The 51,174-nt window shown below is 41.6% G+C and carries 63 protein-coding genes and 4 pseudogenes; 38 read left to right on the top strand and 29 right to left on the bottom strand.

The features are described from left to right. Window positions 1–495: pseudogene (locus tag ACLFKQ_RS29850) on the bottom strand (integrase); the annotation flags it as partial. Window positions 496–709: 214 nt separating this feature from the next. Here ACLFKQ_RS29850 and ACLFKQ_RS29855 point away from each other — a divergent pair. Both ACLFKQ_RS29855 and ACLFKQ_RS29860 read left to right on the top strand, forming a co-directional pair. Continuing rightward, complete coding sequence (locus ACLFKQ_RS29855; RefSeq protein WP_449003244.1) at window positions 710–1,054, top strand: type II toxin-antitoxin system RelE/ParE family toxin; 345 nt, start codon at window positions 710–712, stop codon at window positions 1,052–1,054. Window positions 1,055–1,056: 2 nt separating this feature from the next. Then, the gene (locus ACLFKQ_RS29860) at window positions 1,057–1,392 is read left to right on the top strand and encodes a helix-turn-helix domain-containing protein (RefSeq protein WP_449003245.1); all 336 of its coding nucleotides are present in this window, start codon (window positions 1,057–1,059) and stop codon (window positions 1,390–1,392) included. 33 nt (window positions 1,393–1,425) lie between these two features. Here the strand turns inward: ACLFKQ_RS29860 and ACLFKQ_RS29865 are convergent, their stop codons facing one another. Next, a complete protein-coding gene (locus ACLFKQ_RS29865; protein WP_449003246.1) occupies window positions 1,426–1,779 on the bottom strand; it encodes a four helix bundle protein in 354 nt (117 codons plus the stop codon). A 233-nt stretch (window positions 1,780–2,012) separates the two neighbouring features. Between ACLFKQ_RS29865 and ACLFKQ_RS29870 the strand changes: the two genes are divergently transcribed. From ACLFKQ_RS29870 to ACLFKQ_RS29915, 10 genes are all read left to right on the top strand, one after another. Then, entirely contained in the window at window positions 2,013–2,885 is an 873-nt protein-coding gene (locus tag ACLFKQ_RS29870) for a hypothetical protein (protein ID WP_449003247.1), read from the top strand. Between the two features lie 594 nt (window positions 2,886–3,479). Next, window positions 3,480–3,953 carry a hypothetical protein gene (locus tag ACLFKQ_RS29875; protein WP_449003248.1) on the top strand — a complete coding sequence of 158 codons (474 nt, stop codon included), beginning with the start codon at window positions 3,480–3,482 and terminating at the stop codon, window positions 3,951–3,953. An 84-nt stretch (window positions 3,954–4,037) separates the two neighbouring features. Continuing rightward, on the top strand, window positions 4,038–5,180 hold the full coding sequence (locus tag ACLFKQ_RS29880; RefSeq protein ID WP_448998311.1) for an IS4 family transposase: 1,143 nt from the start codon (window positions 4,038–4,040) through the stop codon (window positions 5,178–5,180). Between the two features lie 84 nt (window positions 5,181–5,264). Further along, complete coding sequence (locus tag ACLFKQ_RS29885; RefSeq protein ID WP_449003249.1) at window positions 5,265–6,836, top strand: hypothetical protein; 1,572 nt, start codon at window positions 5,265–5,267, stop codon at window positions 6,834–6,836. 54 nt (window positions 6,837–6,890) lie between these two features. Next, window positions 6,891–7,352 carry a helicase HerA domain-containing protein gene (locus ACLFKQ_RS29890; protein ID WP_449003250.1) on the top strand — a complete coding sequence of 154 codons (462 nt, stop codon included), beginning with the start codon at window positions 6,891–6,893 and terminating at the stop codon, window positions 7,350–7,352. A 102-nt stretch (window positions 7,353–7,454) separates the two neighbouring features. Beyond that, a protein-coding gene (locus ACLFKQ_RS29895) for an IS5 family transposase (RefSeq protein WP_448998612.1) occupies window positions 7,455–8,209 on the top strand; the annotation gives its coding sequence in 2 pieces (ribosomal slippage) (window positions 7,455–7,775 and window positions 7,778–8,209; 753 coding nt in all). Further along, on the top strand, window positions 8,210–9,220 hold the full coding sequence (locus ACLFKQ_RS29900; protein WP_449003251.1) for a hypothetical protein: 1,011 nt from the start codon (window positions 8,210–8,212) through the stop codon (window positions 9,218–9,220). It begins immediately after the preceding gene. A gap of 65 nt (window positions 9,221–9,285) precedes the next feature. Continuing rightward, window positions 9,286–10,371, top strand: a complete 1,086-nt coding sequence (locus ACLFKQ_RS29905; RefSeq protein WP_449003252.1) for a hypothetical protein — start codon at window positions 9,286–9,288, stop codon at window positions 10,369–10,371. A 238-nt stretch (window positions 10,372–10,609) separates the two neighbouring features. Further along, the gene (locus ACLFKQ_RS29910; protein WP_449002738.1) at window positions 10,610–10,852 is read left to right on the top strand and encodes an AbrB/MazE/SpoVT family DNA-binding domain-containing protein; all 243 of its coding nucleotides are present in this window, start codon (window positions 10,610–10,612) and stop codon (window positions 10,850–10,852) included. After that, window positions 10,846–11,178, top strand: coding sequence for a type II toxin-antitoxin system PemK/MazF family toxin (locus ACLFKQ_RS29915; RefSeq protein ID WP_449003253.1), 333 nt, complete (start codon window positions 10,846–10,848; stop codon window positions 11,176–11,178). Before ACLFKQ_RS29910 ends, ACLFKQ_RS29915 begins: the two co-directional genes overlap by 7 nt. A 383-nt stretch (window positions 11,179–11,561) precedes the next feature. Here the strand turns inward: ACLFKQ_RS29915 and ACLFKQ_RS29920 are convergent, their stop codons facing one another. The 4 genes from ACLFKQ_RS29920 to ACLFKQ_RS29935 all read right to left on the bottom strand — a co-directional run bounded on the left by ACLFKQ_RS29920 (window position 11,562) and on the right by ACLFKQ_RS29935 (window position 14,368). Beyond that, entirely contained in the window at window positions 11,562–12,068 is a 507-nt protein-coding gene (locus ACLFKQ_RS29920) for a hypothetical protein (RefSeq protein WP_449003254.1), read from the bottom strand. Window positions 12,069–12,199: 131 nt separating this feature from the next. Further along, entirely contained in the window at window positions 12,200–13,021 is an 822-nt protein-coding gene (locus tag ACLFKQ_RS29925; protein ID WP_449003255.1) for a DUF6753 family protein, read from the bottom strand. Then, window positions 13,008–13,709: a mobilization protein gene (locus ACLFKQ_RS29930; protein WP_449003256.1), complete on the bottom strand. Its 702-nt coding sequence runs from the start codon at window positions 13,707–13,709 to the stop codon at window positions 13,008–13,010. The genes ACLFKQ_RS29925 and ACLFKQ_RS29930 overlap by 14 nt, the downstream gene beginning before the upstream one ends. A 155-nt stretch (window positions 13,710–13,864) precedes the next feature. Further along, window positions 13,865–14,368 carry a hypothetical protein gene (locus tag ACLFKQ_RS29935; protein WP_449003257.1) on the bottom strand — a complete coding sequence of 168 codons (504 nt, stop codon included), beginning with the start codon at window positions 14,366–14,368 and terminating at the stop codon, window positions 13,865–13,867. Between the two features lie 458 nt (window positions 14,369–14,826). Between ACLFKQ_RS29935 and mobV the strand changes: the two genes are divergently transcribed. The 3 genes from mobV (at window position 14,827) to ACLFKQ_RS29950 (ending at window position 17,107) form a co-directional block, all read left to right on the top strand. Next, window positions 14,827–15,366: a MobV family relaxase gene (gene mobV, locus ACLFKQ_RS29940; RefSeq protein WP_449003258.1), complete on the top strand. Its 540-nt coding sequence runs from the start codon at window positions 14,827–14,829 to the stop codon at window positions 15,364–15,366. Between the two features lie 116 nt (window positions 15,367–15,482). Continuing rightward, complete coding sequence (locus ACLFKQ_RS29945; RefSeq protein WP_448998010.1) at window positions 15,483–16,694, top strand: IS256 family transposase; 1,212 nt, start codon at window positions 15,483–15,485, stop codon at window positions 16,692–16,694. Window positions 16,695–16,714: 20 nt separating this feature from the next. Beyond that, a complete protein-coding gene (locus ACLFKQ_RS29950; protein ID WP_449003259.1) occupies window positions 16,715–17,107 on the top strand; it encodes a toprim domain-containing protein in 393 nt (130 codons plus the stop codon). Window positions 17,108–17,252: 145 nt separating this feature from the next. On the opposite strand, the gene ACLFKQ_RS29955 is transcribed toward ACLFKQ_RS29950, so the two are convergent. Continuing rightward, window positions 17,253–17,426 carry a hypothetical protein gene (locus tag ACLFKQ_RS29955; RefSeq protein ID WP_449003260.1) on the bottom strand — a complete coding sequence of 58 codons (174 nt, stop codon included), beginning with the start codon at window positions 17,424–17,426 and terminating at the stop codon, window positions 17,253–17,255. 168 nt (window positions 17,427–17,594) lie between these two features. Beyond that, a complete protein-coding gene (locus ACLFKQ_RS29960) occupies window positions 17,595–18,455 on the bottom strand; it encodes a M48 family metalloprotease (RefSeq protein WP_449003261.1) in 861 nt (286 codons plus the stop codon). Window positions 18,456–18,783: 328 nt separating this feature from the next. Between ACLFKQ_RS29960 and ACLFKQ_RS29965 the strand changes: the two genes are divergently transcribed. Further along, window positions 18,784–19,002 carry a hypothetical protein gene (locus ACLFKQ_RS29965; RefSeq protein ID WP_449003262.1) on the top strand — a complete coding sequence of 73 codons (219 nt, stop codon included), beginning with the start codon at window positions 18,784–18,786 and terminating at the stop codon, window positions 19,000–19,002. A gap of 359 nt (window positions 19,003–19,361) precedes the next feature. Here the strand turns inward: ACLFKQ_RS29965 and ACLFKQ_RS29970 are convergent. The 5 genes and pseudogenes from ACLFKQ_RS29970 to ACLFKQ_RS29990 form a co-directional block, all read right to left on the bottom strand. Then, window positions 19,362–20,320: pseudogene (locus tag ACLFKQ_RS29970) on the bottom strand (lipocalin family protein). A gap of 281 nt (window positions 20,321–20,601) precedes the next feature. Next, a complete protein-coding gene (locus ACLFKQ_RS29975; RefSeq protein ID WP_449003263.1) occupies window positions 20,602–21,216 on the bottom strand; it encodes a hypothetical protein in 615 nt (204 codons plus the stop codon). Between the two features lie 42 nt (window positions 21,217–21,258). Then, the gene (locus ACLFKQ_RS29980) at window positions 21,259–21,969 is read right to left on the bottom strand and encodes an IS6 family transposase (RefSeq protein WP_448997902.1); all 711 of its coding nucleotides are present in this window, start codon (window positions 21,967–21,969) and stop codon (window positions 21,259–21,261) included. A gap of 45 nt (window positions 21,970–22,014) precedes the next feature. Further along, window positions 22,015–22,674, bottom strand: coding sequence for a hypothetical protein (locus tag ACLFKQ_RS29985; protein ID WP_449003264.1), 660 nt, complete (start codon window positions 22,672–22,674; stop codon window positions 22,015–22,017). A gap of 267 nt (window positions 22,675–22,941) precedes the next feature. Then, the gene (locus tag ACLFKQ_RS29990; RefSeq protein WP_448998174.1) at window positions 22,942–24,267 is read right to left on the bottom strand and encodes an ISNCY family transposase; all 1,326 of its coding nucleotides are present in this window, start codon (window positions 24,265–24,267) and stop codon (window positions 22,942–22,944) included. 370 nt (window positions 24,268–24,637) lie between these two features. Here ACLFKQ_RS29990 and ACLFKQ_RS29995 point away from each other — a divergent pair, with 370 nt between their 5' ends. The 3 genes from ACLFKQ_RS29995 to ACLFKQ_RS30005 all read left to right on the top strand — a co-directional run bounded on the left by ACLFKQ_RS29995 (window position 24,638) and on the right by ACLFKQ_RS30005 (window position 25,535). Beyond that, entirely contained in the window at window positions 24,638–24,766 is a 129-nt protein-coding gene (locus tag ACLFKQ_RS29995; protein WP_449003265.1) for a hypothetical protein, read from the top strand. 10 nt (window positions 24,767–24,776) lie between these two features. After that, window positions 24,777–25,046 (top strand): DUF4440 domain-containing protein, encoded by a 270-nt coding sequence (locus ACLFKQ_RS30000; RefSeq protein WP_449003298.1) that lies wholly within the window; start codon window positions 24,777–24,779, stop codon window positions 25,044–25,046. Window positions 25,047–25,187: 141 nt separating this feature from the next. Continuing rightward, on the top strand, window positions 25,188–25,535 hold the full coding sequence (locus tag ACLFKQ_RS30005) for a hypothetical protein (protein WP_449003266.1): 348 nt from the start codon (window positions 25,188–25,190) through the stop codon (window positions 25,533–25,535). Between the two features lie 15 nt (window positions 25,536–25,550). On the opposite strand, the gene ACLFKQ_RS30010 is transcribed toward ACLFKQ_RS30005, so the two are convergent. The 3 genes from ACLFKQ_RS30010 to ACLFKQ_RS30020 form a co-directional block, all read right to left on the bottom strand. After that, on the bottom strand, window positions 25,551–26,114 hold the full coding sequence (locus ACLFKQ_RS30010) for a hypothetical protein (RefSeq protein WP_449003267.1): 564 nt from the start codon (window positions 26,112–26,114) through the stop codon (window positions 25,551–25,553). A 190-nt stretch (window positions 26,115–26,304) separates the two neighbouring features. Further along, on the bottom strand, window positions 26,305–27,081 hold the full coding sequence (gene yaaA / locus ACLFKQ_RS30015) for a peroxide stress protein YaaA (RefSeq protein ID WP_449003268.1): 777 nt from the start codon (window positions 27,079–27,081) through the stop codon (window positions 26,305–26,307). A gap of 164 nt (window positions 27,082–27,245) precedes the next feature. Next, window positions 27,246–27,692, bottom strand: a complete 447-nt coding sequence (locus tag ACLFKQ_RS30020) for an Hsp20/alpha crystallin family protein (protein WP_449002039.1) — start codon at window positions 27,690–27,692, stop codon at window positions 27,246–27,248. Window positions 27,693–28,527: 835 nt separating this feature from the next. Between ACLFKQ_RS30020 and ACLFKQ_RS30025 the strand changes: the two genes are divergently transcribed. From ACLFKQ_RS30025 to ACLFKQ_RS30040, 4 genes are all read left to right on the top strand, one after another. After that, the gene (locus ACLFKQ_RS30025) at window positions 28,528–28,653 is read left to right on the top strand and encodes a hypothetical protein (protein WP_449003269.1); all 126 of its coding nucleotides are present in this window, start codon (window positions 28,528–28,530) and stop codon (window positions 28,651–28,653) included. Between the two features lie 82 nt (window positions 28,654–28,735). Next, window positions 28,736–29,476, top strand: a complete 741-nt coding sequence (locus ACLFKQ_RS30030) for a class I SAM-dependent methyltransferase (protein WP_449003270.1) — start codon at window positions 28,736–28,738, stop codon at window positions 29,474–29,476. 95 nt (window positions 29,477–29,571) lie between these two features. Beyond that, window positions 29,572–30,063 (top strand): thermonuclease family protein, encoded by a 492-nt coding sequence (locus ACLFKQ_RS30035; protein WP_449003271.1) that lies wholly within the window; start codon window positions 29,572–29,574, stop codon window positions 30,061–30,063. A 93-nt stretch (window positions 30,064–30,156) separates the two neighbouring features. Beyond that, window positions 30,157–30,468: a hypothetical protein gene (locus ACLFKQ_RS30040; protein ID WP_449003272.1), complete on the top strand. Its 312-nt coding sequence runs from the start codon at window positions 30,157–30,159 to the stop codon at window positions 30,466–30,468. 6 nt (window positions 30,469–30,474) lie between these two features. Here the strand turns inward: ACLFKQ_RS30040 and ACLFKQ_RS30045 are convergent, their stop codons facing one another. Further along, window positions 30,475–30,609, bottom strand: a complete 135-nt coding sequence (locus ACLFKQ_RS30045; protein ID WP_449003273.1) for a hypothetical protein — start codon at window positions 30,607–30,609, stop codon at window positions 30,475–30,477. Window positions 30,610–30,639: 30 nt separating this feature from the next. Here ACLFKQ_RS30045 and ACLFKQ_RS30050 point away from each other — a divergent pair, with 30 nt between their 5' ends. The 3 genes from ACLFKQ_RS30050 (at window position 30,640) to ACLFKQ_RS30060 (ending at window position 32,106) form a co-directional block, all read left to right on the top strand. After that, window positions 30,640–30,777: a hypothetical protein gene (locus ACLFKQ_RS30050; RefSeq protein WP_449003274.1), complete on the top strand. Its 138-nt coding sequence runs from the start codon at window positions 30,640–30,642 to the stop codon at window positions 30,775–30,777. A 38-nt stretch (window positions 30,778–30,815) separates the two neighbouring features. Further along, window positions 30,816–31,334, top strand: a complete 519-nt coding sequence (locus ACLFKQ_RS30055; RefSeq protein WP_449003275.1) for a hypothetical protein — start codon at window positions 30,816–30,818, stop codon at window positions 31,332–31,334. A 316-nt stretch (window positions 31,335–31,650) separates the two neighbouring features. Beyond that, on the top strand, window positions 31,651–32,106 hold the full coding sequence (locus ACLFKQ_RS30060) for a hypothetical protein (RefSeq protein WP_449003276.1): 456 nt from the start codon (window positions 31,651–31,653) through the stop codon (window positions 32,104–32,106). Here the strand turns inward: ACLFKQ_RS30060 and ACLFKQ_RS30065 are convergent. Beyond that, a pseudogene (locus ACLFKQ_RS30065) lies at window positions 31,999–33,269 on the bottom strand (IS701 family transposase). The gene ACLFKQ_RS30060 and the pseudogene ACLFKQ_RS30065 overlap by 108 nt on opposite strands. A gap of 414 nt (window positions 33,270–33,683) precedes the next feature. On the opposite strand from ACLFKQ_RS30065, the gene ACLFKQ_RS30070 reads away from it, so the two are divergent. Both ACLFKQ_RS30070 and ACLFKQ_RS30075 read left to right on the top strand, forming a co-directional pair. Beyond that, window positions 33,684–34,124 carry a hypothetical protein gene (locus ACLFKQ_RS30070; RefSeq protein WP_449003277.1) on the top strand — a complete coding sequence of 147 codons (441 nt, stop codon included), beginning with the start codon at window positions 33,684–33,686 and terminating at the stop codon, window positions 34,122–34,124. A 98-nt stretch (window positions 34,125–34,222) separates the two neighbouring features. After that, window positions 34,223–34,744, top strand: coding sequence for a hypothetical protein (locus ACLFKQ_RS30075; RefSeq protein WP_449003278.1), 522 nt, complete (start codon window positions 34,223–34,225; stop codon window positions 34,742–34,744). 28 nt (window positions 34,745–34,772) lie between these two features. On the opposite strand, the gene ACLFKQ_RS30080 is transcribed toward ACLFKQ_RS30075, so the two are convergent. Continuing rightward, window positions 34,773–35,138, bottom strand: a complete 366-nt coding sequence (locus ACLFKQ_RS30080) for a hypothetical protein (protein ID WP_449003279.1) — start codon at window positions 35,136–35,138, stop codon at window positions 34,773–34,775. A gap of 128 nt (window positions 35,139–35,266) precedes the next feature. Here ACLFKQ_RS30080 and ACLFKQ_RS30085 point away from each other — a divergent pair, with 128 nt between their 5' ends. From ACLFKQ_RS30085 to ACLFKQ_RS30105, 5 genes are all read left to right on the top strand, one after another. Then, window positions 35,267–35,800 (top strand): siphovirus Gp157 family protein, encoded by a 534-nt coding sequence (locus ACLFKQ_RS30085; protein ID WP_449003280.1) that lies wholly within the window; start codon window positions 35,267–35,269, stop codon window positions 35,798–35,800. A 77-nt stretch (window positions 35,801–35,877) separates the two neighbouring features. Further along, window positions 35,878–36,099 (top strand): hypothetical protein, encoded by a 222-nt coding sequence (locus tag ACLFKQ_RS30090; protein ID WP_449003281.1) that lies wholly within the window; start codon window positions 35,878–35,880, stop codon window positions 36,097–36,099. A 47-nt stretch (window positions 36,100–36,146) separates the two neighbouring features. Then, window positions 36,147–36,296, top strand: a complete 150-nt coding sequence (locus tag ACLFKQ_RS30095; RefSeq protein ID WP_449003282.1) for a hypothetical protein — start codon at window positions 36,147–36,149, stop codon at window positions 36,294–36,296. 202 nt (window positions 36,297–36,498) lie between these two features. Beyond that, window positions 36,499–36,858 (top strand): DUF6876 family protein, encoded by a 360-nt coding sequence (locus ACLFKQ_RS30100; RefSeq protein WP_449003283.1) that lies wholly within the window; start codon window positions 36,499–36,501, stop codon window positions 36,856–36,858. Between the two features lie 86 nt (window positions 36,859–36,944). Continuing rightward, the gene (locus ACLFKQ_RS30105; protein WP_449003284.1) at window positions 36,945–37,265 is read left to right on the top strand and encodes a hypothetical protein; all 321 of its coding nucleotides are present in this window, start codon (window positions 36,945–36,947) and stop codon (window positions 37,263–37,265) included. 105 nt (window positions 37,266–37,370) lie between these two features. Here ACLFKQ_RS30105 and ACLFKQ_RS30110 read toward each other — a convergent pair whose 3' ends face one another. The 3 genes from ACLFKQ_RS30110 to ACLFKQ_RS30120 form a co-directional block, all read right to left on the bottom strand. After that, complete coding sequence (locus ACLFKQ_RS30110; RefSeq protein ID WP_449003285.1) at window positions 37,371–38,555, bottom strand: FAD-binding domain; 1,185 nt, start codon at window positions 38,553–38,555, stop codon at window positions 37,371–37,373. 61 nt (window positions 38,556–38,616) lie between these two features. Next, window positions 38,617–38,739, bottom strand: coding sequence for a hypothetical protein (locus ACLFKQ_RS30115; RefSeq protein WP_449003286.1), 123 nt, complete (start codon window positions 38,737–38,739; stop codon window positions 38,617–38,619). Then, entirely contained in the window at window positions 38,739–40,028 is a 1,290-nt protein-coding gene (locus tag ACLFKQ_RS30120; RefSeq protein WP_449003287.1) for a hypothetical protein, read from the bottom strand. The genes ACLFKQ_RS30115 and ACLFKQ_RS30120 overlap by 1 nt, the downstream gene beginning before the upstream one ends. 48 nt (window positions 40,029–40,076) lie before the next feature. Here ACLFKQ_RS30120 and ACLFKQ_RS30125 point away from each other — a divergent pair, with 48 nt between their 5' ends. Further along, entirely contained in the window at window positions 40,077–41,288 is a 1,212-nt protein-coding gene (locus tag ACLFKQ_RS30125; RefSeq protein ID WP_448998010.1) for an IS256 family transposase, read from the top strand. A 407-nt stretch (window positions 41,289–41,695) separates the two neighbouring features. Here ACLFKQ_RS30125 and ACLFKQ_RS30130 read toward each other — a convergent pair whose 3' ends face one another. The 3 genes from ACLFKQ_RS30130 to ACLFKQ_RS30140 all read right to left on the bottom strand — a co-directional run bounded on the left by ACLFKQ_RS30130 (window position 41,696) and on the right by ACLFKQ_RS30140 (window position 43,229). Next, entirely contained in the window at window positions 41,696–42,193 is a 498-nt protein-coding gene (locus tag ACLFKQ_RS30130; protein ID WP_449003288.1) for a GNAT family N-acetyltransferase, read from the bottom strand. A 238-nt stretch (window positions 42,194–42,431) separates the two neighbouring features. Further along, window positions 42,432–42,650 (bottom strand): hypothetical protein, encoded by a 219-nt coding sequence (locus ACLFKQ_RS30135; RefSeq protein WP_449003289.1) that lies wholly within the window; start codon window positions 42,648–42,650, stop codon window positions 42,432–42,434. 141 nt (window positions 42,651–42,791) lie between these two features. Further along, on the bottom strand, window positions 42,792–43,229 hold the full coding sequence (locus ACLFKQ_RS30140) for a hypothetical protein (RefSeq protein ID WP_449003290.1): 438 nt from the start codon (window positions 43,227–43,229) through the stop codon (window positions 42,792–42,794). A gap of 328 nt (window positions 43,230–43,557) precedes the next feature. On the opposite strand from ACLFKQ_RS30140, the gene ACLFKQ_RS30145 reads away from it, so the two are divergent. Then, entirely contained in the window at window positions 43,558–44,037 is a 480-nt protein-coding gene (locus tag ACLFKQ_RS30145; protein WP_449003291.1) for a hypothetical protein, read from the top strand. Window positions 44,038–44,197: 160 nt separating this feature from the next. Beyond that, window positions 44,198–44,380 (top strand): hypothetical protein, encoded by a 183-nt coding sequence (locus ACLFKQ_RS30150; protein ID WP_449003292.1) that lies wholly within the window; start codon window positions 44,198–44,200, stop codon window positions 44,378–44,380. Between the two features lie 4 nt (window positions 44,381–44,384). On the opposite strand, the pseudogene dprA reads toward ACLFKQ_RS30150, so the two are convergent. Both dprA and psb34 read right to left on the bottom strand, forming a co-directional pair. Then, a pseudogene (gene dprA / locus ACLFKQ_RS30155) lies at window positions 44,385–45,503 on the bottom strand (DNA-processing protein DprA). 177 nt (window positions 45,504–45,680) lie between these two features. Beyond that, window positions 45,681–45,851, bottom strand: a complete 171-nt coding sequence (psb34, locus tag ACLFKQ_RS30160) for a photosystem II assembly protein Psb34 (RefSeq protein WP_449003293.1) — start codon at window positions 45,849–45,851, stop codon at window positions 45,681–45,683. Between the two features lie 262 nt (window positions 45,852–46,113). On the opposite strand from psb34, the gene ACLFKQ_RS30165 reads away from it, so the two are divergent. Then, a complete protein-coding gene (locus tag ACLFKQ_RS30165; RefSeq protein WP_449003294.1) occupies window positions 46,114–47,022 on the top strand; it encodes a UbiA family prenyltransferase in 909 nt (302 codons plus the stop codon). A 17-nt stretch (window positions 47,023–47,039) separates the two neighbouring features. Here ACLFKQ_RS30165 and cydB read toward each other — a convergent pair whose 3' ends face one another. Both cydB and ACLFKQ_RS30175 read right to left on the bottom strand, forming a co-directional pair. Then, window positions 47,040–48,053: a cytochrome d ubiquinol oxidase subunit II gene (cydB, locus tag ACLFKQ_RS30170; RefSeq protein WP_449003295.1), complete on the bottom strand. Its 1,014-nt coding sequence runs from the start codon at window positions 48,051–48,053 to the stop codon at window positions 47,040–47,042. A 25-nt stretch (window positions 48,054–48,078) separates the two neighbouring features. After that, window positions 48,079–49,521 (bottom strand): cytochrome ubiquinol oxidase subunit I, encoded by a 1,443-nt coding sequence (locus ACLFKQ_RS30175; RefSeq protein ID WP_449003296.1) that lies wholly within the window; start codon window positions 49,519–49,521, stop codon window positions 48,079–48,081. A 402-nt stretch (window positions 49,522–49,923) separates the two neighbouring features. Between ACLFKQ_RS30175 and ACLFKQ_RS30180 the strand changes: the two genes are divergently transcribed. Further along, entirely contained in the window at window positions 49,924–51,141 is a 1,218-nt protein-coding gene (locus tag ACLFKQ_RS30180) for an AAA family ATPase (RefSeq protein ID WP_449003297.1), read from the top strand. Window positions 51,142–51,174: the final 33 nt, after the last annotated feature.

Below are 51,174 nucleotides of genomic sequence, written 5' to 3' on the forward strand. Positions count from 1 at the left end.
TAATTGATTTGATGGAGTTTTAACCAAAATATTACGATTTTTAGCGATTCCTCCCTGTTCGTAACAACACTCGATTAAATTTTCAATTTCTGAGGTAGTTAAAGCCCGACCCCTTAATTTACCCGTTCCTTTAACATTAGATATGTCAACTGCTTTGTGATAGTCCTTTGCATTAATCAAATCCAAGCGATAAGCTTCGGTAAGTACACGACGCAGAGCAACCAGCATTTTATTGGTAGTAGTAGGAGCGAGTCTTTGCTTGAGGGCAGTTCTTACGGCTGCGGTGTGGTGGTAGCGTAACTTGGACCAATCGAGAGAAAAAGCATCGCATTCCCCTTCGGTCAACAAACTGGCGATCGCATTGAGGGAAGATAGCATTGTGCGACGCGACCCTTCTGAAAGCGAACTAAGGTAAATTGCTGCGGGATGAAGGGTAACGGGAACGGGTTCATGTAGCTTTAGCTGTTCTGCTTGAGAATAGAGCAGATAACTCACAATAGGCTTTTTACACTTTCTTAATCATTCTCCCATTTTGAGTTCGTTTGCGATCGACTTAGCGGTCGGGGTTAGAGCGATCGCGCTCGTGCTTACGGAGCCTCATCACAAATCAAATGTGTAAAATTTTTGCACATTATAGAATCACAATTTTTTACTTGATGAGTAGTTGAGTATAATATCAATAATAAAATTATAAGTATCTACTTATAAAATGGAAAAATCCGTTGTTTGGATGGGAGATAGTTTAAAACAAGTAAAAAGCTTTCCAGAGGGAGTAAGGAAGGATATCGGTTCGTCTCTTTATGAAGTTCAGCTAGGAGATAAACCAAACAATGCTAAACCTTTTAAGGGGGTAGGTAGTGGAGTTTTTGAGATTGTAACGCGGTTTGATTCTGATACTTACAGAACGGTATATGCTGTGCAAATTGGGAACTGCATTTATGTACTTCATGCGTTTCAGAAGAAATCTCCTAAAGGGATTAAAACAGCGCAAAAAGATATTGACTTAATCAAGAAACGTTTTAAAGCAGCAGTTGAGAGATCGAAGGAGGGTTAATAATGAGTGAAGATACAACACCAATTGAATTCACCTTAAGCAGTGGTAATGTATTCGCAGATATGGGTTTAGAAGATGCTGAAGAACTTCTTACTCGTGCCAAACTAGGAATTGCCGTACGCCGTATTTTAGAAAGTAGAAATCTAAAACAGCAAGAAATAGCCAAGCTGCTCGATGTCAAACAGCCAGAAGTTTCCAACCTGATGAAAGGCAAATACTATCTATTTTCCGAAGCTCGTCTGTTTGGGTTTCTAAACAAACTTGAAAAGAAAGTCACTATTCAAATTTCTACCCATCAGGCTGGGGAAGCTTTGATTGAGGTAGCTGAAATTGGATAGATTTAATTTTTCAAAAGCCATAAGCTACAAGCTCTAAGCTCTAAGCTTTTTGAGCAAGCCTCCAAGCATTCTATTTACTTCAAGAATTTTGGATTCAAATGTTTGGTATTGCTTTGAATTAATGTAACCCAGATCTCTTGCTATAAGTAATTGGCATCTAAGTTCAAATGAACTGCCCATAGAGATATCGACAAATCTAGCCATTTCTCTATCATTGTCTCTACCGCAGCCCTCCGCGAGATTGCTTTCAATAGAAACGGAAGCTCGACGAATTTGACTCACCAAACCAAATTTTTCTTCAGAAGGCATTTGAGCAGTAAGTTTGTAAATATTAATTGTAAGATTGTGAGATTTTTGCCAAACCCTCAACTGTGTGAAATCCTGCATAGATCTAAAAAAGCTTATAGCCTAAAGCTTATAGCTTAAAGCTAAAACAAATTTAATACGAACTAAAGAAAATCTATGTTACCAACCCAAAAATAGCTTTTGGAAACATTGCTTCTCAAGAGCTATTTTTGGTTCAAACCCCTATAGTTTCGTGATTGAGTGTCGTCGTTTGGCGGTCGAGTTAACGATGCCTACGAGGTAAAATAATTCCAGCATCATCGGAGAAACAATAGATGGCGCGCTCGAAAAAGCAATGGCAAAAGAGAAGAAAATCTGCTTCAAGTAAAAGTAGCGAACTAGCAGTATTACCCATCGCTCCTCTTACTACAGAAGAAGAAGGCGATCGCCTGCACCTAGAAAGAAAAGTCGAACGGGCATTCTATGAAGCTGGCATGGCGCTGATGCAGTTAAGGGATCGTAGGCTTTATCGCTCTACCCATGCGACTTTTGAAGATTACTGTCGCGATCGCTTTAACTATACACGCCGTCGCCCCTATCAAATGATTGAAGCTGCATTGATTTACGACAATCTCGTGGAAAAATGTGCAAAATTTTTCCACATTTTGCCTACCAAAGAAGGTCAAATACAACCTCTAAGTCAACTAGAACTAGATGAGCAACCCGAAGCTTGGATAAGCGCGGTAGAAGAGGCTGGAGGGAAAGTACCGCCAGGAAGGATAGTAAAAGAGGTAGTGCAGCGGATCAAAGATAGAGAGCGACCGCCGATAGCTCTATCGGTAGGAGAAGTTTGTCAGATTATAGCCAAAGATAACCCCGAACTGCGGGGTAAAAGTGGCTGTTGGTGTATTGTGAGCGAAGTTTATGAATTTAGCTGTTTGGTTGTTACTTGGGACAATGAATACATACTGCGCTCGGAGCATCTCAAGTCATTAAAATATTCGCCAGACGAATGCAGACAAATGGAAGACTTAGGAATTCGCATGACTCAGCTCCATCAAACAGGTAAGTTGGATGAAGCTGCACTCTGGATTTTAAATGGTTTGGCAAAGCTCAAAACTCCCTATTTGAGGCTTCTAGAGTCAAAGCTGTTGGCATTTTTAGAAGAACAATATGGAACGCTTCAGGATAATAGTGGTTCTGATTAAAGACTAAAATCCCCAAGAAAGTTGGTTGGGCTGATGATGCTATTGCAGCATCGATGGTGTTGCTCAATAATTGCGACGAATGAATGTTTGGAGTTCATCTAATTCGGCTAGTTCTGGCTCATATTAGGATATTGAGCAGTTAGTGACCAAATGCTGCGATTGAGTTGGAGATATATACCGAGAAGAAGATGTTTCAAAATCTTCAGTTCTCCGTCTAAACTCCAACTCTGCAATGGTACGTATGAATTTGAGAGCAAACATCATCGATACATAGATAGAGATTTGCTCTCAAATTCATATTCCAGTCGCTTTTCTTGATTCTAGCTTTACCCAATCAATAGAAAAGCTGAAATAAATTAGTTGATACCAGTTAAGCAATTCGCTCAGTAGCTTACTGGTGACATAAATCTCTTTTTATTATTCAGCTAATTATAATGTACTTACAACCAACTCCAAAAACTAAAACAGCTAAACAAACACCTCAATCAAATTCGTTTGAAATCTGGTGGGCTAATTTGCTTCCTCCACAGATTAAAGCAATTATGCCACATTGGTCGATTTCATCGGCGATCGTTACGGTACTGGCTTTGGTAAATGGCAACCAACTTGGTATTACGATGGTTTCATTGTTTTGGGCATCGATTTTTTACTCTCTTTTTCCGTGCTCTCAAGCCTTATTTAGGCAAACATAAATGGGTAATTCCTTGTTACCACGCGCTACTATTTGCTTTGGTAAGCAAACCAGCATTCGCTCAAGCTGCTCCCGGTGGTGCCTGTACCAACACTGGGCTATTTGCTGCGGTAACTAATTTTGTCGATCAGGTCTTTACCAACATTACTTTTGGTGGCGTAGGCGGCGGTACCCTAAGCGCATTAATCTGCCAGGTAGTAGGACTATTGACAGTCGGTTTGTTGCTGGGATTCTTAGGTGTTTTGGGAACTGTTTCCTATCAGGTCGGCTATCAAAGACAACCGATCGCCACCGTGCTAGATCCCGTATTTGGCTTTTTAATCTTTGCGGGTGGAGCAACCTTCGTCACCTCGGCTGACGGGGTGACAACCCTGTGAGAAGTCAGACAGTGTAGGGAACAGAGACAACCTATGGTAAAAAAGATTCGGTCAGTTATTGAGAATCCGACCGAACCCTAAAAAATGTTAAACCAATTGTACCGCAATCATCTTTCACGTTATCTGAGTGATGACCAACTAATTACTTTGGAAGTGCTGGTATACCTTATCCAGACCTACAAACAAGTAAAGATAGAAAGACTAGCTGCATACTTCCCTTTACCAATTAAATATGAGAGCCGTCGTCGCCGAATCCAAAGGTTTTTGAAGTCCTCAGCTTTATCAGTTTCGTTAGTCTGGTTTCCCATAGTCAAAGAAGTAGTTCAAAAGAAATTCTTGCCAGACCAGACAATTTATCTAGTCTTAGATAGAACTCAATGGCAAGATAAAAATCTGTTCATGGTTGGAGTAGTGATGGCGAAAAGAGCTTTGCCTATATACTGGCAGTTTCTAGAGAAGAAAGGAGCCAGTAACTTCGCTCAACAAAAAGCCATATTACGTCCAGTATTGAAGCTGTTTAAACAACACCAAATCGTTATTTTAGGAGACAGAGAATTCCAGAGTGTTGAACTAGCTAAGTGGCTGACCCAGCAGCAGGTCTACTTTGTGCTTCGACAGAGAAAGAGTACGAAGATAATGGTAACTCAATTAGGTTTTACTCCCTTAAAAGACCTAGACGTTAATCCAGGAGACCAACGGTTTTATCAAGAAACTAAAGTCACTCAACTGCATCAAGTTTCGGGGATTTATTTAGGGGTCTATTGGCGACGTATTTACCGAGGCATGGGGGCAAAGGAACCCTGGTATCTGCTGACAAATTTACCCAATTTACCTGAAGCTGTCAAAGCCTATAAAAAGCGCGTAGGGATTGAGGCGATGTTTAAAGATTGCAAGTCAGGTGGCTACAATCTCGAGGGGTCGCAAGCTCAGATTGAACGCCTTACTCGTCTAGTTTTGCTCATCGCCATTGCTTACACTCACTCGGTGTTCAAAGGACATACTCTTAGCCTTCGAGGTCAGTCTAAATACATCGGTCGCCATCGAAAAATTAAACAATCTTTGACTCGCAACAGCTACTTTTGGCTTGGTTTATATGGTAGTAGCTGGCTGGTTTCATTTACCTTGATGAAGGAATGGATAAACAAATTGATGTGGCTCAATCTCAATAAGCTGCCTTTTTACCAGAGGGGTCTACGAGCTATGTTTATTATCCAGCAATCTTTCTAGCTCCCTTGTCACCCCTTCAGGTCACCTCGGTCATGTTAGGAACTGCTACCGCACCTACTGTTGGTGGCTAAGTCGCTCTGAACCATGCAAGAAAAAGAACTGAATGGCGGTCGTGTCAACAGCACGATTGGCACGGCTCTGGGATTTGGCTTTATCACTCCGAAGCAAATTCCCTTCGCTGGTGGAATCTTAGTACTTTGTCTTCCCTTCATTTTTGTCAATCCCTTTCAAGGACTAATTATATTTCTGGTAATTTATGGTCTGTTATGGACATTGACGGGAAATGATCCCAGCCAATTTTTTGAGAGACTGAGATCGCCGAATAAATATATCGCCGAGGAAGTAGAAGTAGATTTTAACAGGGCGGGAATTCCCCAACCCAAAGAAACCAGAAAAATGGCTACCACCTACAAAATTAGAGGAAAACCAAAAACATTTCATCACATAGAGAAGAAATTCCTACTCAAAACCTACGGACAGATCGAGTTGGACGGTAGAGAAATTGGATTTTATTTGCTGCGTCGGGGTTCTCAATTGATGATTATCTTTGGCTGGAGCGTCGCTGGTTTAGATCCAGCTATGACTGCGAGCCAAGCAGAGTCGAGTTTATCTTCAATCACAGATGCTCTCAACCAGCTTCCCAAAGACCTCGATCTGAAAATCTATCAGGATGTATCTAGTGATTTTGAAGAGTATTTACAACGGCAGGCTAGTGTTTTTTCAGACGATCTCGATCTTCTCAGTCAAGAAATTATTAAATCCCGTGCCAAAAGAGGCAAGGAGCTAGATCGAGAGGGTAGATTGCAGTCGAACAAACTGACTATCTTTGCCAAATATCGACTCACTTTGGGGGGTGACTATGCAATCAAGCAAAATTGGCTGGATGATTTTCTCTCACAGACTCAGCCTCTAATTGGAATGCTGAGGGGTAAAAAGTTTGATTCTAAAGCCTCCTGGGAGAAAGTATTTGACGCAGCCTACAACTACGCTTTTCAAAAGATTAATAACATTCTGACCAGCAATCGCGGGTTCGGTCTACGAGCCAGAGCGATGAGCGTTAGGGATCTTTGGGCGAGGGACTATCTGGAGCTACACCAACCTCCCGTAATTGAGGTTCCCCAATACATTGTTTACGACCGTCTAGGCTTGAGAAGTCCCGTCATCAATTCTGCGGTTCACAGTTTGGGAGCGTTGTTTCAGCCCCAAGCGGGGATTGCGGTATGTCCCCACTTCGATCGCGGTTTTGCCTACCTACCAAGTAAGAAAAAATATTCAGCCTTCGTGCGGCTCGGACAGATTCAGAAGTTTCCGCTGGAAAGAGGAAGCGTGTCTCTGGGATATATGCGCTATCTGTGGAATATCGTCGCCGATAAGAAAAACCTTACCGACTGTCGGGTAGTAACCGAATTGACCGCCGATCGCAGTGGCTATGAAAGATTGTTGTTAGATCGCACTATCTCGGACTCAATGAAGCGGGAAGCTCTAGCTTTGTCCAAGAAGACGGTTGACGTGGTGGCAGTAAGGCAGCGTGAAGAAGCTTTAGAAGCTCGCGATATTTTAGAAGACAATCATATTCCTTTCTGGGTCAGTTCGGGGATTTGGCTCTATCGGGACAATTTAGAAACTCTGGAGCAGGATATTAGCGAACTCTGCTAGCAAATTCCCTCGGCTTCGGTAGAGAAAGTTCAATACTATACCGAAGACGTTTGGATGCAGACCTGGGCGTTTGAATGGGAAGCGTTTTTGACCAAACCCAACCACCGTCGGCAAAAGTACCTCAGTTTTCAAGCTGCTCCCACAATTCCCTTGATGAAAACCCAGCAGCTCAACCAGAAGGGGATGATGTTCTTGACTAGAGAATTAAACACTCCCATCTATCTCGATATTGCCAATGAGAAAAATCATACGGGAATCTTTGCCACTTCAGGAGCGGGTAAATCCAACATGATTTTAGAGACAATTCTGGAGAATGTCATCTACGACCAGCGAGTAGTCCTGTTTGACTTTCCCCGCCCCGATGGAACTTCCACCTACACCGTATTGATTCCCCTACTGCAAAAGTTGGGGGTGAAAGCTGCCTATCATGACGTGCGGAAAAACACGATCAATATCATTGAAATGCCCGATTTGCGGAGTGCTACCGACGAGCAAAATCGAAGAGAGCGGTGGTAACGATGCTTTTAAATCCCACGTTCGTCTCTTAGGTTCTGTTGACGTAAAGAGGCAAAGATGAGAAAGTACCTGAAGTTGCTGATTTTAGTCAAAAAATTCTTCATGAAATCTCGTGTTAAGTTGGACGATTCTGCTTGGCAGCAAATTTTCGTTGTTCTGAGCCACCAACAAGACATCCGTATCAAAGACCCCAAAGCTTGTCGTCGTTTTCTGAATGCGGTTCTCTGGATTACTCGCACAGGTGCTCAATGGCGTGAATTACCCAAACGTTTTGGCAACTGGAACAGCCTCTACAAACGATATCGGCGTTGGTGTCAGAAGGGAGTTTGGCATCGTCTCTTGCAAGAAATGTCCCACTCTGCTGACTTAGAAAGTTTAATTCCCGATAGCACCATGATTCGTGCTCATCCCTGTGCAGCAGGAGCAAAAGGGGGTCAGAAAAACACTCTTTAGGAGGTTCTTGTGGCGGATTTAGTACCAAGTTACATGCTGTGGTAGATGCGTTGGGCAATCCGCTGCGGTTGCTTCTGACTCCAGGGCAAACCGCCGATATCAGTCAAGGAGAGGCATTGGTGGCTGGTTATCGAGCTCAACAGGTAATTGCCGATAAAGGCTATGATTGTGATGCTTTTGTGGTCTTGATTGAGGAAACTGGTGCTCAAGGCGTGATTCCGCCTCGTTCTGGTCGCCTCAACCCTAGAGATTACGATTCACATCTGTACAAGGAGCGACATCTAGTTGAGTGCTTTTTTAACAAACTTAAATACTATCGTCGCGTTTTCAGCCGTTTTGACAAAACTGACGAATGTTATTTGGGATTTGCCGAATTTGCTTCGGCTTTAATTTGGTTGCGTTAATTGTGTCAACAGAACCTAGTAGCAATTGTTATCGGCATCTCTAACAATCCAGACCGAGAAGTATTAGTCAACTCCCTGTTGACCGACTGCTACTATGACTTCCACTCCTCAGAGGAGATTAAGATAAGATACGAACGGGCGATCGCAGGAGGTTATGGTAGCCAAGCCTATCGAGAAATGCCCATCCTGGAAAATTTCGTTGACTTTGCCGAGGAGTGGTTTAGAAACTACATCAAGGGCAAGGCGGAAACCAATTCGGAACTATCGCGGGAAACTATCGACTTAATCTTAATTCAGCTACGGGGAATCCTGAAGACTCCCCTGGGTAGATCGATTAACGGCATCAGTAGCTTCAACACGGATACCGACGTTCTCGTAATTGGCTTGACTGATGTAGCAGAAAACTTAGATTCGCTGCTCTACGCCATGTCGGGGTTAAATGCCCTCTATCGCGGTGCTTTTTCTGCCAAACGTTCTTTGCTAGGAATTGATGAGGGAACGATTCTTTATAAGTTTCCCTTCTTTGCCAGAGAAACGGGCATCATTCCCGTTCATGGCAGAAAGTGGGGCTGTAACTTTTTGATTGCTGCCCAGGAAATTACCACTATTCGAGATTCTATTTCGGGTCAGGAAATTTTTAAAAATCTAGACAATATTTTCTGCGGTTACATTCAAAGCCCCGCACTTGCGGAGATGGAGAGTATCGATTTCTACCCCGAACTGCTCAAGTATTACACTACCCAGGCTTTTAAACCCAGCAAGGAACTGCTGCAATCATACTGGTACCTCAAGCGCAGCGACCAACACCTAGAAGTTATCCATCCCCCCAGCCATTTGTTACTAGCTTTGGGCGCGACCGACCCCGATGAAGAGGCAGCCAGAGCCAAAATTATGGCGCAGTACGATGATGAAATTGAAGGGCTGAAAGCATTTGCCAAAGTCAATGCCAGAGCCAAAAGACAGGGATTATCTCTAGATTTTGTGATGGCGAAAGACTTTAGAGTCCAGTGATAAAAACAGCGTATAAACTATGAGACAAGAAGCAAAGAATATTAAAAGCGGGAGCGAACGTTCGTTTGATTGGCAGCTTAAAGTTTTTTAAAGTATTGGTTTTGGGTCTAGGTAGCGTTCTAATTTCGCTCGCTCCGCTTGCCGTCAAAGCCCAAACTGAAAGTGGCAACTCTCTAGTCGAAGGAGAACCCGATCTCATCGAACTGATGGAAAACAATCCCGGTCCGATAGAAAGCTTTTTTGAGGATGTTTTTGAGACAATTAATCCGATAATCGACCAGACTAAAGAAGTAATTGCCGAAATTAATGGAGGAAGTCTAGAAGATGCAATTTTAACTACCTTGGGAGCAGTAGGATTAATTGACCCGCACGAGGAGGCTAATAGCGTTAGTACGAACGATAAAAGTCCCTACAGCAATCCTCAGTCTCCAGAAGAAGTGGTTCTACAGGCTGAAGCAGCCGATGCTCATCAGTCGCAGCTCTCAGACCGTCTATCGCAAATAGTCTTCGGTCAGAAAGGACAGGAGGCGATCGACGAACAAAACAAGATTATCGGACAAACCCAAACAGATGCTACCCAAGCTCAAATAGCAACAGCAGAAGTCTATCAAACTGCCAAAGATATAGCGCTCGATAATTATGACTATGCCGAATCGAGCGCAGAACAAGCAGCTTCAGCTCAGGCAGCTAATGCCTCTCAGGATGTTTTAAAAGCTCTGGCTGCTCAAAATCAATATGTAGCCGAAATAAACGCAGGAGTATCGGAGCAACTGGCATTGTTAGGAGAAGCGCAAATCTATAATAGCGTGCAAATGAGCGGACTGAACGAACAGCTAACTATCTCTAATCAAAGACAACAGAACATGGAGACTTTTTTAGCCGACCAGAACTCTCAATTAGCCGAAATCGATCGCAACCAAGAATTACAGATTAAACAGTTAATTGAAAAAGAAGAGCGGCAGAGATTGAGAAGTAGACGGGGAATGACACGGATTTACATACCTGGTTTATTTGAGAATAATGCAGCACAGGATAACACAGTCGAAAGCGATGGAGATAAAGATGGCGAAGCACAAAATGACCTAGATGCCATAACAGCCTCAACAGATAATAATTTCTTCCAAGATTTATCTGCTATTTTAAATCAGTAAGATTTACTTTCGTTTGACACGAGCGTAAACGTTCGGCGTTCGACTTAAAGAAAACTAAATCTACAGCTAAGAACCTTTTCTTAAAGATCCGCGATCGCTTGATGTTTGGAGACTGGGTAGAAGATTCTGGTTTTAGTTTTATTTCTACATCAAGTTGTTAAAACTTTCTGGTTAGCTTGGGGTAAATGATATACTATGTATATCATATTATGCTAAACAATCTAGTTGTAAGATATTCATGAACAGCCAAATTGGGCAGTGGGGTAATTCTCTTACCGTGCGACTACCAAAACATATTTCACAATCTTTAGGCTTAAAGGTTAACGATCGTCTATCTATTACAGAAGACAACGGTAGGATCATCCTCGAACCGATTGAAGAATTAGAGGAACTATCGTTAGACGAGCTTTTGTCGCAGGTAATCGAACCACCAGAACCAGAGGTGGATTGGGGAAAGCCAGAAGGAGATGAGATTTGGTAGATATTCCCAAACGTAGTCAATTTGTCTGGCTTAATTTCGATCCGCAAACGGGACACGAGCAGCAAGGACATCGCCCCGCCTTAGTGGTTAGCAAGACCGAGTTTAATCAGAAAATGGGCTTTGCTTTAGTATGTCCCGTTAGTACTACAGAACGAAAAACCCCTTTCTACGTTTCTATACCAGATAATTTGGCAGTCAAAGGAGTCATTATGTGCGACCAAATAAGATCTCTTGACTACAGAGCTAGAGAAGCAAAATTTATCTGTGAATGTCCGAATTTGCTTCTGCAAGATGTTTTGCGAAGGCTCAAACCTATTCTATTTTAGAAAATACGAATAATTAAAGGTTTAAAAATCTGCGATCGCAGTAGGCGATATTATACGCTTAAAACATTTTTGTAAAATTGATAAGCTGCAAACCAATTAATTCTCAGTAAGATTAACTTTTGGCTGGCGCAAGCGCAGCCAACCACAGAGCAAATTTTGCTTACTACACCCAGCACCATTAGGTACATTGATACCAATGAAAATACCTATCGATAGCCCCAAAATAATCGACAAGGAGATGGTGCTTACCGAACAGATTAAGTATTGAATTTGCTCCCAGAACATCATCTTCTCCATCTGTTTTTGCTTCGATTCTGAGGCTTTAAGCTGTAAGTTTTTCTCTTTGAGTAGTTGAGCCTCTTTAAACTCATTACAAAAACTAATCAACTGCTGGAAGACGAACTGCTGGGCAAGGCTGTATTCGTCGTACTGTTGTTGAATGTCGGCAACTCCCCCAGGCACTCAATCTGTGCTATAAAGGCTTTCTGATATTCGGGAGATTGCAGGTGCTCCCGAACGTGAATTCTGAAATGCCGCACAAATTTCTGTCTGAGCACTGCACTTTCAGACTGAGCAATATTGGGTAGGGTAGATAAAGTAGCATCGGCTGCTAAATTTGCCTGATGGGTAATAATGGCTTCAAGATCTATATCATCTATTGAAGAATCTTGGCTATCTGTTTTTCTCCCTTCTACTACAGTTGATATTGCCTGTTCGATAGTTTTGCCTTCCTTAATCGAATTACAAACTCGTGTAAATTTTATTTGTTGTTCTTCAGAAGGATTCTTCCTTAAATCCTTTATTCCTAGAGCAGAAGTAATATTTCTGCTATCTTCTTCCGATAGAGTTAATTCGCAATTGGTAATAATATCGCTGAGTTTTTTATTCATATATCAAAATATTAATTCCAAATCTAAAAAGTTAAAAATATTCCCAGTTTAAGATTATATAACGAGCGAATTTGACCTAAATTATGTTCATCAAAAAATTATCTATAGTCCAACAAATGTTGACATTAAATTTAAGGAGCGAGCTGAATTGTACATTGAGTATCATTATTATTCATACACTCAAACAGCCGTTGCCGATTCAGTTCGGCAAGCCTCCGCCCTAGCTGCTGGCTGGGTGAATTAAAATAACGAGACGTTAGCCATCCCCCTGTAATCCCCCCACCTATACCTACAATCAGCAGGGCAAATAAAGGCGTAAACCATTCAGCACGTCTAGCCCAAGATGTCTGTTGGTAAAATTTCTTAGCCGACCAGATAGCATTTTTCAACTCTACATTTGCTCGATGTAACTCGCGAGTTGTTTGCTGAAATTTTTCGACCGTAGAAGTCATATTTTCTCGCTCCGTTTGCCGAGCTAGCTGGATACTGCCTTGAAGAGATTCGAGCTGTTTCGTCAACGACTCTATTTCTGCTTTGAGATGTTGTACTCGCTCTAGCGTTTCACTATTAGCTTCGGCGATCGCCTCGGTAGTAGCCATCCCCACTTCTTTGATGTTAGATACACATTGAAAGCTAACACGCTCCAAAGCCCGCTCGGTCGCTTCTACCCGTTCGGCGTATGTCTGTTTGGTCTCGGAAACAGCATTGGTTATCTCTGCCAAACTTTCAGCATTCTGTTTTTTCCAGTCGAGCAAAAGCTGGCGTAACTCTGTCGGGGCAGCTTCCAGGAAAACCCGTATTTGACCCGTTAGAGCCAGTACGAGAAACATGGGATCGCTAGGATCTAATCCACTGGCGTTGATAATTTCATAGACCAATGAGCGCATTTCGGGGTCTTCGTTAGCCAAGCACAACTCCAAAACCTCTTTAGCTCTGGCATTAGATAGATTCATGCCACACCCCAGCGTTGTCAAAAATAGTGTAGGCAGCATTGAGGAAATTAACTACTCGTTGCTTGCCTAAAATAGAAAAATCTTTATGCCTTTTGGCTTCATCGAATTGCAACCGCTTTTGATTGATTAGATATCTTTCCTTGTATCCCAGCTTGGGAAAATCAATCGTTTTGACTTTGTATTTCTCGATCAGCTTTTGCAGATTCTGGTCAGATTCAACCTGCGACCATTCATCGCATAATCCAAAGTTTCTGACTAATATATGAGCAATTCGATTTTCATAGCAGTTAAGTGAGGCAATCAGCAAATTTACAGAATCATATTCACCGTTACAGACAAACCACTTCACAAATTTAACTTTGTATTCATCACCTAACTCCAATAACTTATTTCTATCGATCCAGGCTTTCATTGCTCTATGTACCTGAGACGGTAGGGAGACAATTACTGGTTTATCTACAGCATATTCAAATATTCGGTCTGCCTTATCCGCCTGTTTTTCATCTTCACTCAAGACGGCATACTTACAGATATCTTTATATACTCCAGCTACGTCGGGATTAGAGCGATCGGTTTCTACCGCTACGAAGGGCAAACTGCGATCGAGACAATACTGAATCATTGCTCTGGTGACGAAGGATTTGCCGACTCCGCCTTTCTCGCCGTCTATTAAATGTATTGTAGGCATTAGTGTTTTTATCGATTTAGATTTGTTAGTTTTTTGTTCGCTAATTCTGTATCGAAGTCTGTGTTCAATACTGATTGAATTCATTGCTTAAATCTTCGGTTGAACTAGATAGCCCCGTGAATTTACGTTTGATACTTTTGTCGGGCGCAGATTTGCTACGATCTATCTTTTCTTCCGTATCTGTAGTGAAGTTTGAAGATGTAGTTTTTGAATTTGACCAACGTCACTCGCAAGCCCCGCCTTGCAAAGGCGGGGCTTGCGAGTGACTTTTGATTACTAGGAAGTGCTTTTTTGGTCTGTTTGGTACTGGTACTTGGTGAATCCAAATTAGATGTATTGTCTTTAGCTGGTTTTGTCAACGATTTGTTTGAAACACTAGAGCAAGGTTTAGGTTTTGATGCCGATCTTTTTCTGGTATCGCTCAAGTACTGCTGTAGGGTTCTTGGCGAAATTATAATGTGCTGTGACTCTAGTATTTGAGCTAGATCTTCATAGCTATAACCCTTTTTCAAAGCACTGTTCAATTTATGTCTCAATTGATAAATTGTTTCTCGTAAAGTAAATTCTGATTTGGTTTTTTTGTGTAGCTTATCCAGCTTGTCGATTGTAGTTTCTAATCGAGCAACAGGTATTTTTTGGTTGCATCTATTTTCTGACATCGTGGGTCGTTTGATTACTTGTTTTGTTAGCTACGTAGCTGTATAGAGAATTTTGATTACAGATGTAGTTATGTGTAACTTAGATTTAACCTGATAAGTGATGTATTTTCCTATGGAACTAGCTTTGAATCGAGAAAATTTATTGTATATTTAAAAAAAAGACAAATTTTAGCTCGAAATATACTTAAATCTGTTGGAGAAAGCGTTTTCTTTTTCCAAGTAGATTTTGTAAATTATTTGTGTCGATAAGAGCAAGTCTTCTGTACTCACTACACAATTTTGGTCTGACGACCTCGCTGCGCTCTAAAATTGTGAGTGAGCCAAAGGGGGAAACCCCCTCTGGACACCCCCTGAGTTAAAGGTAACGATCCGACCGTCGAAACAATAGAGATAAATTACCCGTGACTCAGCTAAACAATAACTGGGAAGAATAATCACTATTTCACTATTAAATAATAATGGCTTATGCGATCGCGCGGATTGCCAAACTTAAGGCAGGCAATATTAACTCTTCAGAACTTCACGTAAATCGAGAGCGAGAAACTATAAATGCTAATAAAAATATTACTAACATTCGGTTAATCGGCGAAGGGGATAGAAGAAGATTAAATGAGGTAGTTCGAGAAAGAATTGGCGAACAAACAATTCGTAAAAACGCCGTGTTGTGTGTGGAGATGCTGTTGACAGCCAGCCCCGAATATTTTCGTCCCGAAGCTCCCAGCCGAGCGGGATATTACGAACCAGAAAAATTAGAAAGTTGGCAGCAGGCAGTAAAGGGATGGCTGGATACTGAGTATGGCGATCGCATTGTCAGAGCCGAGCTACACCTGGATGAATCTACGCCTCACATTCATGCCTATTTTGTTCCCCTAGACGAGCGGGGTAAGTTAAACTGTCGCGGTATATTTGGGGGACGGCAAAAGCTGAGTCAGTTTCAAGATAGTTATGCTCAAGCGATGTCTCCTTTAGGATTGGAGCGAGGAATTAACGGTACTTAAACAAAAATCAAGCCCAAACAAAGCCCAAACTAGCTTTATAAGCGGGTATGTAAAATAAATTGTGTCAAAGGTCAAAACACACTCTAATAAATAGAATTAATGTGAGGAATGAGACTATGACCTTTCGACCAGAGTTAATTGATGAACTGCTCAAAGACTATGAAAAACCAGAAGACCTTATTGGAGAAGGAGGAATCCTCAAACAACTGACCAAAAAACTCGTAGAGCGTTGTTTAGAAGCTGAAATAGACGTACATCTAGAGACTCAGAAGGCAGAGCGGGGCAAAAAAGAGCGACAAAATCGACGCAACGGACACAGCCGTAAAACCATTAAGGGGGAGTTTGGCGAAGCGGAACTTGCCGTGCCTCGCGATCGCGATCGCCAATTCGAGCCTCAGATGGTCAAAAAAGGACAAACTCGTTTTACAGGCTTCGATGACAAGATTCTCGCCCTGTATGCGAGAGGAATGACCACTCGTGATATCCAAGCCCAACTACAAGACCTTTATGGAGTAGAAGTATCGCCAGCCCTGGTATCTCAAGTAACCAATGCGGTTCATGAAGAGCGACTCCAGTGGCAAAATCGCAGCCTAGAGGCAGTGTATCCAATTATCTTTTTTGATGCTTTGGTCGTCAAAGTCAGACAGGAGGGAAGAGTCATCAACAAAGCCGTCCATCTAGCTCTGGGAATCAACATCGAAGGCGATAAGGAGTTATTGGGGCTGTGGATGACCCAGACAGAAACGGCAAAATTCTGGCTGTCGGTGTTAACTGAGTTAAAGAATCGTGGAGTCAAGGATATCTTTATTGCTTGTATCGATGGTCTGACGGGCTTCGCCGAAGCGATTGAAACGGTATTTACGCAAACCCGCGTACAGTTATGTATGGTACACATGGTCAGGAACTCCCTACGCTATGTCTCCTACAAACACCGTAAAGCTGTTGCCGCTGACCTCAAACGAGTGTACACTGCCGCTACTGAAGCTGAAGCCGAACAGGCACTAATAACTTTTGCTGACAAGTGGGACTCCACTTATGCCCCAATTAGTAGGTCTTGGCTGGCTCACTGGCAGCACGTGATTCCGTTTTTCCAGTTTCCTCCAGAAATCCGTCGCATTATTTACACCACTAATGCGATCGAGTCGATGAATATGACTCTTAGAAAAGTGTTGAAGAATCATCGGATTTTTCCAACAGATGAAGCTGCGCTCAAAGTTATTTATCTTGCGATTAATAACTTATCTCAGAGATGGACTAGACCTTTACGGGATTGGAAAGCTGCTTTAAATCGATTTGCCATCGAGTTTGAAGGACGGCTTCCACTTTAACTTTCTTTGACACAAACTTATTGACAGATCCCAGTGAAGGCTGGTTTTATTTCGAGCGAGGAGAACAATCGGAAGATTCGATTAAAAGAGTGGTGCTGGTCGAGTCACCGATTGATGCGATGTCATTGGCAGTAATGGAACGCACCGATTCTAAGAAAACGTTATATTTATCTACTGACGGAGCAGGTCGATTGCCCTTTGAATTTCTGCAAGAGGTAAAGGAAGTTGCGCTCGCTTTCGACAATGATGATGGTGGTGAAGCAATGGCAACCAGAGTTAGTAACAAGCTACCTAAAGCGGTACGTAAAACACCAAAATCTATTGATTGGAATCAGGATTTAGTTAATTCCTTTGATTGGTCAAAGACAAACCAGAATATTCAACCTGGTAGAGAACCCCGACTCAGGCGATAGAATTCGGTAGGATTGGGTTTGTAGAGAAAAGATCCTAATTATACTTATCGACTTTTCCCTTTTGAACGGTCATTTTTGGGTAATTGCTGTGATGAGGAGCATTCTTCTTTAGCTAATGCCAATTCTGCCTCTGCTTTCGCGATTACTATCTTTCTAGCCTGAGCTGCTCCATTGATTCATAGCTCTCCTGACTGGTCATCTTAAGATAAGCTAGTTCTTCCTTTTGATAGTCAGGGGTTTGCACCACTACCTCCAGACCATCTATCATCTCTCGGTTGGCGATCGCCCACACACGACCGAATCCAGCAGCCCAAACCACGACTGTAAGAGAGGAAGATTGATGGAACGGAAACCCCTGTTCTTGAGTATGCTGGTGGCGATCGCCCTCACCCTATGTGTCTAGTTTTACGCCGTTTACCTAAACAATTGCAATTATCAGAATTTTTTGCGTTCTTTATAATTAGTTTGAAGGAAAAGTAGGGCTATTTTACTGTCTTGCCGCTATTTTCTGCAATTGCCGTACACGCTCTTCCGTAGGAGGATGAGTTCGAAATAAAGACTGTAAGACACCGCCTGAAAAAGCATTAATAATTAGTACTGGCTCAAAGGCAGGATTCCCATTCATCGGAACTTGTTTCCCGATAGATTCTAATTTTTGTAGGGCACTAGCTAGTGCCATAGGATTTTCGGTGATTTCAGCCGCACCCCGATCTGCTGAGAACTCCCGAGTCCGAGAAATTGCCATCTGAATTAAAGATGCCGAAATAGGTGCTAAGATTACCAAAATTAGAACTCCCAAGGGATTACCTCCTTGGCGCTCATCACGACTCACAGGACCATACATTGTTCCCAAACTCAGCATTCTCCCCAAGAAAGTTATCGCACCGCCCAAAGTTCCAGCGACAGCTTGAGTCAAGGTGTCGCGATTTTTAATATGAGTTAATTCGTGGGCGATTACTCCTGCCAGCTCTTCTCTGTCTAATATCTGCATAATTCCCTGAGTTACAGCTACCGCAGCATGATGAGGATCTCTACCCGTAGCAAATGCGTTGGGTGTTTGGGTGGGGACAACACATAGTTTAGGCATCGGTAAATCTGCCTTTTTCGCTAAGTCTGCCACCAGAGCGTGTAATTCAGGTGCTTGATTACGGGTAATCGGCTGGGCTTGGTAGGCCGCTAATGCCGCTTTATCTGAATAAAACCAAGAGCCAAAACTACTGACCGCAGCCATAATCAACCCAAGCAAAGCCCCTTGTCCATTGCCTGTTGCCCCATAACCGCCCAAAACTAATACACCACTGAGCAGCCCTAAAAGAGCAGCGGTTTTGATTTGATTACCTTGAAACATTATGAGTACCTCAATAAATTAACGCTTCTCGAGAATCGCCCTTGCTAGTATCCTCAGCTTTAGAACGTTTTCGCCCTATTTAAGAGCATCGAGGGCTTTTTGGTCTGGTTCTAACGGATTTTGTGGGTGGTATAAATACTCAAGATAATTGGGCTTGAAACACAAACGGAATCAAATTGAGATAAAGTCAACAAACATCCAATTGATTTTAAGTAAAAGTTCAAGCATGGCAGTTATTATCAGAGGAGATAAAAGTATTTGTTTACCCGTTAGCAGTGAAGAATAATATCAACAATTAATCACTGATAATTCCAATTTTAGAGTTTATTTGGAACAACTTTATGCCAAGTATCCAGAAATTTTCCCGACAGCAATGGACAAAGGGTTCTGCTTTCATGATTGGGTAGTCTCCACTAAACAGCAACTACCAATGCGCCGAATCAAGCTCAAAGACAACTCGGAAGTTTATCAATTGCGTCCTGACTTCATGATGCCTTATATGGTGGCAAAAACAGACGAAATAGACAAACCAATGTATTTAAGATAGTAGTATATATATAATCCGCTCCGCTCTAAAATCTTTAACTAACCGTTTAATTAACGATAAAGAGACTTTGATATTGTAAACTTAAGCTTCCAAAGCTCCATTTCCTAGCCTAGATTAGGCTACCTAACCATGGTTAGGTAGCTTTACCATTTAACCAACTGACGAACTGATATGAGTATTTGTGGCTGGCTAACAGCAACATCTTAAGGCAAACTCGCGCCCTATACGAGAATCGGCAGCTATGAATGATGTTGATAAGTTAGATGATGATTATCTATCTTTAAATTTAATCTCAGTAATACTTCGCTAAAGTCGTCTCCCACGCATAGCTTGACTTTTTAGGACTAGCAGAGAGTTATTCAAACAAACCTAAAGTTATTAGATTCGATGAGAGTTAGCTTAGTTGTGTTCTGGACTACCGCAATTAACTCATCACCAAGGTCATCGGTATTCAGAAAGATTGATGTTCCCCAGTAACTTCGACCGCCAATGACTGTGGTTCCTTCTACTAGCTGATAATCAGCAGCTTCACCATAAAGTTGAATGAGATCGCTATCACCAGAATTGAAATTTTTAATTAATGCTAAATCGTCTGTTCCTGACTGGTCATAAAAATAACTAATCTCATCTCCCAATAAAAAAGTATCAGCTACACCGTCAATACCAGCTAGAGTTTGCACATCGCCGCTCCCTGTAAGAGAATCTCGGTTAAGAGTCTTACCATTATGTCTAGAGTAGTTGGCTTCTTCTCCATGACAATTGCTTTCTAACAACGGGGATTCGCACCCTGATGGCTGAGGACTTCTAACAATCTCATCTAGATCGTAAAACTGCTCTTCTAACCCAGCATAAAGTTCTTCTAAAATTTCTGGGTCGGGGTTGGGTGTTCTCGAAAGAATAAAAAGAGTACTCCGATTCGGATCGCTTACTACAGCATAATTGTAATCACTTTGGGGGGTTTCTTCGACCAGATCGATAATCCAATAATCTCCAGGGAACGGCACTCCTTCTAAATCGACTTCCAGCTTGGCATTGGTTTCAGGCTCGATACTTCAGCTACTCCTTCTATGGTGGTTCGTGGCCCTTGAGCTAAAAATCTGTTGCAGGCATTTAAAACACTAACACTGCTATCCGATAACAATTCGTAAGTTGCCGTAGTACAGGTACAGCCGAATGCAAACAGATTTCTAGTTTTGGCTATCTCGTACCATAAGCCGTCGTAACGCTCGAGATCGACAAAGTCAACTGTTTGGACTGGCGGTAAAATCTGCTGGTTTTGCTGAAAGTTACTTTCATCATTTAGTAGAGAAGTGACCATTGTCTGAGTGATAGATAAAACTTCTTTAATTGGGCTTTCCTACTTAGTTAAGGTTAAATTTCCAATTTTGTCTGTTGAAAAAATCTACAGGTCTTGTGAACTTAACGGAACAAAATCACCAGAATCCTTGCGCATTGCTAAATTAATAGTGGATTATCTAAAAATAGGCACTCTTTTAGGTAGCGTAATAAAGTGTCGAAACTCTTGTCAAATACCTTGTCTGAAATCAGTAACAGAGGACTCATCAACACTTTTAGCGCACTACCCGATGGGAGTGTCAATTAACTTCTAGTAGATAATGCAGGAGATTTTTTGAGTCGTTCAGAGTTATTTAAAGAATTTCGATTTTTTACCTCTGCTCTTGCCGAGGTGACAATTTTATCTAAAGTACTATTGGCAGAATTCTCGCCAGCGGAAGTGGCTAAACTTTTATAGCCAAGATCTTTGGCTTTGATAATTTCCTTAACTTGTTCCTGACTTACTCCATCAGTTAGGGCATTTATAGCTACTTGTTTTGTTGCTTTAAGACCTTTGCTTTCTACACCTTGGGAATATTTATCGTATAAATCGCTAGGAGTGGAACTAATTTCTACCTTGGTAGAAGATTTGGTCAAATTCAAACTATCTCTCAAGACTTGCCCATCTTTAACGTGCAGTAGCACTTGTCTACCATTGGTAATTTTGATTGAACCTTTAAAAGAAGCTGGATCGTTAAGTGTCTGCTTAATTAGCTCTGTTTGACTATCTGTAACAGTAGATCTCGCAACATCTCCATCTCGCATCTTAAAGATATTTTGACCGTTAAAATTAATTTCTAGGCGATCGACATCAACTCTTCTTTGTTCCAAGGCAGTGACGATGTTTTCTAGAATGTAATTTTGAGGGTTCTGTTGCAAAAAATCCGAACAGAGAGAATATACCTGTGATTAACTAATTTTTTAGACAGCGATCCCAAACAGAGAATAGACAAAATTTCTTTGTCCCAAGATGTCACCTTTAGCGATATTTTTTATTTGCCCTTTGCGAATCACATTCATGATTTCATACCCTTTTAATGTCCGCCATGCTGAGTGGAAATGTTGAAAGTATAATTTATACTTAGCCTGCTTTTTCGGAAATCTATGGTCTTGCTCGATGATATTATTAAGATATTTGTTCTGTCTCAATTCACACTCACTAGAGATAATTTCTTCCGTTTGAAGTTCTTCAACTGCTGCGGGATAAGCAGGATTTTGGTCTACGTTAATAACTCTTGGCTGCTTATTATGTCTCGATTTCAGGGCTTTCTTCAAGAATCTTTTAGCAGCTTGTTTATCTCTCCTGGCACTAAACATAAACTCTATGGTAATACCATTGCTGTCAACTGCTCTATATAGATATTTCCATTTTCCTTTGACCTTGAGATAAGTTTGATCTACTCGCCAAGAGTCATTAGTTGAGATGAGATGCTTTCTGGCTCTTCTTTCTATTTGTGGTGCATAAATCATCACCCATCGGTAAATCGTGGTGTGGTCTACAGATAGTCCTCGCTCTTGCATGATTTCTGCTAAATCACGATAACTCAAACCATAGCGGAGATACCACCTCACACAAAGTAAAATTATTTCTCCTTGAAAATGTTTCCACTTAAATGGTTGCTTTGAGTTCATCTGGTCTAGTAGTTATTTACGTTTGTTAAATACTACAAGTTTGTCTTAAGTTTTTGCAACAGTACCGTATTTTCTGCCTCCGTCATAAGCAGCAAAGTCACTGACGCTGGCGTTGCTCATCCCAATTCCAGCGTAAAGTAGCCTGACAGATTCTCGTAGAGTATCCTTACCATTGTTGCCATACCCCTTACAAAGCAACGCCCTAACTTCCCTGCCTCGGTATTTGCGAATATTTTTTAAGTCCAGTGAAGCTGCTACTGTCTGAATAAATAGCTTCTGTTGTTTTGGTTCGAGACAGCTTAACATGCGATCGCAGTCGGTGGGGTCGGCTTGGGGGTCAAAGTTAATCTCGCTGACGTAGGTATAGACTACATCTGGGTTATGAGGGACTAATTCCCAAGAAGCTACTGCGCCATTCCAATTAATCTTGACTACTCCGTTGAGACAGTTGAGTCCAGGGGGATTTACTTGACTGGGGGGGTAGCTGAACTGTCTGATTAGCCAATTCCAAATATTATCGACGTGGGTAGCTGTTGCCAGGGCATATTTCCACTTACGTCCGACTTGAACTGGTGTGGTATCGCACCAATTGGCAATACGTCGGATTTCCTCTTCGTAACAGGATTGCTCGTAGTGCGTGCCTACCCATTTGTAGAGCTTGCCGTTGATGACAACTAGCTTAGTATCGGAGTAAAGGGCATCCATACACATCCAGCAATTCTCATTTTGAAACCTGAACGGAAGAAAATAGAGGGTAAAAGATAAAAATTGGGAACTTGTTCGCGAAACTTTTTCGCGAACAAAGTCGAAGAGTTAATTGATTGTGAGTCAAAGTAAGCTCCGGAGCAGCTATCATCCCTGAGCAAGTTCGTTTTGAGCCATGAAAAAGCCAAGTAATACTTGGAACAACCAGCTATTACTTTGTAGAGCTATAAGGGGCGCGAATTGGTTCAGGTTCAACAGTCGCGAAATTTAGCTAGAGTTAACCCCGTCAGGTGCTTTTCCCTCCCTCAGCATAAACTCGAACAAAGTCTGCCAACTCTCAAACCATAAATATCTGGTCAGTGCCCGAAGCTCGTTGAAGAAGGTTTGGCGAGTAACCAACATGGAGCGAACGGCACGATAAGTGATGTGGATTAAATCCAGAGTGGTGTGGAAGAGATAGGCTAATAAATTAAGGCAAAATAGAAGTTCTGCCTGGTGGTTTTGACCGTGACCAAAATTATGTTCGAGATGATAAACCTTAGTTTTGAGAATATTATTCCCTTCATTTTCTACCTTCCAGCGTGCACGAGCAGCAGTGACAATCTCGGACACATTCTGGGCATGAATTTCATGGCAAGTAGCAAAGGCATTGTAGTATAGAGTTTTCTGGTTGCTGGTATCTGTTACCGTCACCTCACACCAGTTTACGTCCAGGGCTGGTTGGGTGGCTCTGAGGGGAATTTTATTCACAAAACGATAGTGATCAGACAAACGCTTTCGTCCATGGAACTCAATCTCGGTCAGAGTTTGCACTTCACCGACTCGTTCGAGGTAATCCACCCAGTCATAAACTTCTGGATGGGAGCTTCGCTTACAGACGAAGATAAAATGATAGCCATGGTTCAAAGCCTTTTCACAGATGGGTTGGTTACAGTAGAGGTCATCCCCAAGTAAAGTTACAGGCGGGTCTTGTGGCTCACAGGCATGGGCAGCAATCCAACGCTTGGCAGCAGCGTTTTCACAATCTTGTTTGTCGTGACCATCTTGGGGAGTGATGAATTCAGGTTCTAAACTGATGACCTGTGGTCGTCCTGGAGCCACTAATACTGGTGTTACAGCAGCGTGAAAATAGGTGGTGCTGCCGTTTTTATGTGTCTGATGGCAACAGTGACAGCAGTGAATCTTCTTGGACGAGAAATATTCAGTGCCATCGAGAGTCAGTAAAAATTCTCCACCAAAGCACTGATAGGGCTTGAGATTTCCCGTTTTTGACAAACCGTCATAGACGGAGCGAAAGACCCCAAACACCGTTGAAGCTGGCACCGGGTCGAGCAGGGTACGAATCTGATTATCACAGGGGATGCGCTCGATCCCAAACAGACTAGCCGCATTATCTCTCCCTTTCTGGGTTTTCATCAAGCGTTGATGGTCTAAAAATGACCTCGATTGCATGAAAAAGACCGAAAAAGCACTTTTTATCGCTTCTTCAACCCTATATTTGGTGTTATTGCCCTGTTTTCTTTCATCGGGCAGCTCATCTAACTCGTCGGTTAGCATCGATAATAATTCAGGCATCCCTATTGCTAAACCCATGTTGCCACTCCAGCGAAGGTTAATGCCTTTTACTTTAAGCTAATTGCCCCTTCTTGTTTTAGTTCTCTATGTTGAATAGAGAACTAATTCCCAATTCTTCTGCTTGTAACGATTCTGGACTGGGTTTCAATGTCATGAAATCTTAAAATGAGAATTGCTGCGTAGTCGAAACTTTCAAAGTAATTATTAGTTAAATAGTTTGGAAAAGTAAACCCATACAAGCTATTTATTATGAAATAAGTAAGTCCTGACGTTTGTGCCAGGACTTGTTTTTAATATAGAGATTAATATAGGTTTGTTGTTTATCCAGATTAATTATCGGCTTGAAAATCTTGAAGAGGTGCGATCGCTCTCACCGCTCAAATAATTAATGAACATCGACACCAATCCCGAAATCCAAGAGTTTCTCCAAAAATACGATCGCCTGCTCCTAGACGAACGAGGAATCATTAAACTCAAACCTGCGGACTTCTATCGGACTCTAGATTACGACGAATGATGTAGACCAACTGGTTTCTTCTGGAGAATGGCGCAGAGGAATTGAGACTGCCGTAGAAGGGATGTTACGAAGTTCCAATCGCAACCCAGGACAGAGAACAATTACCGTCGAGCAAATACGGTTTTTAGATTCGGAGGTGGCAGTTGTAGATACTCGCTATAAAATACAACTTGAAGATGGTGATGTCAGAAATTTGTGGAGCACCTTTTTAGTGGTACGCCAAGAAGGTGAGTGGAAAATTGCCGCTATCCGAAATATGTCGCCTACCGAACAACCTTAAATCGAAGAATGAGGAAAACAGTTTAAATGAGAGTTTGGATAGAGTGCGATCGCGCTCTAACCGTTTCTATCCGTAAAGTAAGAAAAGGTTTGCTAAAGATAAAGCAATAAAATTACCTTAGCAAAAGTTCGGGTTTTAGCGATGAAGCAACTTCTCAAAATAGCTGGTATGTTGATGCTCATTTCTAGCATAACTCATGTAGTACAGCTTCAGGTATATCCTCTAGAACATCACGTTATCGGTGCTGCTGCATTTGGCATCATTTATTTTTTCATCGGTCTTTTTATATTGCGTCGTAGTCGTCTAGCACTGTGGCTAGGGGCAATCGTGCCTAGTATTGGTGGGGTGTTAGGAGTTTATCGCTTCTTGTTTTTACATCCCAATCCCTTCACGGTTTTTCATGTGCTAATCGATTTAGTAGTAGTTCCGATCTGCATCTACAAACTCAAAGAAAAGAGAAATCCTAGTAGCATACCAAAGAAGAGATAAAAAATTGTCCTGCTCTTAAATCTTCCCAAACGGTTGCCCCCATCGCCTCCATGTCTCCTTGTTAAACGGAGGGAAAAATCTAAGAATCAATTCTCGCTCCAGCTTTAAACGACTTCTGCGCTCGCTCGGCGTATCATACCAAAAAGCCGAACACATCTTGACCTCTAAGTCATACTTGCGGTGCAGTTCTACATAGTTCATCATGTAGTCTTTACAGTCATGAGTCCCGTTCCACCTAGCTTTAGCAGACTGCATGGTTTCGCCAACGTAGAGAAGTAAGGGTAAGGCATTATCGATGATGAAGTAAATGCAGTTGCGGTCGCCATAGTCTTTCATCCTGTAAAACAGGGAAGAATGCAGCTTCAGTTCAAAGGGATTAATCGAATCGCTCTGGCAGTGAATTTTAGGAGTATCGAACAAGCTGGTTTGTTGTGGCGATCGCATTTGTAGAGTTTGTTGCTGATAGTTAAAGATCTTTGACTTCCATTTTAGTAGAGCATCCTTGCCCATCAGTTTTTGGGGTTGCTCGACTCGGTAAGCAGGTCTGATGTCGAATAAACTTAGTTGTCGCTCGCTCACTTTCTATCCTGAATGACTGCCGAAGCTGTCAGGATATCATAGGTTTGACGAATTTCCCCATTAAGTCCAACAAAAATTTGATGGGACTAGTGGAGCGAGGCTTAAATACAGTAACCATTAAAATAAGTTCGATTTATTTATGAATCAACTTTGCTAATGGTATCGATATTTACGCCCAAGACTACTAGTTTTATGGCTTACGAGTAAAAACTAGCTCTTCGTTAGTTGAAAGCTCTTCATTGTAAGCGTATCCTTCATCGGTAAAGTTCTTAATCTTAGCAAGATCCCTAATTTGGTTTTGAATTACATAGCGAGCCATCATGCCTCTGGCTTTTTTGGCATAGAAACCGATGACTTTGTACCTATCCTTTTTCCAGTCTTTAAAGACGGGATTAATCAGTTCGGCTGAGAGAATTTTTAGATTTAACGCTTTGGCATACTCTTGTGAAGCGAGGTTGAGGAGGAATTTACTTTTTGTCTGTTGTAAGTCTCGATTTAAGGCTTCACTTATGCGCTCGCCCCAGAATTGGTACAGCGTTTCTGGCAGACTTGGGCTCAGGGTAGGATTTTGTGATAAGCGCGTATCCATGGAGAGTCGGTAGGGTGCGATGGGGTCTAATGGTTTTAACAATCCATAAAGCCCAGAGAGAATACGCAGATGTTCTTGGGCATAAGAAATATCTTCTTTCGAGAAGTTCGTAGCTTGCAAACCTTCATAGACATCTCCCTTAAAGGCAAACATCGCTTGTTTGGTAGCTGCTGTAGAAAACTTCTGGTAACGCTCGGCATTTAGTTTTCCTAACTTAGCACTAATACCCATTAGGTTTGAGAAATCTTCACCAGAAAGCTTCTCGAACGCTTCTACTAAAGTCTGAGTTTGGCTGTGGAAAAAGAGCTCGCTAGTAGCTGAGATTGGAGAGAGCGTTTCAAAATCTAGGGTTTTAGAGGGGGAAAGAATTAAAAGCATGGAGTTTATATACAGAGTATCGCTCGACAGCAAATTATTAATAACATAGTCTTTGGCTCAGAAAGTCTTAACAGCGATTGCTCTACAAACAAAAAACCCAGTCACATTAACTGCAACTGGGCTTGATTATTGAACTATACAATTAGTTCGTTATCCTTGGAAAACTAAGCAGAAGCTTCTTCACCGAGATTGACTTTGACTACTTTATTTTTTTCTTCTTCTGATTTAGGTAAAGTCAAATTGAGGATACCGTCTTTGTATTCAGCAGTAACGTTAGTGTTTTGAATTTTGGTAGGTAGAGGAATTACTCTTTGGAATTTACCGTAACGAAATTCAGAACGAGTTTTTTCTTTGATTTCGGATTTACGTTCGCCAGAAATTGCTACTCGATCTGCCATTACTTGAACATCTAAATCTTTAGCTTCCATGCCAGGAACTTCTAGTTTTAGATGTAAAGCATCGTCAGTTTCAGTTAGTTCTGCGGCAGGTACTTTAGCTAGATTATCAAAACCATCCCAATTGTTGGGAACTAAAGCATCATCGAATAAGCGGTTTAGTTGACGTTGTAAAGAATTCATTTCTTGCCAAGGATTGTAACGTACTAATGCCATGTTTGTGACTCCTTTGTTTACTACTTAATAGATGATTAACTTAGAGTTTCTGTATATTTGTTGCTTGCTTCAATTATTATCTTAGTAAGTCAACAAACTAGAGGTAAGTGGTGGTTATAACCCATAGATAGTGAGGTTTTTATCCCGAACCCAAGCAGACGATTTTGGTAGGGGAAACTATACTTAATTGAGTTCGGTTTGGCAGACTAAAAAGATATTTTGACGATGAGCTTTTGACCCTGAAAACACAGAATAAAGGAAGCTCGTGATGTAGCAGTAAGCCAAATTGAAGTCATCGAGCGCTCTATTCTCTCTCGCTTTTGGTTAAGTCTCATTACTATTTACAAGCAAGAGCGAGAAGCTTGATGCACAATCTAGGTATAAGTCGTTATTAAAGGTCTGTTGATGGCGTTCGTGGTGTGACAGCTCTCAGCAATGGTTATTTACAAACTGAATTACAGTCGCCAACTTTTCAGTAAATTGAATTTGAAATCCTGACTAGATAATGACTTAGCTGACATTTACTAATGAGAGCGGTAAATGGTTAACAGCTTAAACTTGCTGAAAAACTTGATGTTTAGGCATCCAACCTAGTCAAAAAGTGTTCACTATAATGTGCTCTCATTAGTAATAGTTTGGAGCACGATCGAAATGACTATTTATCAAAGAGGCAAACGTTTATTTGAGCGAATTACATCGGATTCAGTAAGTTGTGGAACGTTGGCAATTTGGGCTGTGGCAGTGGGGTTGTTAGTTTTTATGATGCAGTTCTTTTCTAGAAGTCAGTTGTTATAGCACCTTGCTCCTGGCTCTTTGAACGGAAGATTAACCCTAGATGAAAATTCCCGACTGCGATCGCTGTCTCCTCTACGCCCACAATCCCCATCCCCACTTCTTAGTCTGTGCGGTTCATCTTCACTACGATTGCCCTGAATGTGGCTGGATGGACGATTCGGTATAATGTACGACAAAGCCAAGGGAATTCACATTGCTTCTTTTTCAGTCATAAATAAGACAGCATTTACCTTTAGGAAATAGAGATATTGGCAAAGCACAAATCAGACTTCCAAGGACAAAATTTAGGGTCTTCTCAAGCCGGATTCTCAAGCAATCGTGGAGACTGGCAAACTGCAATGGAAAATACCACTCAGAGATTCGAACGCGAATATCGTCAAGAAAATTTGGCTTTACCCGCAGAAATTAAAGCTCTTGCTATTTATGACGAATGGCAGATGGGAAGCCTTCAAGACCGGGTTAGTTCTAGATTTTGGGAATTAAAAACTCCCATGAACAAGCAAGCTTGGTTGGACATCGGTTGTGGCTTGAGTTTTTTGATTTATCCCTGGAACGAATGGGGTGCTTTTTTCTCCGGACAGGAAGTGAGTAGAACAGCGCGAGATATCCTGATGAGTCGCGCACCACAGCTAAATTCTAAATTGTTTCGGGGGGTGAAGTTAGGTGCTGGTCATTTACTCGCCTACGAAGACGGTCAGTTTGATGGTGTACTGGCGACAGGATGGAGTTGTTACTACCCCCTCGATTATTGGGAGCGAGTGATGGCTGAAGTCAAACGGGTGCTAAAACCTGGAGGCATCTTGATTTTTGATGCGCTCGCTCCGGACCAACCTCTAGCTGAAGACTGGGCGATTTTAGAAACTTATCTAGGTGCGGAAGTTTTCTTAACGCCTCTGGGTGAGTGGCGCAGTTTAGTACGTCAAGCTGGAGGAAAAATTGTCAAAAGCCTGTCTGGTGAGTTGTTTGAGATTTGGCAAGTTAGTTTTTAATCTCAATCACTTAAATGCTCTGATTCAATCGGGATGATTCTGTTTGACTGGGCTTTGACTTGGGGAAAACTAAGACAAACGTTCTATCCCAGTCGATGAAAGCCAAGCTATTTCTCTTCTATCTCCGCTATCGTAAGCTTTTAATTTTTCTGTTTTCGGTGATCGCTCTAGTTTCGATTGGTGCTGATTCGTGGTTGAAGTATAAATCTAAATCTGTTAACTACAACCCTTGGAGAGTAGATGAGGTGATGACGGGCGAAAGCTTTACTGTGGCTCGTGATGATGAAACTAAAACCATTAAGCTATGTGGCATAACGGCAGCAGGAGATGAAGCTAGAGATTACTTGAAATCGCTGATAGATAGAGGTGATGGTACGGTTCAGCTTGAAGAAAGAGAAGGAGCATTTGAAGCCTGGGTGTTATTAAAGCCGAATTTCGAGAGGCAGCTTCACCTGAATACTTGGATGGTACAAGAGGGCATGGCTAGACACGATAAACGAAGTTCTGGTCACTGTCGTAGCGATGAAGCATTGGGATGGGCAGCAGAAGCGGCTAAAGATGATAAGTTGGGTATTTGGCAGCGTTGAGAGAGTAGCGATCGCCTTAGTTAAGAACCGTTGATGGTAGTTGGTAATGATGTACAGTAGAAGCATCAACGAGATAAATCGTGTTTATTAGTTATGTTTCGGCTCATACACTTAATAGCTTTAGCTGTGGGGATTTTAGCCTTCATAGGAAACATACTATTCGGTCTTTACATCACGGTTTTAAAACTTACTTCCAATCGGCTCGTACCACTTTCGCTCTCGAGCGCATTATTGTTGGTCTGGATTGTAATTAGTTTTGCTGCTTATTTTCTGGTGGGCATTGCGGGATTTTCAGATTCAGAAGAAATCCTGGCGAGACTTACTCCTTCTCTGATAATTTTGGCTTATCTAGTAATTGGTTTGGGAGTTTTTTGGAGTTTCAAAATCATCGAATTTAGAGCTTAACTTTCTTTATTTGTTAGCGATCGCAGTATTGATATCGTCGCTTCGCGGGCTGTCGCGCTCAAATCCCCCCATTGCCCCCCAAGGGGCAGACAGCGAACGCTGTTCGGATTTTGTCCTAGTGTCGAATTTCAGCCATCCCATTATTGCGGCAGGGATAGTGTTGCTACGCAGTTGTTATCTGGGGACACCCCAGACCCCGAAACGCTCGTCAAGGGTAAATACACTGCGGCAGGAAGAATTTATGTGGTCGCGATCGCAGATTATATTTTTCCTGCCTTGCCCTATGACTTCGCTACCCTGCCGCATTGAAAAGGGCGTTCTTTTTTCGTTTTTTGGGGGTGCTGCCCGTGTCTGTTTCTGCTGTTTCTGTTTCTCTTCCCGTTGCCGTTTCCTCGGCTCTGTCTGGTGCGTCTGTGGTTGGTTTTTCTGGTTCTCGTTCCCTGGTGCCTGCGGCTCTGTTTGCGGTTGTGTCTGCCGTGCCTGCTGGCTGTCCCGTGTTCGTTGGTTGTGCGCGGGACGTTGACGGTGCGGTGCGTTCTCGTTTCCCTTCTGCTTGCGTGTTTCGGGTGTCTGGTTCTGGTCGCGGTGCTTTTGCGGCTCGTTCGGTGCGGTTCGTGCGGCGGTTGTCGTCGGCTGGTGGGGTGTTGTTCTCTTTCCCCGGTCGTCCCTGTCCTGTGGGTTTGGTGCCTGCTGCTTCTTCCTCGGCTTGTTTCTGTGGTTTGGGTTCTGGTTCGTGGGCTTCCCTGGCGTTTGCTCTCGGTCTGGGCGTTCCCTGCTGTGTCTGGCTGCCTGCTGGTGTTTCCGTTCCTGCCTCTTGGGGTTTGGTTGCTGTTGGTGGTGGCTGGTGGGTGTCTGTGCCTTTCTAGTTTTCCTTTCGGGGGCTTTGCCCCCTTTATTATCTATTGTTTGCGATCGCATGAGTAGAAGTGGTCGCTTCGCGTGGTGTCTTTCATTACCCCCCTGCGCCTATCGTCCCCCTTGGGGTGACGGCTGAGGTGGTGCCTGCGGCGCACAACAACAGGTTTTCTATTGTAACTACGCGGTCAAGGGAAATTTGGTTATTAATGTGGGGTTTCCCCACACCCCATTGGAAGTGGAAAATTTGCCTAACGGCAGACCCTTGACTCGCTTCGTTCCTTGAAGGGCGTAAATTGTTTTTTTATTTTTAAGGAGTTTCCTATCATGCCTATCAATCACAATGCTTTATCTTCTAAATTTCAAGTTCCTACTTATAAACATAGAGAGCAGCAAGCTGCCTTTCGTAAATGGCAGGCAGTGTTCTACACGCTGCGCTTTAAAATTTGGGATGATAGCAAAAGTCGCATCTTTACAGATGCTCTAGACTGCGGTGCAATCGAACCAATTGCTCCTGGTGAATTCGACCCACAAGATGTTCAGCAGCTTTATTCAGAAGCTTGGGATGAGTTCCAAGAAGAATACGATCGCGCTTTTATCAAAGCGACTTTAGAAGAGATGGTAGAGTTTGCTCAGACTAGGTTTCGCATGAGTTTAGCGGTACTTAAACAAAAATCAAGCCCAAACAAAGCCCAAACTAGCTTTATAAGCTACGAATACGTCGCGATTTTGGTTCAACCATTGGACAAAACGATAAGATATACCTGTACGAAAAGCTTCTAATGCTTCAGGAAATGTCTCCAAAGGTTTGTTCGCCCAACGTCTTCTTAAACCTCCAGTAAGCTTATGCCAAAGGATAAAAGTATAGGCACAAAAAACTAGAATAAAATGTCTTTCCAAACTCTTCTTATCTCTAACTTGATACTCTTTTAATCCTAACCATCCCTTGGCTTCTCGATAGAAAACTTCTATCCAGTTTCTCTGAGCATAAGTTTGAACTATCCATTGCTCGGTTACTATTTCTCCCTCAACATTTGTGAGTAAGTAGTCAATATCTTCAGCATCTTCAAAGATTGGTGCACTCATGACGATAGCTATTTTTCTGATTCCTTCTAGCCTTGATATTTCTGCTTCTATTATTGCTACCCAGACGGTTCTAGGTTTTTCACCCTGGATTTGAATCTCCTTAAATTCCTCATCAGATAACCATTGAGCATATTCATCTACTCTGATTTTTTCTAATTGATTTGATGGAGTTTTAACCAAAATATTACGATTTTTAGCGATTCCTCCTATATACTTTAATTTCTTTTTTTCCAGTTCGAGTAAAACAGTTGTGTTGTTACCATAGGACGAATCTATTAATACTAGTCCTGGTCGATATCCCCTCTTCAAACTTTTATCGATTAATTCTAAGGCTAAGGTGGGTTTTTTCTTGAATTCTCTGTCTTTCTTTCCTTCGGGCAACGAATTACCATGTTGATATAGTTCTATGTCTAAAGGTAAGCTTTTTTGGCCATCATATAGATGAGTTGTTACTACAACATTGCCATTATCTGTTTTCCCAATTTCCCCAATATATTGACGACCTACTGCTGCGGTAAAGTTACCACTTTTTCTATGCCCAGAGTCATCAACAATTAGACTAAATCCCTTACTGATTCTCGTTTGATTACACTTGTTCATCACTTCTAAGCGACGTTCATTTATCTTGTTCGCTGACCAAGTTGCTTCAGTTAAGAAATGGTGTAATTTGTGGTATGTGACCTCTACTGCGTCTTTAGCCATTTGAGATACATTTTTTCGCTCACTTTCCCCTAATAATCCTCCTAAATAATGTCTGAATTCCCTTTTTTGCGCTTTAGTTCTCAGTAAATCATCAAACTTTTGACACCATCTCATCTATCGAAACAGGGAGGCATGGCTGCGGGAGTAGTTTCTTTCATAAAGTGCGATCGGGCTTTAGAATAATGTTAAAGTTAATCAGCAAAGGTATTCTATCTTATTTTGTCTGTTTAAATTGTTTAAGTACCGTTAGAAGATTTACTCGAACTAAATCGCCAGCGTTCGGCACAACGGTATAATCGTTAATCATTCAGCCTGGGGCTATCTCTAGCTCCAGGTTTTATCAATTTTTATTTTGCTTTTTAAAAGGTCGTTCGTCGGGCAGGGACAAGCCCCACCACTCCTCACTTCCAGCCCATCACCCACCCAACTATGTAAAGCGGAATCGGTCAAGCGCGATCGCATCATCTGAATTGATTAATTAACAACAACAAAAGAAAAAAAGAATAAATAAAAAAAGAAAAAGTTAAATAAGAGTCCTTCGGTAGCAGTGAAGTTTATTCAACAAAAAATAAATGATTACTGCACAAAACTTTGTTTACTCTAAAGCTGCTGCTGCCAGGATTTTAAAACTCGATCGCTCTCTGATTAAAGAGATAGAAATCTGGCATAAAGTCGTTCTAGTTAAAATTTACGACCAGAAAGCTAAATTTATTTCTAAAAAAGAGTTTCGTCAGCATTTTGCCGACTGGCGCAGAGCTAGAAGTCGTGCATTAGAGGCTACGCCTCATATCTACAGCCAAGAACTGTTTACCGTCCATAATCCCTACAAAGATACTCGCTATCAGGTAAGCGTTCATCCCCAAGAGTTGGTTTGTAACTGCGATGATTGGATAAATCAAAAAGAGATTTTAGGTAAAGCTTGCTGCAAACATTGTTATTCGGTATTGAGCTATCTCAATTATTCATCTTTAAAAGAATATATCGAAAAATCTAAAGAATTAGTAACTGCATAAATAAAGTTAATAAAAAGTGTCAGAGAAATAAAAATCTGGCACTTAAAGTCTAATAAAACCTTCGGCAATTGTGTAATTAATTTGGAGAAAAACAACTCATGATTAATGCTTTCGAACCTCCCAAGATGGACGGCATTGTTTATATCCCTGGTCGTCCCCGTCAGTATCGTGCTGACTGTAAAGCTGGTGTATTTAAGATTGGTGAATCGAAAATAGTGGGTAACGAACTCAACCTAGAAATCCTCAGCTTCCGTACCTTTGAAGAACAGTTATTTAACTATCCCTATCAAAGTTGGCTAGAAGTCATCTTTGTAGACCCAGATAATGTTGTCGGTCACATTCTCTTTAAGACCGAATCTCTAGATAACTTCTTCACTCTAACTCTAGACCTGAGCATTCAAGGTATTGCTATCGGTACGGGTATTGTCAGTGCCGAGATGAGCAAACGCTCTAGCGATAATGGCACTTACTATGCCGTCGAGTTTGATTGGGAAGAAAACCAAAAAGAACGAATTGAGGAGCTAAAAAGCTTCGTCGCTCAACACAATCTCTATGCAGCCCGAATGAACGAACGGCAAAGCTTGGAACTGCCAGCAGCAACTGAAGATGTCGATCTCTAACTAACTGACTAATAACATGGGCAGCTAATCAAATGCTGTCCATCAGATCTTCATCGTCAGGGATGGGAACGATCGCCAGCTTGTTTAAATCACCATCGACAAAATAACCTTTGAAGACGAAGTTGGTCGTGTCCCATTGATAGTAAGATTTCATCCCTTCACCATCATCGAGAACGGTTTGGTCGATGCCCAGATCGTGGAGTGTTTGACCGAGCTTTCCTATGAGATATCCCCTAAGTCGGTCAGCCGTCCAAACATTAGGACAGTGAATCAGTAATGCCGAACTGCCCTGCACTATAACCATCTGCAACTGACAGAACTCGAAAATCTCTGCTGCCGTCTCACCACAACTCTGAGCTACGCGATCGCATATCTGACTCTCTAAATTCTCCATCACCATATCTCTCAATCCATCGATACAAGTGTATCAGTTAACCAAATAAAGAAAGTAAACAAAAAGTTAAAAGTCAGTCAGTCCTTCGGAATTAGTGAAATTAAATAAATTAAAAGGAAACAACAACTATGAATGATAACCTCTGGAACAAAACTCAAGACCTCATCGAGTTAGAAGAAGCGATCGCCGAGATTGCCAACAGTGAAGAATTAACCGAAGCAGAAAAAGACCAACGTTCTCAACAGCTATTCCAGCAATGGTTGGGTAAAGAACAAGACTGGAAAGCAAAACTAGAATCTGCTGCTTATGCCGCTAAATGCTTGGAGAAAGAAGCAGCAGCCGTTAAATCGATGATTGACGAGCTGAGAGTCAGACAGGTTAGTAAGCTTAATTCCGCCAACAAGTTAAAACAATACATCCTACTAGCGATGCAGCAGAGAGGAGAAAGCAAAGTCAAGGGTAAATACTCGACCATCTATCAACAAACCAGACAGCCAGTAGTCCTCAAAGTAGCAGCAGCAGAACTGCCAGAGGAATATCAGCGAATTAAAGTCGAGGCTAAACTCAACGACATCAAACAAGCTTTGAAAACTAGTAAAAATGGTTTTCCCTGGGCTGATTGGGGAGAAACCGAAACCAGTTTGATAATCAGAATTAAATAAAAACTAAATAGATAAAAACTAAATAATTACTGTCTCGTGCTGAGGGTAAGTGAAGTTTAGTAACTAATTAAAAGGTTATGGATTACTTACAACTCAGTTCGAGAGATGAAGTTGCTTTGTTTGAGTATATCAATGGTGAAAATGATGCTCTAAGTTTAGAAACCCCAGCATCAGATGACTATTACTATCTCTCTGGTTGGTATGAAACTAAAGCCAAACTAGCTAGCGGAGAACTAACTATTGAAGTAAATAAATCAAATTTAACTAATAAAAATAAATGGAATGAAGACATTTTCTAAATCAATCAGTCCTACGGTAACTATGAAGTTGATTCTCTATAAAAACTATGAATGTTATTACTTTACAAAAAGCAGTAGCTAATCTCAATTGGCACATTGATTTCTATGAATTCTGTCGAGAAATCCTCCAAAAAGATGGCTGGACTAAACAACAGTTAGAAAATGATGCTTATTGTTTAGAGAAGTGGCAGGACTGACAGCAACTAAATAAGGCACTGCATCTATTCGACGATGAAACTTTAGAGCGCATCGTCACCGTGTACGAACGAAGACAGGGAAATAAATAAACAGTCCTCCGGCTGAAGCTTGAAGTTTATTTTAGGTTTCAGCCATGAATGACTATTAACAAGCAGCAAAGATTCTAAAAACAAACTCACTACTAACTAATTAATTATACAAATGACTCTCAAACAATTTAACCTAGACCAATTTACTGGTACGACAAAATACTACAAGCATTGGCTCGGACTTTTATACACGGATGGCGTACAGTACGTCGCCAAACAGGGAAAAGCTTATTGGCTAATCGACGCGATCGCTGGCTGGCAACTAGACCCCAAGATTAAACGCGATCCCATGCTAAGACAAATTCAGTTTTGGAAGCTGAAGGTTAACGACAATAATTCCGCCATGTTAATTTGCGAACGAGATGCTGGAAACGTGGCAGTCACTCAGGAGATAGAACGGACAAATTTTCCTCTGCCAGAGATTGAATTTTATCTTACTCAGAAAGTCCTAATGCTGCCGAGTGAGTATTGAGATTGTTAGCCAAACAAATATTTAGTTCTCCTTCTTCATCGGGGGAGAAATCGAAGACAATAAATACAGAGAAAAAGTACAGAACAATGACACCAGAAGAAGTAGAAGCAATCTTACAGTCTAACGCTAAAGCGATCGCTTCTAATAGTAATGCGATCGCTGAAAGTCGTAGAGAAACCAACGCACTCTATAACATCTGTAGCGAACTGGCTCGAAATACCTCGGAGTTAGCTAGAGACAGAGCGGTGATGTATGAAATACTGCGGGGATTGAATGAGGACAGAGTGACTACACTAGAAAATCTCTCAGGTATCGCTGAAAATGTCGCTAATCTCTCTCGTACTAATGTTGAGATAAACAACGTTTTAGAAAGAATCGCCAACGCCTTAGAAAATCAAAATAGGTAAGTTAATGAAGCTGCTATCGATTGGGCATCTTTGAGTGAATCTCATCAATACTCTGTAACTATTCGTTAATTATTCGTAGTGGAAGTAAGTCAAAAGATGTGATTACTAAAAGTCATAATTGGGAAGCGTGATGTCGTCGCGTAGATTCCGACCCATAATGAAGTCCGCAATGAACGGTATTCGCAATAGCCGAGTAGCAAAATTGCGGAAGTGAATGCCGAAAGCAGTCTGCGGGGCGAACGTGGAGGCAAATCTGGCTGCCGCTTCCTGCTTTCGTTCTAGGAATGGCATCATCAGGGATTGATAACGGGCGAAGGCAGCTGCGTGTTCTCCCTGACAACGGTGTAACTCTCCTGCAAGTACGTAGGCCTCAGCCATTGCCAGCCCGGTGCCCTCGCCAGCAAGTAGGGAAACACAAGCGGCCGCATCACCGATTAGCGCTGTGCGTTCCTTCGCCCATCTGTCCATGCGAATTTGGCTGACTCGGTCGAAATAAACATTGTTGACATTCTCCATCGCATCTAGAATTTGGGGGCATTCCCAGCCAACATTAGCAAACACTTCTCTGAGTGCTGCTTTGCGCTCATCATCATTCGAGGGGTTTTTCTCGCTCAGATACCGCTCGCGAAAAACGAAAAGAAAGAGCGTCCTATCCTCACGTAGGGAAAATCGGGAAACCTGTCTTCCTGGAACCCCATGACTGACATAGACCAATTCATTCCGCGGTCGATAACCTTCAACTTCGAAAGCGGCAACATGATAACCAAGAGCAACTTCAAATCGTTCTTCGGGTCCAAAAACAAGTCTTCGGATGCGTGAATGCAGCCCGTCAGCACCAATGACTAGATCGACATGTCGTGAGGTGCCATTCTCAAAGCTAAGACACACGCGATCGCTCTGTGGTTCGATGCTCACGATAGAATCATTAAACAGTGTCTCTACCTGTCCTGCGATTGCGCCATAGATAGTGGCTGAAAGGTCAGAACGCCGCAGGCTGGTGAAGCGACCATCGGTCATCCGGTTGAAAACGTCTGCGGAAAAACCGCCGCGTCTATAACCACGATCGTCTACGAGGCGGACCTCCTGAACTTGGTAACCGAGTTTCCTCAACTGGGGAACGAGTCCCATCTTCTCGGCGATATCAAATCCAACGCCCCAAAAGTCAACTACATAACCACCGCTGCGAAGTTGCGGTGCCTTTTCAACCAGCAAAACCTCATGACCAGACCTGAGTAACCAAAAAGCGAGTGTTGGACCGGCGATCCCAACCCCATTGATAGCAATTATCATACGTGTCTCCCCCAACTAAACGTTGCCCTTAACCCGCCGCAGATGACCTCTAGATCATAAATTATTTGTCCGCTCGTGGCGATCGCTTATCATTACGGGCGATCGCTACTTCGATAAAAAGTAACCTACTAGCTAGCATAAAGTTGTAGATATCGGGTTCTTGCAATTGATTCAGAGAGTACATCAATGAATGTAATGCTCGGATGCGATATATGAATTTACTAAGTTGCAACAAGCACAGTTTCTTTCAACATTAAAATTTTTACTTTTAACCTTTATTCCCGCAAACTTAGAATTAGACTCTGTTGTAAGAGTTTGGCGACATACCATTGTTCGCTCCTGACAAGTAGGACAGTCCTCAAACCAATGACCTGATTTATTACGTCCTCGACTCTGAATATAACCGCGCAAATTGATTGTTGGTACTGATTGATAACATTGGGGACAGCGCCAAGCCAAATATTGCATACTATCAATGGAACGAGCAACCTGTTGAGGATAGCTTAAGTAATTATCAATCTCTGAGCTATTTATGTATTCCATGCTAGAGCCGCAAACTTTGCAGGGAAAAGGTATATTGTTTGCTTTAGCAATGGCAAGACGTTGGGAAAGTTCGTTTAGTAATCTATTGATGTTATGAGGAGACACAAGTATAAGCAGAAGAAGAACGACATCAAGCCCAAAGAAACAAGAAATAAGCAGATAATTTGAAAATACGAAGAGATATCGTTCGGCGATTGCTGAAACAATGAGTACGGGAATTGCTATAAATGGAGCGAGGCAACCAATCATAGGACGAATCGCCAATAATGCAGGTACTACGAGCAAAATTGTAAATGACCCGACGAAGGGCAGGACAGATCGCATCGCACCTAAAGCAAATATTATAAAGATTGAAGATACTACTAGGCTCCAAAAGTTGGGATTAGAGTTATTCCCTCGATCTTTCTGTTGATGGTCGGCAATAAATACTGAACATACGCTGATAAGATAAACTAAGATTGAAAATAACAAAAGCGTATCAGCAGGAAGAAGACGACCACTTAAGCTGACAGCATAAATCCCCCAAGTCAGTAGTAACCCAAAGAAAATTATTGAATACACTCTGGCTAGAAAAGCAATTATCCAAGATATTGGGAGAATTGCGATCTCAATCAAAATCAACATGGAATCTCCCAACTTGTTATTTCCGATCCACTCACTTATAAAGTAGGTAATTGGAACTATGGTTAACCCAATACAAAAGACTATTTTTTGTAAGTAGCGACTGACTAAAAGCAATTGGTGCTGTCCCAAGCAAATTTTATAGGCTTCATCAATTGGTTTAGTTTCTATACTTAAGAATGATTGATAGAGTCCATCATCTTTTGGTAACTGTCTTAAGTTAGCTCTAGGTTCTAAAGTAAGAGGTTGGTTGACACCTCTCAGTAATCCAATCATATTTAATAGGGTATGTAAAATAAATTGTGTCAAAGGTCAAAACACACTCTAATAAATAGAATTAATGTGAGGAATGAGACTATGACCTTTCGACCAGAGTTAATTGATGAACTGCTCAAAGACTATGAAAAACCAGAAGACCTTATTGGAGAAGGAGGAATCCTCAAACAACTGACCAAAAAACTCGTAGAGCGTTGTTTAGAAGCTGAAATAGACGTACATCTAGAGACTCAGAAGGCAGAGCGGGGCAAAAAAGAGCGACAAAATCGACGCAACGGACACAGCCGTAAAACCATTAAGGGGGAGTTTGGCGAAGCGGAACTTGCCGTGCCTCGCGATCGCGATCGCCAATTCGAGCCTCAGATGGTCAAAAAAGGACAAACTCGTTTTACAGGCTTCGATGACAAGATTCTCGCCCTGTATGCGAGAGGAATGACCACTCGTGATATCCAAGCCCAACTACAAGACCTTTATGGAGTAGAAGTATCGCCAGCCCTGGTATCTCAAGTAACCAATGCGGTTCATGAAGAGCGACTCCAGTGGCAAAATCGCAGCCTAGAGGCAGTGTATCCAATTATCTTTTTTGATGCTTTGGTCGTCAAAGTCAGACAGGAGGGAAGAGTCATCAACAAAGCCGTCCATCTAGCTCTGGGAATCAACATCGAAGGCGATAAGGAGTTATTGGGGCTGTGGATGACCCAGACAGAAACGGCAAAATTCTGGCTGTCGGTGTTAACTGAGTTAAAGAATCGTGGAGTCAAGGATATCTTTATTGCTTGTATCGATGGTCTGACGGGCTTCGCCGAAGCGATTGAAACGGTATTTACGCAAACCCGCGTACAGTTATGTATGGTACACATGGTCAGGAACTCCCTACGCTATGTCTCCTACAAACACCGTAAAGCTGTTGCCGCTGACCTCAAACGAGTGTACACTGCCGCTACTGAAGCTGAAGCCGAACAGGCACTAATAACTTTTGCTGACAAGTGGGACTCCACTTATGCCCCAATTAGTAGGTCTTGGCTGGCTCACTGGCAGCACGTGATTCCGTTTTTCCAGTTTCCTCCAGAAATCCGTCGCATTATTTACACCACTAATGCGATCGAGTCGATGAATATGACTCTTAGAAAAGTGTTGAAGAATCATCGGATTTTTCCAACAGATGAAGCTGCGCTCAAAGTTATTTATCTTGCGATTAATAACTTATCTCAGAGATGGACTAGACCTTTACGGGATTGGAAAGCTGCTTTAAATCGATTTGCCATCGAGTTTGAAGGACGGCTTCCACTTTAACTTTCTTTGACACAAACTTATTGACAGATCCTATTAATAACGAGCCCAATTATGCCTACAGCCCCAATAGCCCAAACATATAATAAAACCGTTCCTAGCTGATTTATACTAGCAACTGTTACTTGGAGCAAAATCTGTTTCATAGCTTATCTAACACGACTTGGCAACTCAAAAATGGGCTCGAGATCTCCTTTATGGCTATTACCATAGCTGGATCAGAAAGTTGAAAGTTCAGGATTATGGATCATTTTCTTCCTTGTAACATGCTCTTGATTAAATCCCGAACAGTAAATTTACTTATGTTTCTTACTATCAACTAAGCGTATATTTTTTTTGTCTTTAATACCGATAACCCCGCTTTGAAATAATTAAGCTGACGAGCTAACAAACGTCATGGCTCAGGGGCGCTATAAAGCATCGCCTACATACTCTTGTCGGTCATCGGCTTTGAATGCTTCGTGAAAAGTTACGGTACCCTGGGGAGTATGCCCGTTGAAAGACAGAGCGAATAAGACTTCCTGTGGAACATTATCAAGCACGAGCCCCGATATGTTTTTAAATCCAAATTTCCTGTAGTAATCCGGATGTCCTACGAGACAACATCCTCGAGCCTTCAGATCTTTCAGCCGAGACAGCCCTTCCCGTATTAGGGCTTTGCCAATGCCCTGCCGCTGGTACGCTGGCAACACCGAAATAGGTCCAAGACCGTACCAGTTCTGAGTACCGTCCGAAATGGTCACGGGAGAGAAGGCAATATGACCTACTACACGATCATCTACTTCTGCAACGAGCGATACCGTGAGAGCTTTGGCGGCGCGTAGTGCCTTGATGATGAACTGCTCTGTGTGATTGCTGAGCTCCAGGGTCTTAAACGCGGCGACGGTCACCTCGGTTATCGCGCTCACATCGGCATCGGTTTAGCTCCTGATTATGATTCTCGGCTTCATAAGTAACAACTAATTGTTAATGGAGAAGAGAAGTAATAGCTGAGAATAGTCCCTCTTTGTGGCGAATTGTTGATAATTTTTACTTATTGCAACCTTCTATTTCCGCCTTATTCCCACTTTCCTTTAAGCTCGTGGTTCTTTTCGAGGGTTTTAAACTCTAAAGCTCTTTATCTTTAAATGCTCTGGTAAATTAGATTCATCGAGAGTTCAAATCCCCAGACTTTCCCTTAATCCGCTCTGCCAAAGCATCAACCACATTGGCAATATCATTCGTGTCTGTATTTTGGATATAAACCAACACTTCGGCAGTACTAATGTTACAGCCACCAAAAGAAATAGACATTTCCTGGATTTCCATCAATTCTTTAACTAAGGCTGCCTGAGAGTCTTTATCCAGCTTCTTAGCTAAAGTCATAACTTTTTCCAAATTTATATCTTTTATATCTTTATTATCCATTTACATGACCATCTTTTTAACAGCCTAATTTAACATATCAACCGTTTTCGTCTTGTTGGTTTAACTCTGTCTTGATTGTTGAAGAGAATTTAATAATTTTTAACTAGCTTTTACCTCTTCTTGGGTAAACCGAGCCTTTTGTTTGACTTCCCGAAGAGATTGAGCAATCGCACTCATAATGTCCGCTCGGTCTGCATCAGAAAGGTAAGGAATCGCCATGCTTACCAGCTCGATGTTAGCATTTAACAATTCTGCCACCTCATCTGGTTCCATAACCGCAATTAAATCCTTGACTCGGAAAGAGCCTAACTCTCCAGCTTGACTCTTTCCCGCTAGCAAAGAACAAAAGTAACGTCGCGAACCAGGAGCGAGTTCCTCCAGCGCCTGAAGCATCTGCCACAAAACTTTGGTCGAAAGCTCGCTATTTCCATTGCGAAACTCAGAAAGATGCTGTGGGGTAATCTCAGACTTTTTGGCTAAAGCCTTGCTGGTAATTCGATAACGGTCTTGTGTCTGCCGAAGCAATTGATGAATCATGTTAAGTTCCGTAAAGAAAAATCAAAATATAGTTTAATTTTGATTGACTATATTCAACTATGAGTTAATATTAACAGTTTAGTAGATGGCTCACATTTTAGTGTAGCTGAGGCAAGAGCATCTACTGTTCAGACACAAACTACAAATAAATCTTTGAAGTAGATGATACAATTGCCCGCTCGAAAAATCAACTCTTGCTCAGAGCCAACAATGCCAAGCGGTGAAGTCGATTCTACCAAAAAAACAACCCCTACCTGTTGACGCAGATAGGGGACGTGAATGCTCCGGGCATTCACTTTAGTAATTTAATTAATCTAGTAATTTAATTATGACACAAAGCATCTTTCCTCAAGAAAAAAAGAATTATAAAGGATTGATATTTCCCTCTCCCTGTCCTCACTGTGGAAAGAAAAATGAGAACAAATGGTGTTATGAGTACATAGGAGAAGACGGGCATACCTACGGAGTCTGTAAACGAAATGCTCCAGCAGCCATGGGATGGGAAGAAACCCCTTGGACAGATAATGAGGGGACTAGAAAATACAAACTGATAGTAGAAAAATCAGAAAAACCCATCAGACCCGCACGGAAGCGAATTTGGGAGTATCCAGACCGCAAAGGCAATTCTCTTGTCCGCGTCATTCGCATCGATGACGGCAAGGGAGGTAAGCCCAAACGCTGGCAAGAACATTGGAACGGTCGAGAATGGGTCAAAGGATTAAAAGGAATTAAACGAGCAGATATCCCCATCTATCGCTATCAGGAAGTAAGAGAAGCGATCGCCGGACATCGAGCCTGCTACCGATGAGCAACTAAATATTATTAACAATAATAGTAACGTTATTGGCTCCGATCCCTTAGCTACCGAGCTTGCGCTAGATGATGGTGTATATTTTCTTGGGGAAGACAATCTTCCCCTAAAGTTAAGCTCTATCGCCAGCGCTTACTACATTAATAACGAAATCGGTATGGACTACACCGCATATATCAGACGCTATCCAATTTCTCCTACTTCAATACCCCGTCAGTCAGTTAAAGAACAAGTGTTTCAGTTTGATGTCGATGTAGAGCCTAATAGTTTAACTTCAATTCTCAGACGGAAACAAAGCAGAACTCCTTTTATTATCTATCGTTATCCCGCTCGTCAATAGTAGCTTATTTTCTTTGATAGCGCATTCCTGGCAACTGAATTACTAAATCCATAATTTCTAGTTGAGACAGGGCTGCTAAAATTTGACCCGGATCTAAGCTAATTTTTTGGGCGATCGCATCTATGGCGATCGCCTCATCGTTCAAGACTTGAAAAACGCGGTTTAGTTTTGGCTCCAGTTGTGGTTGAGGACGCTCCTTAACTGGCGCTCGCTCTAACAAATCGAGTTGAGGCATCGTACCCAACATCTCTAATAAATGCTCTTCACTTAAAATAACCTGCGCTCCCCGATTTAATAAATCCAAACAACCCATAGATTGAGGAGTGTCTAAAGAGCCTGGTAAAACGTAAACATCCCGACAAAAATCATTAGCAAAACTGGCAGTAATTAAAGCACCCGACTTAATTGGAGCTTCCATAATCAGTACCGCTCTGCACAAACCTGCAATAATACGGTTGCGAGCGGGAAAGTTTCCCCGTTCTGGTTTAGTTTGGGCGGGATATTCGCTTAACAGTAAGCCTGTTTCCCGTATCTGTTGGTAAAGTTGCCGATTGCTCTCGGGATAAATTTTATCTACTTCGGTACCCAGTACGGCAATGGTTCTGCCTCCTGCCTTCAAACAACTGTGATGAGCTACGGCATCGATACCCGCAGCCATGCCGGAAACGATACCAAAACCGTGTTTGACCAGCGTAGTAGTTATTTTCTCCGTCCATCGCCTGCCGTATTCGGTAGGATAACGAGTGCCGACTATGCCAATTAAGGGTCTAGCACCTTGATTTTCTGAGAGTAGGATTTGCCCTAGATAATAAAGCAGGGGTGGAGGACTGGGAATTTCCTGTAACAGACGAGGATATTCAGGATCGTCTGGAGTCCAAAATTGGGGATTTTGGCGTAGATGTTCTGCTAGTAGCTGCTTGGGGTGAGTTAAGTTTGGCGATCACTCGCGGATGATGCCATTAATGGCTTTACTATTTAATCCTTCTATCGAGCCAAAAGCTTCTATTGGTGCATTCCAGGCATCTTTTAAAGACCCAAAGTGTTGCTGAATTCGTTTGAGCGAAACTGCACCTATACCAGATATCTGCGACCAAGCTAACCAATACGCTCGTTTTTCTTGCATCAATGTAAAAACAGATATCGTAAATGGTCGTTTCCAGTTTAGCCCCGCCTTTAGTCAACAGCAAGGATTACAGAAACCTATATTGGTATTGAATATTATGGGTACTCTATCGCCAAATAAAAAACCTCGGCAAAGCGAGGTTGATTGAAAGATACTCATTTAATTTAATTGAATACATTAACTAATTGCAAAAGAGGCAGCAATAAATCCTGCAATCAGCAAAGCAGATAAGGCTCCTGTTATTACATAGCGACGCTGCTCTTTAGGTGAAGGGCTTTCTGCAACGTACACTTTAGGCTCCTTAGCAAAATTATTGAGAATTCCGTTTTCGTCTGTAGTAGTAGTCATAATTAAATTTTGCTCCTGTGTTTCTGTAAATTATCTTAACAAATGTTTATATTTTTGTAAACTTGACTTGACATAAAAATTCTCTTGGTTTCTAAGGTCTGCGATTATCATACGTTTCGAGCGCTCAGAAGATGCCAGGAGTCTATCTGCTTCTGAAAGACTGACCGCCTGAGTTTTCCAAAAAATTGTTAAATTTTGTAAAGTTTCCTAGGCTAGAGTAGAACCGAGTGTTTTTTCCGATCGCACTTTTCGCCCTTTAACCATGAAAACCGTTTTATTCGGGAAACAAACTAACTTTCGAGCCTGGCTGTACGACCGCTTTATTCAACTAATTATCTATCCGAGCATTTGGGTAGTAGCAGCAATTGCTTCATTGGGAATTTTTGCCCAAATTATGATGGGGTTGGAGTTTAATTGTAAACCAATTGCCCTAATTTTTAGCACGGGACTCATTCCCTATAATCTAGATCGCATTTTTGATTCATACGTTCAGGAAATTCCCGAAGCCAAGGCGCAATCTTTTTTTCGCCAACCATATATTTTTATCTTATTAATTGGGGCAATAATCGCTACTGCCTTACTTTTATACGATGCGCCTGTAAGAGTTCGTTATGTTAGCTGTGCGGGTATCGTTCCCTTGCTGTACGGTACACCTCTATTTCCCTGGTTGAAAGATTCGCAAATTAAATGGTATCGCCTCAAAGATATTCCAGGATCTAAAGCTTGGATCGTTGGCGGCACCCTAACCTATGCAGCGGTAGCTTTACCAATGGCTTATGCAGCAAGGCAATTCGATCTTACAGCAGCCTTGACTACACTCTTTCTGTTTGTCTTTATCGTTTCTAATTCTCATACTTTCGACTTGCGAGATATTGAATCCGATCGAGAGAAAGGCGTAACTACTTTACCTTTGATGGTAGGAGTTAGAGGAACGAGAATTGTTTTAACGGCAATGAATATTTTAATGCTTTTAGTAATGTTTGCTGCTTGGAAGACAAATACTATTAGCTATTATCCCGAAATCTTGGTATCGACAGAAATAACCATTATCTACATTTGGTTAGTGCAACCAGAAATGTCGCGATCGCTTTATAACATCTGGATTGATGGTTGTTTATTCGTACCAATTTTATTCCATTGGGGGTTAAAAGCGATCGCTGCTATTATTTGAATTTCAAACTGTGTAGTTCAACCACCGTAATTTTGTTCCGTAACTTTGCCTCCAAAAACAATATATTGATAGATGTTATACGCCAGCATAATCGGAATCAAAAAGCCGATGAAAACGATCATAAATACCAAAGAACTGAGACTTGCCGAAGCTTCGTAAATAGTTATCTCTGTAGGAATAATATAGGGAAATACGATTAATCCCAGTCCTAAAAAAGTCAGCAAAAACAGTAAAATCGTCCAGATAACAGGACTTCTCTCCTTACGTTGACTGATACTTCTCAGCAACAAACCGATGAGCAAAATGCCCAGTAAAGGAATTAAGGCAAAAACATAAACCAAAGGCGCGGAAAATAGACGCTCTCTAGCACTTTCATAAAAAATTGGCGTAGTGATGGTAATCAATACCGCACCAATTAAGGTAGTAATGGCAGCAATTCTAGCTGTAACATAGTGAGTATTTTGTAGTTCACCCTCGGTTTTAGTAATCAAGTAAGTAGAACCGATCAATACATAGCCCTGAATCAAAGTTAAAGCCATCAATACCGATTGCCAATTCAACCAATCCCAGGTATTGCCGATAAACATTCCCGACTCATCAACGGCAATACCTTTTAACACTCCTCCCAAAGCAAAACCCTGTCCAGTGGCTGCCAAAAAGCTACCGATACCAAAAGCCAAATTCCAGAACCATTTACGATTGGCGTGTTCGCGAAATTCAAAAGCTACCGCCCGAAAAATTAATCCAAACACCATTAGAGAAATGGGGATATATAAAGCCTGCAAGATAGTGCCATAAGCGAGGGGAAACGCGCCAAATAACGAGCCTCCCATTAATACCAGCCAGGTTTCATTAGCATCCCAAACGTTATTCAGACTGGTCATTAAAATACCGCGTCGTTCTTCGGTAGAGCTAGTTATCGATAAAATGCCCACTCCCAAGTCAAAACCGTCGAGCATTACGTAAAGAAACAGGAATAAAGCCAAAATTACAAACCAAACTTGAGGGAGAAAATACTGTAGGGGTTCCATAATTAGCGATTTTTGATATTTATAATTACTGTTGCGCTTCTAAAGGACGAGTATCGGGAATCTTAGTCGCTGGTTCAGTTTCTAGGTCAGAAGCAACATCTTTACCCGGTATGGGTAAGTTTAAATTTGGTCCTTTGCGAATAATGCGACTACCAAAATAAAGCGCGGCAATAAACAGTAGTGAATAAACAACGATATATGCAGTCAGAGAAGTAAGAACATCTCCTGCTGGTAGATTGGAAACCCCATCAACAGTACGTACCTCGCCATAAACTACCCATGGCTGCCTACCCACACAGCGGACGATCCAACCAGATTCGATCGCAACATATCCTAAAGGTGCAGCTAACATCCAAACTCTCAGCAACCATTTTTGCCGAGCAATATTTTCTGGAGAAAGTTTACCCCGCAGCCATTGTAAGGTAGTCACTGCCATTAAAGCAGCTAGAAATACGCCGATGGCAATCATAACCCGAAAGGAATAGTAGACCAAGCCAATTTGATGGGGACGATCTTCAGGCTGCCATTCTTTAAGTCCGTATACGGGTTCAGAAAGTTGAGGCTTGACTTCTAAGATGTAGCTTAACAATCCTGGTATGGAAACTTCCCAGTCATTTTTTTCTGCCTTATCATTAGGGATCGCCAGCGCACTCCAAGAAGGAGATTCTCCTGCAGGAATAGTTTCCCACTGAGCTTCCATTGCCGCTAATTTAGTAGGTTGATAGTGATAGACTTGTTCGCCACTTAAATGTCCGATGTAAATCTGTAGGGGAGTAACGGCGATCGCCACAGCTAGAACGATTTTAAAGGAGAGGCTAAAAAACTCATGGTTGCGCTTATTTAAAATATACCAAGCACTAATTCCGCCAATGACAAATAAAGATGTCTCCAAGGTTGCCATAAACATATGGATGACGCTATTGCGCATAAACGGATTAAAAATTGCCTCAAAGTAGTCTTGAACCACGAAGTGACCGTTAACAAATTCCCCACCCGCAGGGGTTTGCAACCAAGAGTTCGCACTTAAAATCCAGAAAATAGACAAGTTCGCTCCAAATGCCACCATAATCGTGGCAATATAGTGCATTACGGGGGGAACTCTCTCCCAGCCAAACAGCATAATTCCCAGAAAACCAGCTTCCAGCATAAATGCCATCGTCGCTTCAAAACCCAAAACGGCACCGAAGAAATCACCCGTAACCTGAGAAAAAGGTGCCCAGTTAGTACCGAACTGAAATTCCATCGGGATGCCCGTAGCTACGCCAATACCAAAATTGAGCACGTAGATTTTCGACCAAAAACGAGCATGGTAGTAATAATTGGGATTGCGAGTCTTGAGCCACATTCCTTCTACTACAATCAGATAGATTGCCATACCCGTAGTCAGAACTGGCCACAACATATGAAAGATTGCCGTAAATGCAAACTGCATCCGCGACAGGGTAACCGGATTCGATAAAAAGTCCATTAATACTTCTCGAAGTGAATTTCAGAAAATCTATTGAGTTCTACACCAGATTGTATAAAAAACTTAAAAATCTTGCTGCCGGTTTTGAAACATTTCAATTAAATTAATTCTTTTTTAACTTTATTGTTAGCGCGATCGCATTTTTGATTTTTGTAGATTCTTTGTAACTTCAAATCATAATTATATTTATTGAGATCTAAAAAATTAGCTATTAAACCAATTTAAACTTTTTTAAACTTTATTGTTGAGTGCGATCGCCCGTGACATTCGATCTTAGTCGGGCTAAACTAGATTTATTTCTCAAACAAACTAACGAAGATTTATTATTTTTAACTGCAATCTAGTCGCTCTTTATAGTAGAGTAAAAAATTTGCAGCTAAATTTTTCGTAGGTAAAATTGTCTTGAATTTTAATCCTAATTATTGTCGCAATGAGTCTGAAGTTAGAAGTAAGCTTATAGTTTACTATTTACTACCCAAGCTAGGATATTCTCCTAATGACTGGCATGAAGAGGTAACTTATAAAAAAATTCGCTTAGATTTTTTTGTTTTCAATAAATCTATTAATTCGAGTAATAACAAACTCAATCCAGCTTCATGCTTAATTATTGAAGCCAAAAGTCCTAGAACCAATTTAGATAATCACGTTCGTAAATTAAATCAATACTTGCACCTTATCAAAGTCGAACATGGAGTATTAACCAATGGCAAAGAATTGAGAATTTACAGGCGATCGCCTTCTCAAAAAGTAGGTAAAAGCCTAATCTTAAATCCACCAGAAATTCTATTTCAATGTAGCGGAAAAAATATCGATGCTAATATCGAACAAATTAAATCTCATATAAGCAAAGAAAAACTAGGAAGTTCAAAGATTGTTGAGTTCACTAAGACCAAACGAATAGGAGGAACCAAAATGCAACCCAAAGAAAACAATATGAAAATCATTTCGGTATACCATAACAAAGGCAGCGTAGGGAAAACTACTACTGTAGTTAATTTAGCTGCAGCACTAAGCAAACAAGGCAAAAGAGTATTAGTTATCGATTTAGACGGTCAGGCAAATACTACTTATGCCTATGGTTTAATTAAGTTCGATGACGAAATTCATGATGATATAAGAGATTCCAATATATTTCATGTTTTAAATTCTCCAGAGCTATATCAAATAGAGAAAATAGTTAGAAAGACAAAAGATTTTTGTCAACCATCGATTGACGTTATTCCTGCACACATTAGCTTAATGGGTAAAGAAATTGATTTAACTCACTTAGATTATAGTAAATATATTTTATACGAAAAGCTTCAGAGGGTAAAAAAAATATACGATATTGTACTAATTGATACTCCACCTGCTTTAAACTTGTTTGCTAGAATTGCCTTACTGACAGCAGACTATTTAATTATTCCTTCGGATTTGAAGCCGTTTGCCAATCAAGGGTTGAATAATGTTAGGGATTTAATTAACAAAATAAATGTTACTAAAAGCTTTATGAAGAGAGAACCTCTTATGGTATTAGGCGTATTGGCAAGCAAAATTTTAACTGCTCCATCATTTGTGAAATATACTCTGCCAAAAAGCTGCGCCGCAATTACAGAATGCGGTAATGTTGCAAAAACTTAAGACAAACTTGTAGTATTTAACAAACGTAAATAA

It is taken from the genome of Myxosarcina sp. GI1(2024) (genome assembly GCF_053543375.1).

Coding starts and splice junctions, on each gene's coding strand:
- ACLFKQ_RS29855 (WP_449003244.1), top strand. CDS start 710: ATGGAAAAATCCGTTGTTTGGATGGGAGATAGTTTAAAACAAGTAAAA.
- ACLFKQ_RS29860 (WP_449003245.1), top strand. CDS start 1,057: ATGAGTGAAGATACAACACCAATTGAATTCACCTTAAGCAGTGGTAAT.
- ACLFKQ_RS29865 (WP_449003246.1), bottom strand. CDS start 1,779: ATGCAGGATTTCACACAGTTGAGGGTTTGGCAAAAATCTCACAATCTT.
- ACLFKQ_RS29870 (WP_449003247.1), top strand. CDS start 2,013: ATGGCGCGCTCGAAAAAGCAATGGCAAAAGAGAAGAAAATCTGCTTCA.
- ACLFKQ_RS29875 (WP_449003248.1), top strand. CDS start 3,480: ATGGCAACCAACTTGGTATTACGATGGTTTCATTGTTTTGGGCATCGA.
- ACLFKQ_RS29880 (WP_448998311.1), top strand. CDS start 4,038: ATGTTAAACCAATTGTACCGCAATCATCTTTCACGTTATCTGAGTGAT.
- ACLFKQ_RS29885 (WP_449003249.1), top strand. CDS start 5,265: ATGCAAGAAAAAGAACTGAATGGCGGTCGTGTCAACAGCACGATTGGC.
- ACLFKQ_RS29890 (WP_449003250.1), top strand. CDS start 6,891: ATGCAGACCTGGGCGTTTGAATGGGAAGCGTTTTTGACCAAACCCAAC.
- ACLFKQ_RS29910 (WP_449002738.1), top strand. CDS start 10,610: ATGAACAGCCAAATTGGGCAGTGGGGTAATTCTCTTACCGTGCGACTA.
- ACLFKQ_RS29920 (WP_449003254.1), bottom strand. CDS start 12,068: ATGAATAAAAAACTCAGCGATATTATTACCAATTGCGAATTAACTCTA.
- ACLFKQ_RS29925 (WP_449003255.1), bottom strand. CDS start 13,021: ATGAATCTATCTAATGCCAGAGCTAAAGAGGTTTTGGAGTTGTGCTTG.
- ACLFKQ_RS29930 (WP_449003256.1), bottom strand. CDS start 13,709: ATGCCTACAATACATTTAATAGACGGCGAGAAAGGCGGAGTCGGCAAA.
- ACLFKQ_RS29935 (WP_449003257.1), bottom strand. CDS start 14,368: ATGTCAGAAAATAGATGCAACCAAAAAATACCTGTTGCTCGATTAGAA.
- mobV (WP_449003258.1), top strand. CDS start 14,827: ATGGCTTATGCGATCGCGCGGATTGCCAAACTTAAGGCAGGCAATATT.
- ACLFKQ_RS29945 (WP_448998010.1), top strand. CDS start 15,483: ATGACCTTTCGACCAGAGTTAATTGATGAACTGCTCAAAGACTATGAA.
- ACLFKQ_RS29960 (WP_449003261.1), bottom strand. CDS start 18,455: ATGTTTCAAGGTAATCAAATCAAAACCGCTGCTCTTTTAGGGCTGCTC.
- ACLFKQ_RS29980 (WP_448997902.1), bottom strand. CDS start 21,969: ATGAACTCAAAGCAACCATTTAAGTGGAAACATTTTCAAGGAGAAATA.
- ACLFKQ_RS29985 (WP_449003264.1), bottom strand. CDS start 22,674: ATGGATGCCCTTTACTCCGATACTAAGCTAGTTGTCATCAACGGCAAG.
- ACLFKQ_RS29990 (WP_448998174.1), bottom strand. CDS start 24,267: ATGGGTTTAGCAATAGGGATGCCTGAATTATTATCGATGCTAACCGAC.
- ACLFKQ_RS29995 (WP_449003265.1), top strand. CDS start 24,638: ATGAACATCGACACCAATCCCGAAATCCAAGAGTTTCTCCAAAAATAC.
- ACLFKQ_RS30005 (WP_449003266.1), top strand. CDS start 25,188: ATGAAGCAACTTCTCAAAATAGCTGGTATGTTGATGCTCATTTCTAGC.
- yaaA (WP_449003268.1), bottom strand. CDS start 27,081: ATGCTTTTAATTCTTTCCCCCTCTAAAACCCTAGATTTTGAAACGCTC.
- ACLFKQ_RS30020 (WP_449002039.1), bottom strand. CDS start 27,692: ATGGCATTAGTACGTTACAATCCTTGGCAAGAAATGAATTCTTTACAA.
- ACLFKQ_RS30025 (WP_449003269.1), top strand. CDS start 28,528: ATGAAAATTCCCGACTGCGATCGCTGTCTCCTCTACGCCCACAATCCC.
- ACLFKQ_RS30035 (WP_449003271.1), top strand. CDS start 29,572: ATGAAAGCCAAGCTATTTCTCTTCTATCTCCGCTATCGTAAGCTTTTA.
- ACLFKQ_RS30040 (WP_449003272.1), top strand. CDS start 30,157: ATGTTTCGGCTCATACACTTAATAGCTTTAGCTGTGGGGATTTTAGCC.
- ACLFKQ_RS30045 (WP_449003273.1), bottom strand. CDS start 30,609: ATGGGATGGCTGAAATTCGACACTAGGACAAAATCCGAACAGCGTTCG.
- ACLFKQ_RS30060 (WP_449003276.1), top strand. CDS start 31,651: ATGCCTATCAATCACAATGCTTTATCTTCTAAATTTCAAGTTCCTACT.
- ACLFKQ_RS30070 (WP_449003277.1), top strand. CDS start 33,684: ATGATTACTGCACAAAACTTTGTTTACTCTAAAGCTGCTGCTGCCAGG.
- ACLFKQ_RS30075 (WP_449003278.1), top strand. CDS start 34,223: ATGATTAATGCTTTCGAACCTCCCAAGATGGACGGCATTGTTTATATC.
- ACLFKQ_RS30080 (WP_449003279.1), bottom strand. CDS start 35,138: ATGGAGAATTTAGAGAGTCAGATATGCGATCGCGTAGCTCAGAGTTGT.
- ACLFKQ_RS30085 (WP_449003280.1), top strand. CDS start 35,267: ATGAATGATAACCTCTGGAACAAAACTCAAGACCTCATCGAGTTAGAA.
- ACLFKQ_RS30090 (WP_449003281.1), top strand. CDS start 35,878: ATGGATTACTTACAACTCAGTTCGAGAGATGAAGTTGCTTTGTTTGAG.
- ACLFKQ_RS30095 (WP_449003282.1), top strand. CDS start 36,147: ATGAATGTTATTACTTTACAAAAAGCAGTAGCTAATCTCAATTGGCAC.
- ACLFKQ_RS30100 (WP_449003283.1), top strand. CDS start 36,499: ATGACTCTCAAACAATTTAACCTAGACCAATTTACTGGTACGACAAAA.
- ACLFKQ_RS30105 (WP_449003284.1), top strand. CDS start 36,945: ATGACACCAGAAGAAGTAGAAGCAATCTTACAGTCTAACGCTAAAGCG.
- ACLFKQ_RS30110 (WP_449003285.1), bottom strand. CDS start 38,555: ATGATAATTGCTATCAATGGGGTTGGGATCGCCGGTCCAACACTCGCT.
- ACLFKQ_RS30115 (WP_449003286.1), bottom strand. CDS start 38,739: ATGTACTCTCTGAATCAATTGCAAGAACCCGATATCTACAACTTTATG.
- ACLFKQ_RS30125 (WP_448998010.1), top strand. CDS start 40,077: ATGACCTTTCGACCAGAGTTAATTGATGAACTGCTCAAAGACTATGAA.
- ACLFKQ_RS30135 (WP_449003289.1), bottom strand. CDS start 42,650: ATGACTTTAGCTAAGAAGCTGGATAAAGACTCTCAGGCAGCCTTAGTT.
- ACLFKQ_RS30140 (WP_449003290.1), bottom strand. CDS start 43,229: ATGATTCATCAATTGCTTCGGCAGACACAAGACCGTTATCGAATTACC.
- ACLFKQ_RS30145 (WP_449003291.1), top strand. CDS start 43,558: ATGACACAAAGCATCTTTCCTCAAGAAAAAAAGAATTATAAAGGATTG.
- ACLFKQ_RS30150 (WP_449003292.1), top strand. CDS start 44,198: ATGGACTACACCGCATATATCAGACGCTATCCAATTTCTCCTACTTCA.
- psb34 (WP_449003293.1), bottom strand. CDS start 45,851: ATGACTACTACTACAGACGAAAACGGAATTCTCAATAATTTTGCTAAG.
- ACLFKQ_RS30165 (WP_449003294.1), top strand. CDS start 46,114: ATGAAAACCGTTTTATTCGGGAAACAAACTAACTTTCGAGCCTGGCTG.
- cydB (WP_449003295.1), bottom strand. CDS start 48,053: ATGGAACCCCTACAGTATTTTCTCCCTCAAGTTTGGTTTGTAATTTTG.
- ACLFKQ_RS30175 (WP_449003296.1), bottom strand. CDS start 49,521: ATGGACTTTTTATCGAATCCGGTTACCCTGTCGCGGATGCAGTTTGCA.